This is a genomic window from Lacrimispora sp. (assembly GCF_032078915.1).
Taxonomy (GTDB): Bacteria; Bacillota; Clostridia; order Lachnospirales; family Lachnospiraceae; genus Lacrimispora.
The window spans coordinates 1-57,671 of the sequence record NZ_DAMAUN010000005.1 but is presented as its reverse complement, the minus strand read 5'-3'; the positions used below and the strand labels follow the sequence as shown (position 1 = coordinate 57,671).

At 42.3% G+C, this 57,671-nt stretch carries 41 protein-coding genes and 1 tRNA gene (1 of these 42 running past the window's edge); 27 read left to right on the top strand and 15 right to left on the bottom strand.

What is annotated here, in order from left to right:
* Positions 1-13,185, bottom strand: the 5' portion of a protein-coding gene (locus RT269_RS03490; protein WP_313180597.1) for a doubled motif LPXTG anchor domain-containing protein. It extends 2,145 nt beyond the left edge of the window; 13,185 of the gene's 15,330 nt are visible here — the first part of the coding sequence; its start codon is at positions 13,183-13,185; its stop codon lies beyond the left edge, outside the window.
* Between the two features lie 244 nt (positions 13,186-13,429).
* Between RT269_RS03490 and RT269_RS03485 the strand changes: the two genes are divergently transcribed.
* A complete protein-coding gene (locus RT269_RS03485) occupies positions 13,430-14,011 on the top strand; it encodes a biotin transporter BioY (protein WP_313180596.1) in 582 nt (193 codons plus the stop codon).
* A 173-nt stretch (positions 14,012-14,184) separates the two neighbouring features.
* Positions 14,185-15,027 carry an NAD(+) diphosphatase gene (nudC, locus tag RT269_RS03480; protein ID WP_313180595.1) on the top strand — a complete coding sequence of 281 codons (843 nt, stop codon included), beginning with the start codon at positions 14,185-14,187 and terminating at the stop codon, positions 15,025-15,027.
* Between the two features lie 60 nt (positions 15,028-15,087).
* Here the strand turns inward: nudC and adhE are convergent, their stop codons facing one another.
* Positions 15,088-17,703, bottom strand: a complete 2,616-nt coding sequence (gene adhE / locus RT269_RS03475) for a bifunctional acetaldehyde-CoA/alcohol dehydrogenase (RefSeq protein ID WP_313180652.1) — start codon at positions 17,701-17,703, stop codon at positions 15,088-15,090.
* Positions 17,704-18,336: 633 nt separating this feature from the next.
* Between adhE and coaW the strand changes: the two genes are divergently transcribed.
* Positions 18,337-19,203 carry a type II pantothenate kinase gene (gene coaW, locus RT269_RS03470; RefSeq protein WP_313180594.1) on the top strand — a complete coding sequence of 289 codons (867 nt, stop codon included), beginning with the start codon at positions 18,337-18,339 and terminating at the stop codon, positions 19,201-19,203.
* 72 nt (positions 19,204-19,275) lie between these two features.
* Here coaW and RT269_RS03465 read toward each other — a convergent pair whose 3' ends face one another.
* The 3 genes from RT269_RS03465 to RT269_RS03455 are packed head-to-tail and all read right to left on the bottom strand — an operon-like array spanning position 19,276 to position 21,524.
* Positions 19,276-19,782 carry a DUF4446 family protein gene (locus RT269_RS03465; RefSeq protein WP_313180593.1) on the bottom strand — a complete coding sequence of 169 codons (507 nt, stop codon included), beginning with the start codon at positions 19,780-19,782 and terminating at the stop codon, positions 19,276-19,278.
* Between the two features lie 24 nt (positions 19,783-19,806).
* Complete coding sequence (locus RT269_RS03460; protein WP_313180592.1) at positions 19,807-20,751, bottom strand: ParB/RepB/Spo0J family partition protein; 945 nt, start codon at positions 20,749-20,751, stop codon at positions 19,807-19,809.
* 2 nt (positions 20,752-20,753) lie between these two features.
* A complete protein-coding gene (locus RT269_RS03455) occupies positions 20,754-21,524 on the bottom strand; it encodes a ParA family protein (RefSeq protein ID WP_025230638.1) in 771 nt (256 codons plus the stop codon).
* Positions 21,525-21,916: 392 nt separating this feature from the next.
* On the opposite strand from RT269_RS03455, the gene RT269_RS03450 reads away from it, so the two are divergent.
* On the top strand, positions 21,917-22,864 hold the full coding sequence (locus RT269_RS03450; RefSeq protein ID WP_313180591.1) for an alpha/beta fold hydrolase: 948 nt from the start codon (positions 21,917-21,919) through the stop codon (positions 22,862-22,864).
* Between the two features lie 89 nt (positions 22,865-22,953).
* On the opposite strand, the gene rsmG is transcribed toward RT269_RS03450, so the two are convergent.
* From rsmG to rpmH, 8 genes are all read right to left on the bottom strand, one after another.
* On the bottom strand, positions 22,954-23,685 hold the full coding sequence (rsmG, locus tag RT269_RS03445) for a 16S rRNA (guanine(527)-N(7))-methyltransferase RsmG (RefSeq protein WP_313180590.1): 732 nt from the start codon (positions 23,683-23,685) through the stop codon (positions 22,954-22,956).
* Positions 23,686-23,695: 10 nt separating this feature from the next.
* Positions 23,696-25,597 carry a tRNA uridine-5-carboxymethylaminomethyl(34) synthesis enzyme MnmG gene (gene mnmG, locus RT269_RS03440; protein WP_313180589.1) on the bottom strand — a complete coding sequence of 634 codons (1,902 nt, stop codon included), beginning with the start codon at positions 25,595-25,597 and terminating at the stop codon, positions 23,696-23,698.
* Positions 25,598-25,691: 94 nt separating this feature from the next.
* A complete protein-coding gene (gene mnmE / locus RT269_RS03435; protein ID WP_313180588.1) occupies positions 25,692-27,071 on the bottom strand; it encodes a tRNA uridine-5-carboxymethylaminomethyl(34) synthesis GTPase MnmE in 1,380 nt (459 codons plus the stop codon).
* A gap of 90 nt (positions 27,072-27,161) precedes the next feature.
* Positions 27,162-27,827: an RNA-binding cell elongation regulator Jag/EloR gene (gene jag / locus RT269_RS03430; protein ID WP_313180587.1), complete on the bottom strand. Its 666-nt coding sequence runs from the start codon at positions 27,825-27,827 to the stop codon at positions 27,162-27,164.
* Between the two features lie 11 nt (positions 27,828-27,838).
* Positions 27,839-29,119, bottom strand: a complete 1,281-nt coding sequence (locus RT269_RS03425; RefSeq protein ID WP_313180586.1) for a YidC/Oxa1 family membrane protein insertase — start codon at positions 29,117-29,119, stop codon at positions 27,839-27,841.
* 19 nt (positions 29,120-29,138) lie between these two features.
* Positions 29,139-29,354: a membrane protein insertion efficiency factor YidD gene (gene yidD, locus RT269_RS03420; protein WP_092241520.1), complete on the bottom strand. Its 216-nt coding sequence runs from the start codon at positions 29,352-29,354 to the stop codon at positions 29,139-29,141.
* A gap of 4 nt (positions 29,355-29,358) precedes the next feature.
* The gene (rnpA, locus tag RT269_RS03415; protein WP_100306602.1) at positions 29,359-29,706 is read right to left on the bottom strand and encodes a ribonuclease P protein component; all 348 of its coding nucleotides are present in this window, start codon (positions 29,704-29,706) and stop codon (positions 29,359-29,361) included.
* 120 nt (positions 29,707-29,826) lie between these two features.
* The gene (gene rpmH, locus RT269_RS03410) at positions 29,827-29,961 is read right to left on the bottom strand and encodes a 50S ribosomal protein L34 (RefSeq protein ID WP_013274848.1); all 135 of its coding nucleotides are present in this window, start codon (positions 29,959-29,961) and stop codon (positions 29,827-29,829) included.
* A gap of 357 nt (positions 29,962-30,318) precedes the next feature.
* On the opposite strand from rpmH, the gene RT269_RS03405 reads away from it, so the two are divergent.
* The 6 genes from RT269_RS03405 (at position 30,319) to RT269_RS03380 (ending at position 37,035) form a co-directional block, all read left to right on the top strand.
* Complete coding sequence (locus RT269_RS03405; protein ID WP_313180585.1) at positions 30,319-31,197, top strand: glycoside hydrolase family 43 protein; 879 nt, start codon at positions 30,319-30,321, stop codon at positions 31,195-31,197.
* A gap of 76 nt (positions 31,198-31,273) precedes the next feature.
* The gene (locus RT269_RS03400) at positions 31,274-32,128 is read left to right on the top strand and encodes a helix-turn-helix domain-containing protein (protein ID WP_313180584.1); all 855 of its coding nucleotides are present in this window, start codon (positions 31,274-31,276) and stop codon (positions 32,126-32,128) included.
* Positions 32,129-32,308: 180 nt separating this feature from the next.
* Entirely contained in the window at positions 32,309-33,259 is a 951-nt protein-coding gene (locus RT269_RS03395; RefSeq protein WP_313180651.1) for a carbohydrate ABC transporter permease, read from the top strand.
* A gap of 2 nt (positions 33,260-33,261) precedes the next feature.
* Complete coding sequence (locus RT269_RS03390) at positions 33,262-34,107, top strand: carbohydrate ABC transporter permease (protein ID WP_313180583.1); 846 nt, start codon at positions 33,262-33,264, stop codon at positions 34,105-34,107.
* Positions 34,108-34,145: 38 nt separating this feature from the next.
* Positions 34,146-35,528, top strand: coding sequence for an ABC transporter substrate-binding protein (locus RT269_RS03385; protein ID WP_313180582.1), 1,383 nt, complete (start codon positions 34,146-34,148; stop codon positions 35,526-35,528).
* A 79-nt stretch (positions 35,529-35,607) separates the two neighbouring features.
* Positions 35,608-37,035, top strand: a complete 1,428-nt coding sequence (locus RT269_RS03380) for an MGH1-like glycoside hydrolase domain-containing protein (protein WP_313180581.1) — start codon at positions 35,608-35,610, stop codon at positions 37,033-37,035.
* Positions 37,036-37,103: 68 nt separating this feature from the next.
* On the opposite strand, the gene RT269_RS03375 is transcribed toward RT269_RS03380, so the two are convergent.
* Positions 37,104-37,733, bottom strand: coding sequence for an ECF transporter S component (locus tag RT269_RS03375; protein WP_313180580.1), 630 nt, complete (start codon positions 37,731-37,733; stop codon positions 37,104-37,106).
* Between the two features lie 464 nt (positions 37,734-38,197).
* On the opposite strand from RT269_RS03375, the gene dnaA reads away from it, so the two are divergent.
* From dnaA to RT269_RS03340, 7 genes are all read left to right on the top strand, one after another.
* On the top strand, positions 38,198-39,574 hold the full coding sequence (gene dnaA / locus RT269_RS03370; RefSeq protein ID WP_313180579.1) for a chromosomal replication initiator protein DnaA: 1,377 nt from the start codon (positions 38,198-38,200) through the stop codon (positions 39,572-39,574).
* A 258-nt stretch (positions 39,575-39,832) separates the two neighbouring features.
* Positions 39,833-40,954: a DNA polymerase III subunit beta gene (dnaN, locus tag RT269_RS03365; RefSeq protein ID WP_313180578.1), complete on the top strand. Its 1,122-nt coding sequence runs from the start codon at positions 39,833-39,835 to the stop codon at positions 40,952-40,954.
* A gap of 75 nt (positions 40,955-41,029) precedes the next feature.
* Positions 41,030-41,236: an RNA-binding S4 domain-containing protein gene (locus RT269_RS03360; protein ID WP_313180577.1), complete on the top strand. Its 207-nt coding sequence runs from the start codon at positions 41,030-41,032 to the stop codon at positions 41,234-41,236.
* A gap of 55 nt (positions 41,237-41,291) precedes the next feature.
* Complete coding sequence (gene recF, locus RT269_RS03355) at positions 41,292-42,377, top strand: DNA replication/repair protein RecF (RefSeq protein ID WP_313180576.1); 1,086 nt, start codon at positions 41,292-41,294, stop codon at positions 42,375-42,377.
* 21 nt (positions 42,378-42,398) lie between these two features.
* Positions 42,399-44,312, top strand: a complete 1,914-nt coding sequence (gene gyrB / locus RT269_RS03350; protein WP_313180575.1) for a DNA topoisomerase (ATP-hydrolyzing) subunit B — start codon at positions 42,399-42,401, stop codon at positions 44,310-44,312.
* A 14-nt stretch (positions 44,313-44,326) separates the two neighbouring features.
* Positions 44,327-46,888 (top strand): DNA gyrase subunit A, encoded by a 2,562-nt coding sequence (gyrA, locus tag RT269_RS03345; RefSeq protein ID WP_313180574.1) that lies wholly within the window; start codon positions 44,327-44,329, stop codon positions 46,886-46,888.
* Between the two features lie 188 nt (positions 46,889-47,076).
* On the top strand, positions 47,077-48,393 hold the full coding sequence (locus tag RT269_RS03340) for a hemolysin family protein (RefSeq protein WP_313180573.1): 1,317 nt from the start codon (positions 47,077-47,079) through the stop codon (positions 48,391-48,393).
* A 79-nt stretch (positions 48,394-48,472) separates the two neighbouring features.
* Here RT269_RS03340 and RT269_RS03335 read toward each other — a convergent pair whose 3' ends face one another.
* A complete protein-coding gene (locus RT269_RS03335) occupies positions 48,473-50,392 on the bottom strand; it encodes a BglG family transcription antiterminator (protein ID WP_313180572.1) in 1,920 nt (639 codons plus the stop codon).
* 199 nt (positions 50,393-50,591) lie between these two features.
* Here RT269_RS03335 and RT269_RS03330 point away from each other — a divergent pair, with 199 nt between their 5' ends.
* From RT269_RS03330 to RT269_RS03285, 10 genes are all read left to right on the top strand, one after another.
* The gene (locus RT269_RS03330; RefSeq protein ID WP_313180571.1) at positions 50,592-50,897 is read left to right on the top strand and encodes a PTS sugar transporter subunit IIB; all 306 of its coding nucleotides are present in this window, start codon (positions 50,592-50,594) and stop codon (positions 50,895-50,897) included.
* Between the two features lie 22 nt (positions 50,898-50,919).
* Positions 50,920-52,179: a PTS sugar transporter subunit IIC gene (locus RT269_RS03325; protein ID WP_313180570.1), complete on the top strand. Its 1,260-nt coding sequence runs from the start codon at positions 50,920-50,922 to the stop codon at positions 52,177-52,179.
* 22 nt (positions 52,180-52,201) lie between these two features.
* Positions 52,202-52,543 (top strand): PTS lactose/cellobiose transporter subunit IIA, encoded by a 342-nt coding sequence (locus RT269_RS03320; RefSeq protein WP_313180569.1) that lies wholly within the window; start codon positions 52,202-52,204, stop codon positions 52,541-52,543.
* Positions 52,544-52,575: 32 nt separating this feature from the next.
* A complete protein-coding gene (locus tag RT269_RS03315) occupies positions 52,576-54,012 on the top strand; it encodes a glycoside hydrolase family 1 protein (RefSeq protein WP_313180568.1) in 1,437 nt (478 codons plus the stop codon).
* 13 nt (positions 54,013-54,025) lie between these two features.
* The gene (locus RT269_RS03310) at positions 54,026-54,307 is read left to right on the top strand and encodes an HPr family phosphocarrier protein (protein WP_313180567.1); all 282 of its coding nucleotides are present in this window, start codon (positions 54,026-54,028) and stop codon (positions 54,305-54,307) included.
* 191 nt (positions 54,308-54,498) lie between these two features.
* Positions 54,499-54,930 (top strand): RrF2 family transcriptional regulator, encoded by a 432-nt coding sequence (locus RT269_RS03305; protein WP_313180566.1) that lies wholly within the window; start codon positions 54,499-54,501, stop codon positions 54,928-54,930.
* Positions 54,931-55,111: 181 nt separating this feature from the next.
* Complete coding sequence (locus RT269_RS03300; RefSeq protein WP_331664009.1) at positions 55,112-55,954, top strand: fumarate hydratase; 843 nt, start codon at positions 55,112-55,114, stop codon at positions 55,952-55,954.
* Positions 55,955-55,981: 27 nt separating this feature from the next.
* Positions 55,982-56,533, top strand: coding sequence for a Fe-S-containing hydro-lyase (locus tag RT269_RS03295; protein WP_313180565.1), 552 nt, complete (start codon positions 55,982-55,984; stop codon positions 56,531-56,533).
* Positions 56,534-56,537: 4 nt separating this feature from the next.
* Positions 56,538-57,251: a lysophospholipid acyltransferase family protein gene (locus RT269_RS03290; RefSeq protein WP_313180564.1), complete on the top strand. Its 714-nt coding sequence runs from the start codon at positions 56,538-56,540 to the stop codon at positions 57,249-57,251.
* An 86-nt stretch (positions 57,252-57,337) separates the two neighbouring features.
* A tRNA-Ser gene (locus RT269_RS03285) sits at positions 57,338-57,425 on the top strand.
* The last annotated feature ends 246 nt before the right edge of the window (positions 57,426-57,671 follow it).

Genomic DNA, 57,671 nt, shown 5'->3' with positions numbered 1-57,671 from the left:
AACATAGTTTCCTGCCGGGAGACGTTTTACAGTAACCGTTCCATCGCTTCCGGTAGTAAATGCAGAACCTTCCGCCTGGCTTTCCTTTATTCCGGTATAAGAATTGTTTTCATCCAGAGCCACATACTTTCCGTCTGTGGTCATCAGCACAAACACTGCACCAGACAGTATTTCTTCCGTCATCTGATCCCGTTTTTCAATGGTAAGCTCATGAGGCGTATTGACGATTCCATTGCTTCCTGTCAGGTTCACACCTTCGGCACTTTCAATGGTAAAATCCTTCACCCATCCACTTCCGCTGCTGAATAAATATCCTTCCGGCGCCTTGATCTCCTTTAAGGTGTAGCTGCCGTATGGGATCTGTGTCAGAAGACCTTTCATCGAACCTTCGGTTCCGTCTACCTGGAACCTGATATAGAGCCTTCCGTTCTCGTTTCCTGTTGATACATGGGATACTCCAAGACCGGTCACATGATTCTGGTAAGCGGCAAATGCTCCGTCAACTATTGAGGTTCCGCTTAACTCAAACTGTGCTCCCGTGATGGACTTCCCGGTTTCCCCGTCGGTCTTTTCTAAGTTAAGGGATCCGGTTTTGATCACATTCTTTACAATCAGGTTGATCTGGTTCTGTTCTGAGCTGCTTAACGTTAGCTCGCTTCGTCCTTCCCCATTTAACAGCGAAACGGTTCCATTTACATCAATTCTTACGTAGAATGGTGCTACTGTTTCATAGCCCTCTGCATCAAGCTCCTCTATTTTGTAATCTCCATATGGGAGATTCCAGGTAATGCGTCCGTCTTCATCGGTCTGTTTTACTTCATATCCGCTTTCAGACGGATCATTTAACTTAAATCTGTCTTTGCTAAACGGGTTCCATGAACTGCTTTCATATTTTCCTGGGCCGGTTATGGCGAACTTTATTCCGGCTACCTTGTCGTTGCCTGCATTATCCGCCTTCTTAAGGCTCAAGCTGTATTCGGTTCTGGTATTCTTAATTAGGTTGCCCTCAAGATTGGAAAGCACTGCCTTCTGCCCGTTGGTTTCGATCCGGAATTCGATATCAGCCTGCTTCTTTGTAATATCGTATCCATCCGGCACCCGGATTTCTGACAGGGTGTAGGTTCCGTATGGGATTCCGGTGAGTGTTACTTTACCAGTTACCACTTCAAATTCCACCGCACTGTCTGTTGCCGTTACCTTTGTCACTCCCATGGATTCCGGATCAGCCTTTATTGCCTCTATAAATGCCTTCCAGGCATCCTCTACCGCTGCATCCTTTTTCTCAATTCTAAAGGCTGCTCCTCCAAGCTCTTTTTCCGTCAATCCATCCAGTTTTGTAAATTCCAGACTTCCGGACACATATCCGTTCTTAACCGTTATAACACTTGGTATTGGGTTTTCATCTGTCTTAAATTCCTTGCTGGGAAGCTCCCAGGCCTTCTGTCCCTTTACCTGATAGGAATCCATAGGAACCATATCAGCGGTCTTTGCATTGGCAATTTCATATCCTGCAGTCGCCTGATCCTCTACTACGATATAATTCCGGTAATAGAGAAGCTCACCCGCATTCCAAATTGCCGACCTGCCGTCCAGAGCCGTACTTCCCTGGGCAACCGGATTTCCAAGTGCTTCCGTATTCGTAATTCCGTCTTTCTTAAACGCTGTCATCTCCTCATTCGTATACGGACCATATACGCTGAAATGAGCGCCTTCTACGGGATTTCCTGCTTCATTTGTCTTTTTAATTGTTACATTTCTAAATGGTACAAAACCAATGTCCTTTGTCTTATCATACACATCTCCCGTCGACCATAAGAAAAAGTCTTCCGATGCATAAGAACCCTTTCCACCTTTAAAGTTGCTGTCAAGGCTCTCCTCGTAATTACTTCCTTCCTTTACTAAAGTCTCAGGAAGCCTGGATCTTCCGGCCTCCGGATTTTCCCCGGTGGAAAGCATGGTGGGTTTCGCCAGCTTAAGCACCAGATCTTCATATCCCACGGGCATATCTTTGGTTTTCACAAAAATCTGGTAGTGAGCAGGATCGTCACCCTTAAGCTTTGATACGATTAAAGACTGATTGCTGTACCAGCTGTTTTCCTGATCCTTGGTGAACTCCGATCCCGTGATGCCAAAGGGCTTTGCAGGGGTCAGACCGTCAAACAGGAATCTGGCATCGCTTAATCCTACCGTACCATTATCTTCGTTGTCACCGCTCTTGCCGTACTTAAACAGACTGACCTCAAAATACCTGGATTGAAGCAGCGGAAACAGATCCGTAAGAAGATGATCAAGTTCAATGCTCTCATCCTGGATTCCATTATTGTTATCGTCAATCCATATCCGTCCGGATACCTTTACTTTACCCGGAATCAAAACCACCTGAACCGCATTGCTGGTCTGCGCTTGAATGAACTTGATCTCTGAAGCATCTGCTAAGTTTTGCTTGTAGCTGTAGGAGGTTGCAAAGTCATTGACCGCGTATCCGTAAGCCGCGTCATCCAGCTCCTTTTTTTCCGTATAAGGTACAACCGTTTCATAGGTCACTACCAGATTTTCTCCCGGAGCCAGATAGAATAAAGGATCTGTGATCTTAATGCGGATGGCTGAGGGATCATTGGAGCTTACGTTCCAGAATCCATCACTGTTGTCGCTAAGCATGGAATCCCTTCCTGCTCTTGCCGTAGCCGAATCTTTAAATACCTTATCAGAGTAAGTCACTTCATGGCTAAAGCCTGAAACCTTCCGGTCTGAATCATGATCCATTCTGTTTTCAATGGCAATGGACTGGATTCCCACATACTTCAGCCGGTAGTCACTTTTCCGGTCAAAGCCGCCGGTACTGTAATCCCCCTGCGCCGGAAGAATATCCATGAACTGCAGCTGGGTGATAAAGTTGCTGGCTGAATCATTGTTTACCATGAGCCGGTATAATACGCTGCCGTCAGAATTGGTAAGGTCCGTATCATCCGCACTCTTTCCCACCGTTCCTACCGTTGTACCAGATACGAATCTGGTGTCTAAATTCCCCTTTACCTCCTTATGAAGGACCAGCCCGGTACCGGTGCTCATGGTGTTCTCCGCAGAATCCGAAGCGTAGCCATAGCTGCGGTACTTTTCATCGGGAAGTTTAACATCCTTTGGCAGGTCTGGGCTGGGCCATTTGCTGCCAGAATCCGTTTTGATCATAAAGGATGCACCGGTCTGGTTTAATGAAAACGCAGGCTGCAGAACATCGCTGGTGACATAAAGTTCATTGAGAATGTTCTTTCCGTAATTAATAACGCTGCCCGCAATCTGTGCTTTTACTTCTACCGTAACAGATTCGCCTTTGGCTAAAGCTCCACTGAGCTGGATGAACAAAGTCTCCCGCCCGGTATCATTATCCACCTTTCTGACCGTATCTTCAATGGTAACCCCCTGGGGAGCATCCTTTAAGGTTACAGCCTTTAACAGATGGTTTTCACCGGCTGATTCCCCAGATACAGTAACTCCAAGAGGTACATAATCAATGAGAATGGGCTTTTGCATTGGAACAATATCAGGATCATTGCTTGTGGTATCATTTTTTACATAAAGCGTATAAGTCAGGATATCACTTGGCTGTATTCCTTTAATAGGATCAACACTCTTTTTCACCGAAATAGTCGGCGCCTGGCTCTGAATCACCTGGATATCGCATTCCTTTTCTGCCTGGCTCTTTTCCTGATTCTGGGCCAGGGTTCCGTTGACATCCCATGTTCTAAAGTCCATAGCCACATCGGCCACGTTGCGGATATATTTAATTTCTTTCTTATAGGTTCCGTCGGGCAGCTTTGCATCCTGACGGTTTAACTTTACCGTAACCTCTATGCTTCCAGGTACAAAATCATTTCCAAGGACATAATGGTTATCCGTAGAGCCTTTTAACGTGTCATCCCGGTAGCTGATCTGGAAGGATTTCACCTGTTTACCGCTTACCGGTTTTACCAGTCCGATCTCTCCATCACCGGACACCGCAACGCTCTGTACCTCTCCCACCTGGTTTCCGTTAAAATCATAGAAGGTTACATCAGCCATGATGGTACCTGTTTGTGCGCCCTTGATGCGGTTCTGTTCCGTGGCCTTCCCCGGCTTCACTCCGGTGATCGTATATTTTTCATTGGTATAATCAGCCTCTGGCAGCACTGATTTTCCTGCATCTAACATCTTTAAGCCCGTATCCGTAATTACAAACCGGTCCAAAGGTAAGCTGTTGACCACATGAGGCGTCAGGGTATAAGTCACTGTCTGGCCCTCATTCCACCATAAATCCTTTAATGTGGTTGTGAGAGATGTTTTATCCAGTGTTACTCCTGTCTTCTGTTTTACATTTGTAAACTCACAGGCCTCTGGAATAATACCCTTTGTGATTTCTATTTCTTTCCTGTAAATGGTTCTGGTATCATCCTTATTAATCACATAGCCCAGGCTGTTCTGGGTCACTGCCGTCTCTTCGATGATATAGGTTCCCGGTAGGAGTAAAACCGTAATTCCGTTTTCTCCGTAGGGGACTGAAACCATATCTCCAACCTGTTTTCCTGTTTCCTTTTCCGTTATTTTCATGAATACGGCAACGGAGCCACCAGGATTATCCGATTTATTTACATCGTTCTTAATGAGTCTTAAAGGCAGCGCTTCCTGGTTATGGGCTTTAAAGCCATAGACTCCCGGAGTAACGGTATTGTTTCCTGTCAGAACATAAAGATCAAGACCAGTTTTCGTTTCACCGTTCTTTATTACATCCGCGGTCGTGGGAAGGATGGTTCCCTCAGCCCCCTCAAAGGAAGCCATGCGGAATGTATCCAGGCCATTTTCCTTCTTTGTTACCTCATAAACCCCGTAGGAATCACCTGCCGGCAGATCAAGCCCCCGGAAGGAAAGTTTCCCCTGTGAATCGGTGGTTCCTTCTGTAACATAAGTCCAGGTACCTCCGGCTGATTTTCTGTAAAGTTCAAAGCTGATTCCTGGCTTAAGAGATTCCAAACCTCCGTTTCCGCTGTATTTGGTGATCTCTAAATCAATACCGCCCTGATTCATAACGGTAATCTCTGTTGTTTTACCTGTTTCTACTGCCAGGCCTTCCGCCGGTATGGCCGTTGTGATTGCAATATAGCCTGCAGGAGCATTCACTTCTTTTATATAATAAGTTCCAGGGCTGTATACTTTGGTGGAGAATACAATTTCATATACTCCGCTCTGCCCTATCTCAGCGAAATCTCCCACCGCTTTTGTCAGCTCCGGATCGGAATAAAGCTTAAAGGCTGCTCCCGTTAATTGATTGGACGGATCCATTCCATCTACCTTGGTCAGGCGTATCTTAGCCTTGGCATATTGGTTGTTCACTGTAATGGATACCGGTTTTTGGGAGGTAAAATCAGACACTCCGCCTACCTTGATATAGCCGTCTGCCTGAAGGGTTCCGCTATCTTCCAAGCCTGAGGCTGAAAGCATCCAGTCAGAGTTTTCCTGCTCCTTTAAATAATAGGCGCCGCCCTCCGGATTCTGAGGAAGGAGTACCGTTCCCTTTGCCGTGTAGTAACCATCCTGAGCTGCAAAACTTTGTATCTTTACCTGTACCGGTTTACTGTTTTCATCTAACACCTGTTTATAGGCATTATTGGAATAGGTGTAAATATCAAATACGATTTCAGCCGGGAGCTTACCAGCAAGGTTCTCATCATCTTTGAACCCGTCGCCAAAGAAAAGCTTCTTGGTTACAGTCAGCTCCGCTTTCTTTCTGTTTTCAATGGTCACAGAAACAGTGCCTTCGTATCCGCCTGCCATATCTCCCACCACGGCTGCAATCATCGGCTGAGCGTCAATGGTATAGCCTGCCGGGGCCTTCTGTTCGGTGATCCGGTACCAGCCAGGCTCACAGCCCTTCATGGTATAGAAACCGTCTTTGTTATCAGTCAGAGTCCCCTTAACTGCAAAGCCCTGATCCGGTTTCATATATCCTTCATCCGTTACATTCTGCAGAACTCCTCCGATTAGATCCGTACCGGAACGGAACTTTAGGTATTCCACTTTAAAGGTAGCTCCTGCCATGCCAGAACCACTTGCCTTGGTTTCTGCATCTGTCTTATGAATGACAAGATCAGCCAGACGCGGGTTCTTAACGACTGCGGTTGCCAGCTTTCCTTTCACGCCGTTTCCTACCGGAACCAGGGTTACCTTTTCTCCGTTCGCTTTTGCCTCATATCCCACATTCACTGTCGCTGTTTCAAAATATCCGCTGGTCACAGCTTTTGCCGCTTCGCTTCCTAAGGCTTCCGCCTTTATGGTGTAAACGCCGCTGTCCAGGTCATGAAAGCTGGCAGCATATTTTCCATTCGCCAGTTTTATGGTAGCCGCCTTGATCTCACTGCCGCCCTGCTTTTGAATGGTAAAGATGATCCCGCCAAGATCTATGAAAGGATTTCCTGCCCAGGTGGTCTTTTCAATTACCAGTTCCGGCTTCTCCGGGTTATAAACGTTTACAGTGGAAGGAGTGCTTCCAACTGTAAAGTATCTCCAAAGATCGTTCTCACCGGTATACATGGTAATATAGTTCTTCTGCTGGTCAACGGTCAGGGTTTCCTTTAGCCTATACCGTCCTGCTTTTAAGCCGTTGGGTATCTTTACCTGGCCATTGCTTTCCGTGGTATAAGTTCCGGTCTTTACATAGCTGTAACTGCCGTTTTCCCACAGATACTGCCAGATTTCAAACTGCACGCCGCTTAAAGGAGTTTTTCCAAGATTCAGAACCTCCAGTTCCTCATCGGTTTTACCAAAGGTACCGGTATCCGGTACGTATCCGTATTTTGCAAGAGTTACCGGATATTGATCCAGCACTGTGTTGATCAGACGGTATTCCTCAGATTTTCCCTGCTCCCAGAAATAGTGGGAATCTATGATACCCTTATTTTTTGGGATCGACACTTCCAGGTGGTGAAGGGTCGTATCCATCTGGATCTTGGAAGGCGCATATACCTCTTCCAGTCCAAAGAGAACTTTTACCTCTTCATTCTCAAGTTTAAGGATCCTGTCTATACTGGTTTCATCATATCCCTTGCTTTCAAGCTCAGCCTTAAGTTTCCCCATGCTGATCATCTTGGAAAGGGCATAGCCTGTTTTGTTCTCACTGTCGGATTCCAGACCGGTTTCAACCACTTCTACAGGAAGCAGCTTTTCTTTACTATCCGGATCCAGAAGCCATATCTGGAATTTAGCTCCGCCTAAAAGAGTTGGTTCTGCATTCGGCTTTCCGGCATCCTTTAACCATTTGTTTAATGCGATCTGGAAATAGTATGCATCAAGACCTCCCGGTCCCTCTCCATGCTGATTTTTCACCACAGCGATTTGTTCATTCCGCCCGTTCTCATATAGGTGAAGCATATCATGATATCCTGAATAACCGGAGTCTTTCGGTGCAAATACTGCTACGATCTGCCGTCCCCCTGGCAGCTGGTATCCTGGTGCTGCCTCATCCTCGACTAGCCAGTATACCTTACCGTTTTCCAAAATGGCAGTATCAAATTCTCCATCTGCCCTTGTTCCTGTCTTCGGATTGATCCTGGTGCCGCTCTCATAGCTGTCAACCTTCTCAAACAGGCTTTCATCAGCCAAATCTTCTAAACGGATTCCTGACAGGTCTTTCTCATCCCCCTTCATCTTATAAAGGGTAAATTTAGCTCCGTTGACTTTTTCCGCTGAATGGGAAGTTTCATCAAGTGCCTTTCCATCACAGGTTTTTAAGATATTAAACTGGACCCATGGCTTATAGTTATAAAGCGGATCGGTATTCTGGATTAAAGTGTCCGCTGTTTCTGCAAGATCCTTACCCGTATATTTCACTGCATTGTACGTACCTGCCTCTAACTCTGAAACAGAAAGAGTGTTTGGCGGTTCGCTGTTACCTTCTGCCAAAGGTGTTTTATCCATCATATTCAGATCAAAACCAAAGCCGGTCTCTTCCTTGGTTGGAACCCGGACTTCAACCACATAGTAGGTATCATTCCGGTTAATGTCATAGAAGGTTGCAATTCCGTCATAGGTATTGGTGGTTTCTGTTTTCACGTAGTCTGCTGTGATGCCGTCTGCATTTACTTTATAGAGGGCCAGTTTTACGTTTCCAAGAACATGATCCACCGGATAGAATTGATAATTCCATCCATCTCTCCAATATTTCTGGGTACGGATGGTCAGCTTGGGTTCGTTCTTAATAACAAGCGGACTTCCGTTTATATCCCCATTGACCGTAGTGATGACTTTGCCTTCCATTAAAGTAGTCGTTAAAATTTCATGGGAGGGCAGATATCCGTTCGGCGGTGTTATTTCTGCAATAACATAAGCAATCCTGCTTCCATCGGTGTCGAAGATCTTAAGACTTGTGCTGTCAAAGGTTGCCTGACCGCTCCCGCTGGCAGTTGCCGTCTGAATCGGATCAAGAATGCTATCTTCCCAATTATTTACATCAAATCCTTTCGCTTTGAAAATACCAAACACTGCCTCGTTCACAGTGATATCCCTCAAAGCATCTTTTTTGGTGACCGTTACTTTTCCATGATCCTTATAATTTACTAACGGCTGATTCGGTCCTGCCAGATAAAGATCCAGATTCTTTTCGCTGCTTGCAGATGCTGCTGTTATGGTGACCGGTCCATAATATACATCGGTTCCGGAAATCTCATAACCAGGATCACCTGGATGGGTACCTTGTGCTTTCTCAGCATCAGAAAGCAAATGATAAGGATTGATATTACCGCTTGGAACCACTTCTTTAAAGTAATACGTTCCAGGAGCAAGCTGAGTTGAAACACTGGAATTTAAACTGCCTGCAATTGTAAAGTCACTGCCGTTCTTTACATAGACATCAAATGGTATTACTGCATTTTGATTTTCCGTTCCGTTTGCATCGTATTGCGTCTTCTTGATGGAAACGGATTTATATGGTTTATTTTCAAAGGTCCGGCGAGTCTCCATGTTTCCCTGGGAAAACCAACGTTCCAGATCTGCTTTTAGAACAGGCCCATTAGGAGTTGTGATCTTAATGTCATTCCCTTTTACAAAATTCACAGGAGCCACTGTTTCTTCAATGATATAGTCTGTTCCGGGATCAAGAATAACATATATCCCCTCATTGGATACCGCACCGTTGAAAATCACTGCCTTATCGGCATCTCTCGTAATTTTAAATTGTGCTGTTATCGGATTTTTATTATCTGTGATATCAACCTTATAAAGCCAGTAAGGAATCTTCTGAGGAATGTTATAGGCCTTTACAGTGGTATCACTTTCTCTGGTTACCTTATAAGGGCCGATGAAAACCTGATCCTCTGAAATAACCGTCTTCCCAGAATCCTCTGGTTCCAGCCTTCCGCTGCTGTTAATCTCAGACCAGTAGTATTCCTTTGTTACATCAAGGCCTTTTACCAGAATTTCTCCATTGCCATCTGTTGTATAAACTTTCTGGGGCAATACTTCAGTAAAGTCATTCCCAACTTTATAATAAAGGTTAAACTGGAATCCACTTTTGGAAGCATTCTTATTTAAACGATTGCTGTTAATGGACCAGGCATCCTTTTGAAGTTTTAAGGTACCGCCCTTATTATTTTTCAAATCCTCCTGGGTCATTTTTAAAGCTTCAAGAGTAAAGGTCTTATAAATGTAAGTCTTATTCTCCTTTGTTTCCAGTGAGAAACCGTCTATGCTTCCATTTCCGTCAGAATATCCTTCGGGAACTTCTTCAACGACGCGGTACTCAATTATTTTGCCGCTTCCATCAAAAACCGGAAGAATCGCAGCAAACTGGCTTGCGTTATCAAGAGAGTAGTTTGTTTTGGAGCCAACGCTCACTTTTTCCCATGTTCCTTCCACATTCTTTTCAAACCAGAACTTATCGTTAAAGTCTCCTCTGTAGGAACCGGGTACTTTTATATAATCACCCTTGTCATCCTGCATCCACTTTGTTACATTTACCTTTGCTTCATTTAACGTGTTGACAAGGATGTTATTCCCGGTTTTCACAGGTGATGTCTTACCGGCTTCTACGGTCACTTGATAATCATGATTGTCAAGGATATAACCATTGGCACTTTTTTCTCTCACAATGTAATCGCCAGGCGTAACAGGCTTAAACAACACATATCCCTTGTTATCTGATTCTACGGTTTTAACCTCTGAAAGACTTCCATCTTCATTTTTCTGATAAAGAGTGAATTCTGCTCCATCCAAAGCTGCTAAATCCGTTTCACTAAGATCTGCGCTGGTCCAGGTACGGGCCTTCTTATAAAACTCAATGGCTCCTTTTCCAATGACTTCGTTTACTACCGTGACCTCTGCTTTTTCATCAGCCTTTAAGGTGACTTTAATATCATCTCCACTTACAACGGTATTTGTTCCCACCTTAGCAAAACTGAATTGGGTTCCAACAGGATTTGACTTCTCTTTGATCACATAGGTGCCCGGATCCACCTGGATCTGGATATAGCCATCGTCTCCCGTCGCGTAGAATCCGCTTTCTGTCTCTTCGTTTGAAGGATTGACCGCAATGTTATTATTGTTAATTTTCTGATTATGACTGTCTATAACCGTATAATTGTCATAAGGCGTTTGGCTGTTGTCAGAATCCAGGGAATAGATCTCGAAACCTGCCATCCCGGGATATTCTTTTTCCATGGCCAAGTCATATTTCCGGGTAAAGCCAAGGCCCTCGTCAATTTCCTTCTTTATCTTGATAACTGCAGGCTTATTGACTTCATGGACCGCAACATTCACATCAGAATCTTCTGTCACCATCTGATCAGCTCCCAGCTTTACATATTCCAGATGAGCCTTATTGTTGACGGTAAATACGGACTTGTTCTCTGCGCGTTCATCATTGTATTTCAGCAAAAACGGTTCATAGGGATAACGGGCGGTTACCAGATAGGAGCTGTAGGTAGGTGCCTGATCCGACACATAAATGTGGTCTGCCCGGTTTTGTCCCTGGGTTTTAAATTGATCAATGGTAATCGACCCATCCTCATTGTTAATCACCTGGATATCAGATCCGTCTCCCCATGTGGCTGTTACGGAAACAGGCTTCATGGCCTCAGGCGCATGTTCCGTGAGGATCTTAAGAGAGTCTGTAATCTTATAAGAATCCTCCTTAAAACCGGTACGGCCATAGGTCTGGTATATCGTTCCGCTCGGCTGTCTGGATATTTCGCCTGAGCTTCCATACATGCCTACTTCAATCAGGTAGGTAATGTCCACAAATTCAGGGTTTCCTGCGTTGTCTCTTACCACCGTATAAGCGTTATCCCCAGGGCTTACACTCTTTTTAATATGCCATACATCATCGGACACAAGAGTCATTGTGGTATCCGCCGGCTGCTCCGCACAAGTAATTGTTTCAATATTTCCCGGATAAGTCACATGTTCCTTATCTGTCTTATCCGCTACCTTAACATCAGCATAGAAAGCCACGCTGTCCTGAGGCAGTGTAAATTCCTCGCCAACCGCTCTTTTTCCATTTCCGTCAATATAGGCATTCATGGTTATATTGTCTGATTTGCCTGGACGGATCACATTCTGCTCATCTCCCACGCTGATTTCATAAACTTTTTCCTCACCATCAGAAGATACCAGCTTAACTTTTCCTGGCTGCTCTTCTATGGCAATGCCATCAGGCACCGTAAAGAGGATTTTTGCATTCTCATAGGAATCAAACAAAGAAAGCTTTCCTCCTGCAGCATATTCATACAGAGGTGCTGCCTGCATGGTATAGGTAATGGTATAGGTATATAAAATTCCTGCCTTTATGGAACCGGTCTTGCTTTGTGAAAGATTCACTTCAACCGCTTCCTTCTTATCTGCAGCCTCTGGCCCATAATAAGTCAGAGCCGTTTCATAAGGACTAAGCTTTCCTTCACTGTCCACTTCCGTATTAAGCAGGGTCATTCCATAGCTGTGTACTACCATGCCAAAGGATGGCTGGCTGAGAAATGAGAATAGATTTATCTTCTTTTCCTCTCCATTTAAGGTGGCCATATCTGTTCCCATCAGGGCTGCCCGTTCCTCTTCAGACAGGATCTTCGTATCCCCTGCAGAGACAAGATCAGCATCACCACTGCCGGAATCATCCATGTCTGGTTCAGAAGCTGTTGCCCGTGTATATTCAGTACTGAAAAGCACAGGGACATCATGCCTTGATACTGAGACCCCATTAATACTCAGGCTGCTTACAGAAAGATCTTCCCCAGATCCTTCAGAATCGGAATCTTCCTCCTTGACTGCATTCTCTGGTTTTTCTAGGGCTTCCCTGGAATGCTCTTCCGTCTTAGTCTCTTTCACATCCTCAGACTGGCTTTGTGTTTCTTCCGCCGGCTCCGAAAGATTCTTATCAGTCTCACTGCTTTCCTGAGCCTCGGTTTCCTGGAGCTCTGTTTCCTGGTTCCCGGTTTCTTCCCCATCCGTCTCCTGAGCCTTGGTCTCTTCCTCTGTTACAGCAGTTGTTTCCTTGGTCCCGGTACTCCCGGAACTCCCAGAGCCTCCGGATTGTTTCCCGGTTGAGGATGGTTGTGCGGAAGTTTTTGAACGTTCCCCTATCACTGAAAATTCTTCCAGCCGGGCGTCTGTGATCATTAAATCATCACCAATGATCCGCAGCCTGAATTCACAATCCCGGTCCTTATAACCATTAACACCAATGATCTGAATATTCTTTAAGAATGATTCCTGCTTGATCCGTTCGGATTTATCGGCTTCGAAAAATGGTTCTCCCTCCAGGGTATCGGATACCACCACCAGATACATGGCTTTTCCAGTTTTTTTCTGGAGCACCAGAGTCTTTCCCTCCAGTTCTTCATACAATTTCCCTATGACCAGATCCTTTTGATCCCCCTCAAAAGGGATTAAATCTTCCTTTAATTCCGGTCTTCTGTCAAAATCCTTTTTAAGAACCTTTTCAATGGCTGACTGGGTGACTTGGACGTCAATAATCCTTGCCGCTTCGGACGGAGTTGCTTCCGACGGAGATGCTTTCCCTGCATTGGCTGAAGATTCACTTCTTCGTTCTGTAGTCTCAGAGGCATATGCGGTCGTAACTGTAAGCTGTGATATATTTCCTGAAACAATCGCAGCCGTCAGCAACCAGGCAATTACCCTTTTAAAGCGATGCACTTTCTTCACTGCACCATTCATACTTTAACCTCCTTTTTTATTTCTATCTTCATGTAATAATCTATTAATAAGCCAAAAGCTGTATTTTCTATTTATTCAGTATATAATCCATTGGTTACAGTTTGGTTATATTATCCTGGTTTTCAAAAATAATCTTTGTAACCGCTTTTAATTGTTAACCTATTTAAAATTACTGGTTGACAATTGGTTCAGCATATGTTACCATGCCTATAGAATTTTATACCAGATAAGGGAGCATGATCTTATGAATACAGCAAAATCATTTCAAACAAAAAGTTCATCCGCAAACCGGATAACGACAAAGGAACTGGTCCTGGCCGGTATGTTTGCGGCTGTTCTTGCCGTAATTTCCCAATTATCTATCCCTATGCCAACAGGAGTTCCCATTACCATCCAGATCTTTGGAGTGGCACTTATAGGAACCGTGTTAGGGTGGAGGCTGGGCTTATTAGCAACTCTGATTTACATCCTTTTAGGCGCTGTGGGCCTGCCGGTCTTTTCAAACTTTCGCGGAGGCATCCAATACTTGCTGGGACTTACCGGCGGTTACATATGGGGCTGGCTTATTATGGTGCTCCTCTGCGGCATCAGGCCGAAAACCGGAAGCAAGCTTCTAAACACAATCCTTATATTTCTGCTTCCGATTCTTGGTACTCTTATAGATGAAGCCATCGGAGGCCTTCAATGGGCTGCATTATCCGGAGATATGTCGGTATCAGCCGTATTTTCCTATTCCATAGTTGCATTCATTCCCAAGGACATTGTCCTTACAGTGATTGCCGTTATCACCGGAATTCCTATTCGAAAAGCTGTATCACGGCAATGATAAAGATTCCTGACCGGCCGGCGCCCTTAAAAGCGCCGGCTTTTTAACGTTAACATTTCCTTATGACTTGACAGGAAACATTTTGAAACTTAAAATAGTTACAATGCCCCTACACAAATAATCAGAAAGGAAGTTCAGTTTCCATTTGGCTCACTGAACGGTGTTACTCACAGATGATTCAGGATATTTTCCCCCATGTTTTTCATAACGAATTTCATATAAAAACACCAGGCATAGACAGCTATTTTCTTTATTTCCAGGATGGACGTCTCCTCCTTGATCACAGGAATTCCAAAAGAATCCCTCAGTTTGAAGATTTAAAAAGCCAGGGCAAGGAAGCCATGTCCTGCTCTGACTATCTTTTTTCCATTGACCAGATGGATTTTTTTCTTATAGATGAAACCGCAGTCACCCTGACAGAAACAGATTCTCTTTCCTTTTACGAAACAGGGATCATAAGGGATCTAAAGCCCATGCGGGTGTCCTTTGCAGCTATTTCCGCAGGACAGCTCCACCGTTTTTACGGCTCCAACCGGTTCTGCGGCTGCTGTGGCTCTCCTATGATAAAAAGCAAAAAAGAAAGATCCATGGTCTGTTCCTCCTGCGGCAATACTGTTTACCCAAAGATTGCTCCAGCCGTCATTGTGGCCGTCACTTACAACGGAAAGCTTCTGCTGACAAAGTATGCCGGAAGGGAATATACCCGGTATGCCCTGATCGCAGGTTATACAGAATTCGGAGAAACCCTGGAAGAAACTGTAAACCGGGAAGTGATGGAGGAAGTAGGGCTTCGGGTCAAAAATATCCGCTATTATAAAAACCAGCCATGGGGATTCAGCGATTCCATTTTAGTCGGATACTGGGCTGAGCTGGATGGTTCTCCACAGGTCCGCCTGGATGAAACGGAATTATCCACAGCCGTCTGGATGGCTCCTGAGGATATCCCTGATGATTTCACCAATTTAAGCCTGACCCATGAAATGATCCTTCTCTTCAAAAATGGAAAGGTGTCATAAAATAAAAAAGCAAAAGGCCGCCCCGTGATTCGGGTACGGCCTTTTGCCACCTATTTAAACTTATTTACCATAGTAAGCCTTTAAATACATTTCTTTGATCTCACTCATAAGAGGATATCTTGGGTTTGCACCTGTACACTGGTCATCAAATGCATTTTCAACCATTTCATCCAGAGTTTTCAGGAAGTATTTCTCATCTACTCCATATTCCTTAATGGTTGCCTTGATTCCTATTGCCTTCTTTAATTCTTCAATCTTAGCAATGAACTTCTTAAGCAGATCTGCATCATCCTTACCTTCGATACCACAGAAACGTGCGCACTCTGCATATCTTGCAAGGGTATGAGGATACTCATACTGTGGGAAGGTTCCCATTTTCGTCGGAACTTCTGAAGCATTGAATTCCATAACCAAGGTGATCAGCAAGGCATTTGCTACACCGTGTGGAAGGTGATGATAAGCTCCTAATTTATGAGCCATGGAATGGCATACACCTAAGAATGCGTTATTAAATGCCATACCGGCCATGCAGGAAGCATCTGCCATTTTACATCTGGCCTCTACGTTGGTTCCGTCATTGTATGCGATAGGCAGATAGTTAAATACATTTTTCATTGACTTAAGTGCAAGACCATCGGTATAATCAGAAGCCATTATGGAAGCATAAGCCTCTAATGCATGGGTCATAACATCAATACCGGAAGCACTTGTAAGACCCTTAGGCTGGCTCATCATGTTGTCCGCATCAACGATAGCCATATTCGGCATTAATTCATAGTCTGCAAGCGGATATTTTACCCCTGTTTCCTGATCTGTAATAACCGCGAAAGAGGTTACCTCTGAACCAGTACCGGAAGAAGTTGGGATCGCTACAAAGTAAGCCTTTTCACCCATTTTAGGGAATGTATAGACTCTCTTACGGATATCCATAAAGCGCATGGCCATATCCTGGAAATCCACCTCAGGATGCTCATACATTACCCACATGATCTTGGCTGCGTCCATGGCTGAACCGCCACCTAATGCGATAATGGTATCCGGCTGGAATGCTTTCATAGCCGCTGCTCCTGCCTGGGCATTTGCAAGGGTCGGATCTGGCTGGACATCAGAGAATACGGTATAAACAATGCCCATTTCATCTAATTTATCTGTAATCGGTTTGGTATAACCGTTCATGTAAAGGAAGGAGTCTGTTACTATGAATGCTCTCTTTTTGTTATAAACATCCTTTAATTCGCTAAGAGCGACAGGCATACAACCTTTTTTAAAGTAAACCTTTTCCGGATTTCTGAACCACAGCATGTTCTCTCTCCTCTCAGCAACGGTCTTAATATTCAGCAAATGCTTTACCCCAACGTTTTCAGAAACAGAGTTTCCGCCCCAGGAACCACAGCCCAGAGTCAGGGATGGCTGAAGCTTGAAGTTGTAAATATCACCGATACCACCGTGAGAAGATGGGGTATTTACCAGGATACGGCAGGTCTTCATAGCCGCTGCATGTTTTTCCATTTTCTCTTTTTCATTTACATTTATATAGAGAGAAGAGGTATGTCCGTAACCGCCGTCAGCTACCAGCTGTTCTGCCTTCTCAATCGCTTCATCAAAGGTCTTAGCCTTATACATAGCCAGAACCGGTGACAGCTTCTCATGTGCAAATTCTTCTTCAATATTAACGCTCTCAACTTCACCGATTAAGATCTTTGCGGATTCAGGAACTTCCACGCCTGCAAGCTTTGCAATGGTGTGGGCTTTCTGGCCTACGATCTTGGCATTTAATGCTCCGTTGATAATAATGGTCTTACGAACCTTGTTCAGTTCATCTTCCTTCAGGAAATAACATCCTCTTGCTGCAAACTCTTTCTTAACCGCATCATAGACAGGTTCAAGTACCGTTACAGACTGCTCGGAAGCACAGATCATACCATTATCAAAGGTCTTGGAATGAATGATGGAGCTGACTGCCATCTTAATATCCGCGGTATCATCAATGATCACAGGGGTATTGCCTGCGCCAACGCCAAGAGCTGGTTTTCCCGAAGAATATGCAGCCTTCACCATTCCAGGGCCGCCGGTTGCCAGAATGATATCTGCGCTTCTCATAACCTCATTGGTCAGTTCCAGAGAAGGAACGTCGATCCATCCGATGATCCCTTCCGGTGCGCCGGCTTTAACAGCGGCATCAAGAACCACCTTTGCAGCCGCAATGGTAGAATTCTTTGCACGGGGATGAGGGGAAATCATGATAGCATTTCTGGTCTTTAAGCTGATCAGTGTCTTAAAGATCGCAGTTGAAGTTGGGTTTGTGGTAGGGATAACTGCCGCAATCAGACCAATCGGCTCTGCTATTTTTTTAATGCCATATGCCTTATCTTCTTCGATCACACCGCAGGTCTTGGTGTCCTTATATGTGTTATAAATATATTCTGCAGCATAGTTGTTCTTAATGACCTTATCTTCCACAACACCCATGCCGGTTTCTTCTACAGCCATTTTTGCCAGAGGAATTCTTAACTTATTGGCAGCACTTGCTGCTTCATAAAAGATCTTATCCACCTGTTCCTGGGTGAAGGAAGCAAATACTCTCTGAGCCTCTCTCATGGCTTCCATCTTTGCAATCAAGGCATCTACACTATCAATGATATCAGGAATTCTTACCTGTTCTTCTTTCTTTGCCATCATGATTTTCCTCCAATTTTTAAATAGGTTAAATAGTTATATAGATATTTTTATATCGATAATTTTTTAACGATCTATCGTAATTTCATTATATGTCATTGTTATTTTTTTGTCAATGTTATATTTTACAAAAAAATACAATGTTCAAGTTATTTTTTATTCAAATCTTATATTTTGACTTTAACATGATAGCTCTTCTGAGGACTCTGCTCTTTTTCTTATAAAACATTCCATCGGAAGCAAAGTACATTCCTGATAATCAGATGGACGGCTTAAAAACAGTCCTTATTTCTTCACTTCCGCTTCAAGTTCAGATAATTTATATTATAAAAACAAAAAAGTTTTTACAATCGGATGGACGGCAGTAAAACACTGCCTTTTATCTGAAATCTGAAAAGCTATTTCTCATAAGTTATATTCTAAGCATCTGTTTCCTGGTTTATTCTAAGAAAAAAGAATGAAATACGGACTTTGGACGGATTTAAAAACTTGGCAATGCGCATCATGTATGATATAGTAAGCCTTGAACCGCATGGTTATCTGCGGGGGAATATAATTATGTTACCTTAAATATAACTTTTTTAAAGGTACGATTATATTTTTTATATATAAGAATAAGAGGATTTAAAAATTATGAAAATTACAATTGGAATTGATCTTGGAGGAAGTACCACTAAAATTGTAGGATTTCAAGATAATAAATTAAAAATTCCTACTTTTGTTAAAGCTGATAACCCAATTGCATCTCTGTTTGGAGCTCTTGGAAAATTCATCTATGAAAACAACATCCAGTTGAATGAAATTGAAAAGATTATGATCACAGGGGTTGGCAGCGCATACGTTGACCAGCCTTTATATGGAATTCCTACTTATAAGGTAGACGAGTTTACCTGCAACGGTCTGGGAGGACAATACTTTACCGGGCTTAACGACTTAATCGTCGTGAGCATGGGAACCGGAACCTCTCTTGTCCAGGTAAATGGAGATAAAATTGCCCATACCGGAGGAATCGGAATTGGAGGCGGAACCATCCTCGGCCTTTCAACCCTCCTATTAAAAACCCAGGATATCACCCAGATCATGGAGCTTGCGAGCAGGGGAAATATAAGCAACATTGACTTACAGATACAGGATATCTCAAAAAAGCCCCTTCCAGGCCTTCCACTTTCAGCCACAGCCTCTAACTTCGGCAAGGTACGCAGCCTTGTGTCCGATGAGGATATCGCTGCAGGGATCATTAATATGGTACTTCAGGTGATTGGGAAATCTGCTATTTTATCTTCCTTAAACAGCAATATCAACAATTTTGTTATGACAGGGAATCTTGCAAAATTCCCTCAGTGCAAAGGCATCTTTCAATCTCTTGAGACGATGTTCCATGTCCATTTCATCATACCGGACCATGCAGAATACGGTACTGCCATCGGAGCTGCCCTTACAGAGGAACGCCATATGGAAATGAGGCAGATTTTATATCCTTCCGAAAACATGCCTTTGTAGAATTATTGTAAACCAAATATCTATTTTTTCATTATAAAAAACCAGGTACAGCATTTGCCGTACCTGGTTTTTTTATGAATGATATCCCAATGCCTGCTCCAAAGCATCCTTTTCCTCGCTTCCAAGCAAAACATCTGTTTCTCCTCTTTCCACTTCCTTGATGTAAACATAGCACCCTTCCCGGCTATGAACGGAATTCAAAACAAAACCGGAATTAGTATAATCGAGGATTGCCATTGCAAAACTTAAATTTCCGCCCATCCCTTTAAATGCATTATATTTTACAAGTCCGAATTTCTGGAGAGCACTTCTGTAATTCTTATTGGTATTCCGAAGAGAGTCCTTATTTGCGCGGTCTTCTGCTTTTAATTCCGCAATATCTTCCATCTGCTCCATAATTATCTCTTCCAGGGTTTCCGCATCCTTCCCCCTCATAAAATAGTCGTATCTGCGATACAGCTTTCTCATCTGAACCAGACATATGATTACAACGATCAGTAATATCACGGTAATTACAGCTAATCCAATGATTAAAAAAGCAGGGTCAACCGGCAACTGATTCAATATACTGTTGTCCATTCTTTCGTCCTCGCTTCCATGATGTTATCTTATGGATTCTATCAACTCTACTATTCTTTCCAATTCTGCCTCAGAATAGTACTCTATTTCCACTCTTCCTTTATTACTATCTTTCCGGTTGATGCTTACCTTGGTTCCCATAGCAGTTTTCATTCGGTCTTCCAGTTCTCTGAAAATCAGGAAAATGCTCTCATCCTCTTCCTTTTTTTCTTTTGGTTCCTTTTTCTTTGATAGGGATTTAACAAGTTTTTCCACCTCACGGACACTGAGATTTTCAGCAACGATCCTTCCTGCAATCTGAAATTGCAATTCCGGATCATCAACAGACAGAAGCGCCCTGGCATGTCCTCCTGTGATCTGGTTTTGAATAAGCATATCCTGGACTCTTTTCTCCAGCTTTAATAAACGCATGCTGTTGGTTATTGTTACCCTGTTTTTGGCCACCCGCGCTGCGATCTCTTCCTGCTTTAACCCAAATTCCTGCATTAGCTTTTGATATGCCTTAGCTTCTTCAATGGGATTTAAATCTTCTCTCTGAACATTTTCAATCAACGCAATTTCCATTGATTGCTGTTTCGTATATTCCCGGATCACCACAGGTACTTCTTTCAAACCCGCCAGTTTTGCCGCTCTCCATCTGCGTTCACCGGCGATGATTTCATAGAAATCCCCTTTTTTCTGTACTAAAAGCGGCTGTAAAACACCATATTCTTTCATGGATTCCGCCAATTCCATAAGGGATTCCTCCCGAAAATCCATTCTAGGCTGATTGTGGTTTGGTTCAATGGAGGATAATTTGAGGAACATCTCTTTTCCGGCTTCCGATTCCTCTTCCTTTTTATCTGCTTTTGCGTTTGTCTGCTCCGGTTTTGGATGGTTCTTCTTTTCCTGTTCCTCTGCCGCAGATTCCATTACTTCATCTCCGAAAATTGCTCCAAGGCCTTTTCCTAAACCCGTTCTCTTTGCCATAGTTATATCTCTTCTCCTCTGCTTATTACTTCTGCCGCCAGCAACCGGTAGCTCTCCGCTCCCGCTGATCTGGAATCATATAAATTAATCGGCATTCCATGGCTGGGAGCCTCTGCCAGTCTGACATTTCTGGGTATAATGGTTTTATAGATATTCTGGTTTAAATTATTTTTAACGCTCTCAACAACTTCCAGAGATAGATTTGTCCTGGCATCATACATGGTAAAAACCACACCTTCCATCTCAAGAGCAGGATTTAGTTTCTTTTTTACCAGATTTACCGTTTTCAGTACCTGGCTCAAGCCCTCCAATGCGTAATATTCACATTGAATTGGCACTAATACGGTGTTTGCAGCTGTTAAGGCATTAATTGTCAATAGATTCAATGACGGAGGACAATCTATGATAATAAAATCATAGTGATTCTTGATTTTTTCAAGATATGTTTTGAGGAGTGTTTCCTTGTTTTCAATTTCCAATAATTCGATCTCCGCTCCTGCTAAATCCACATTAGAAGGAAGCAAATCCAGGTTTTCCTGAACATTGGTGATCAAACATTCTTCAATTTCACACTCTCCTACCAGCAGATCGTATACCGTCCGCTCTATGGAACTTTTTTCGATTCCCAGTCCGCTGGTCTCGTTTCCCTGTGGATCAAAATCCACAGCCAATACCCGCTGTCTTGATTCCGCCAGACAAGCAGATAAATTGATCGCGGTAGTCGTTTTACCAACTCCGCCCTTCTGGTTTGCTATCGCAATGATTCTTCCCATTTTTAATTTTGCCTCCTAATGAACCGATCGGATATGCTTGCTTATCCAGTTAACACCCGATAAAGCAGGGTGCAATGTACCCGGTAAAGCGGGGCACGCTATTCATAAATGAAAGGTTGAAAGATGTTTTTTTCAACCTTTTCCTGTTACAACATTCGGAAATTACAGTTCAATGTAGAGTATAGCATATTTTATTTTTTTTTCCTATGGTTTCCTGTAAAAAAAATCTATAATTTATAAAAAATGTTTCACGTGAAACATTTTACCAGAATTACTGCTCACATTTGTTAGGTTTTTCCAAGTTTTAAGAATAAATTAATATGTTAGACGTTGTAAGTCCATATTGATTATATTATAATAAGAAAAGATCAACCTATTTCAGGAGGTAAAGTATGAAAACAAAGAACAAATTATTGACCCTGCTTATTTTATCAGCCAGTACAGCTGTCACCACTGCTGTCATTAATAAATGTATTAAATATTCCGCCACCTCCAAAAACATATTATCTGATTCAAAATCCCTTTGCTATAAATGGCGCTTTGGTAACATTCACTATACAAAAACAGGAACAGGAAAGCCGCTCTTACTCATTCATGATTTAACGGCTTGTTCCAGCGGATACGAATGGAATCAGATGGTAAATCATTTAAAAGAAGAGTATACCGTATATACGTTAGACCTTCTGGGATGCGGACGCTCTGAAAAACCGGATCTGACTTATACCAATTATCTTTATGTTCAGTTGATCTCTGACTTTATCAAATCAGAAATTGGACATCGTACCAATGTCATAGCATCCGGCTCCTCTTCGCCACTTGCTGTTATGGCCTGTAATCAGTCACCGGAATTATTTAATCAGATCATGCTGATTAATCCTGATTCCTTACTGACATGCAGCCAGATTCCAAACAAGCATGGAAGAGTATATAAATTTATTTTGGACTTGCCTATATTAGGGACACTGCTCTATCACATTGCTACCAGTAGACAGGCAATTATGGAGGAATTTTCCAATAATTACTGCAATCCTTATTCCGTTAATACCTCATTGGTTGATGCTTATTATGAATCAGCTCATCTGGGCGATTCTCCCAAATCCTTATATGCCAGTGTAAGATGTAATTATACCAAGTGCAACATTGTTAATGCCTTAAAGAAAATCAATCATAGCATCTATATCATAGGGGGATGTGAAATGGAAAATATTAACGAAATGATTCGGGAATACCAGATATATAATCCGGCCATTGAAAGTTCACTGGTTAGTAACTCCAAATACCTTCCTCAATTAGAAAATCCTTCTGAACTGTATCGCGCCATTCAAATGTTCTTTGTTTAATTATTAGAATAAAAAAATAATGTTTCACGTGAAACATCCACTGCATCAATGCAGAATTAATAACTCATGGATGTTTCACGTGAAACATTTTATTTTAACGGTTCCTTTGAGGGAAAACCCGCTTTTCTTGGATACTTCTTAGAGGTGCTATTATTCTTGGCTATCTTAACCAGGGATCGTTCTACATCTGTACCTGGCAATAAAAAGGTCTTTACTTCTTTTACACTTCCGCCTAATAAAAATATTGCATGCTTTGCCGCTCCCAGCTCTTCCTCAATCTTTCCGGACTTATATGGAATAAAATAACCTCCAACCTTTGCAAAAGGCATACAGTATTCAGATAATGTGCTAAGATTAGCAACTGCTCTGGAAACACAAAGATCATACTGCTCCCGATGAAGAGGATCTCTTCCCAGGTCTTCCGCTCTCCCGTGGATCGCTTCTATTTTTTCAAGTCCCAAACGGCTGATCACTTCATTTAAAAAATTTATCCTTTTATTCAAGGAATCCATTAATGTTATCCTTAATTCAGGAAATACGATCTTTAAAGGTATTCCAGGAAATCCCGCTCCAGTTCCCACATCAATGATCCTATAATCCTTTGTTCCTATCTCCTCGACTGCTTTTATCAGGGATAAACTATCTACAAAATGCTTTGTGATCACTTCATCCATTTCTGTAATTGCAGTTAAATTCATGAATTTATTCCATTCTATTAATAATTGAAAATAATCATAAAACTGATTTATTTGATTTTCTTTTAATTCAATAGATAATAAATTCAATTCTTTCCGGAGACTCTCTTCAAATGCTCCTGTCATATAAAATTCCTCACTCTTTCTTTTCCAGGCTCTTCTGATAACGAAGCTGTTCCAGAAAAACAAGCAAAACAGATATATCTGCCGGTGACACACCGGATATTCTGGATGCCTGTCCAATGGACATTGGCTTATATAGATTCAGTTTCTGGATGGCCTCTCTGCGAAGCCCCTTAACCGTAGAATAATCAAATTCCACATCCAGCTTTTTATTCTCCAGCTTCTTATACTGAATTACCTGCTGTCTCTGTCTGCGGATATATCCATCGTATTTAATATTAATATTGACCTGTTCAATCACATCTTCTGAGAGAGCGGCCCTGTTCTTATCTATTTTAGTTAACATAACATAATCAAGTTCAGGCCTTCTCACCAGCTCAGCCAGGGTTGTGCCGGTTTTTAAAGGAGTACTTCCGTTTTCTTCCAGGAATTCCTGCACTTCTTTGGATGCACCTATATTAGTGGTCTCCAAACGCTTGATTTCTTCCTCAATCATCCGTTCCTTTAAAAGCAGCTTTTCATACTGCTCATCGTTTATTAACCCAATGTCATGACCGATTCCCATTAAACGGATATCCGCATTGTCCTGACGCAGCAACAGCCTGTATTCCGCCCTTGACGTCATCATGCGGTACGGCTCATGATTTTCTTTTGTAACAAGATCGTCGATCAGAACGCCGATATAAGCCTGGGAACGATCCAACACGATCTGCTCTCTCCCCAGTATTTTCATGGCTGCATTTACACCTGCCATAAAACCCTGGACTGCCGCTTCCTCATACCCGGAGCTTCCGTTAAACTGTCCGCCGCAATACAATCCGTTGATTGGCAGAGTTTCCAAGGTTGATTTAAGCTGTATGGAATTGATGCAGTCATATTCAATGGCATAGGCATTTCTGACGATTTTCACCTTCTCTAACCCAGGAACTGTCCGGTACATGGCATACTGAACATCCTCAGGCAGAGAACTTGACATGCCCCCTAAGTACATTTCATTGGTATAAAGGCCCTCCGGCTCTACAAAGACCTGATGGCGGTCTTTATCCGGGAATTTTACTACCTTGTCCTCAATGGATGGGCAGTATCTTGGCCCAGTGCCTTCGATGGCTCCTGAATATAAGGGGGAACGGTCTAAATTTTCCCGAATGATCTCATGGGTCTTTTCATTGGTGTAAGTGAGCCAACAGGATATCTGTTCCTTTTGTAACGTTTCCCTATCCGTAGAAAAGGAAAAGGGCACCACCTTCTCATCTCCCAGCTGCTCTTCCATCCTGGAAAAATCAATGCTTTTCTTATCCACTCTGGCAGGAGTACCCGTCTTAAAACGCAGAATTTCGATTCCATGCTCCTTTAGGGACTCCGTCAGATGATTGGCTGCCTTAAGGCCGTTAGGGCCTGTATACTCGCTTACATCGCCATAGATACACCTTGCTTTCAAATAGGTCCCCGTAGCCAGTATGGCCGCCTTACAGCGGTATACTGCCCCGGAAAAGGTCTTGACACCCGTGAGGGTTCCATCCTCTACGATTATATCAGAAACCTCCGCCTGCCTTATAGTCAAATGATCCGTACATTCCAGGGTCATTCTCATGGATCTGGAATACTCCTGTTTGTCTGCCTGAGCCCTTAAGGAATGAACTGCCGGTCCCTTTGACTGATTTAGCATTTTGGATTGTATAAACGTTTTATCAATATTTTTACCCATTTCACCGCCTAAAGCATCAAGCTCCCTTACCAGATGACCTTTGGAGCTTCCGCCGATATTAGGATTACAGGGCATCAGCGCAATGCTGTCCACGCTGACTGTAAACATAATTGTCTCAAGGCCCAGCCTTGCACTGGCAAGGGCCGCCTCACAGCCGGCATGGCCTGCGCCGACTATGACGACATCATAAGACTCTTCTAAATGCTGCATTTTATTCTCCTTTCGTATCTATTACCACACCTTCTGTATTTCATAGAATACCTGCAGGGTCCTCTAACATAAAAGACATTCCCTGCATATTTTTTTACTTGCCCATACAGAACTTACGGAATATCTCTTGAACCAGATCATCCCCCACCGACTCTCCCAGGATGGTTCCCAACTGTTCATAAGCATCCATTAAATCAATGGAATAAAAATCCTCCGGCATTTCCTCTTCCACGCTCCGCTCCACCATAGATAGACTCTTAAGCGCCTCCAAAAGGGCATTCTTATGCCTTACATTCGTAATATAAACCTGATCATTAAAATCGATCTCACCCTGATAGAACATTGCCTTTATCTCATCTTCCAGATTCCCGATCCCCAGACGTTCCTTTGCGGAAATGGGAATCACCCGATGTCCGGTTCTCTTTTTAAGCATGTCCTCCGTAACAACAGGAATGAGATCCGTCTTATTTAAAAGGACTACTGCTTTCCGGTCTTCTATGAACTCTAAAATCTCCTCATCGTTTTCATCAAGAGGACAGGACCCATCCACCACATAGATGATCAGATCTGCTTCCTGGGCCGCACTTCTTGCCTTCTCAACACCAATTTTTTCAACCACATCCTCCGTATTCCGGATTCCTGCCGTATCAATGATATTAAGGCTTAAGTCCTCCAGCCTGATCTGCTCCTTTAAGGTATCTCTGGTAGTTCCTGCAATATCCGTGACAATTGCCCGTTCTTCTCCCACCAAAACATTTAAAAGAGAGGATTTGCCTGCATTGGGCTTTCCTAAGATAACAGTCTCAATGCCTTCTGACAGAACCCTTCCATTATCGGCGGACTTAATAAGAAGATTCAGTTCCTCTTTTAATGGCCTAATTGCCTGCAAAAGACGTTCCTGGTACCCATCCAGAGAAATGTGCTCCGGATCATCAAGGGCTGATTCAATAAAAGCGATATGATAAATAATTTTATCCCTCATATCCTTTATTTTATTAGAAACAGCTCCCTCTAACTGGCTGACAGAAGACTTTAAAGCGTAATTATTTTTCGCATTGATCACATCAATCACAGCCTCTGCCTGGGATAAATCCACTCTGCCATTTAAAAATGCCCTCTTGGTAAATTCCCCCGGCTCCGCAGGTATGGCGCCGTACTTTAACACGGTTTCTAAAATCCTCTTCGTTACAAGAACTCCTCCATGGCAGTCTATCTCAACCGTATCCTCTGCCGTAAAGCTTCTTGGCCCCCTCATAATCAGAACCAGAACTTCATCGATAACCTCATCCCCATCAAAAATATAACCGTAATGAATGGTATGTGACGGCTCCTCTGAAAGCTTTTTCCCGTTCTTTCCTTTTCCTTTAAAAATCCTATCTATAATCTGAAATGACTCTTCGCCGCTGATCCTGATAATCCCGATACCGGAACTGGACATTGCTGTGGCGATAGCCGCTATTGTATTCATTTTCATATTCAATCACCTAAATAACTTCCAGTTTAAGAAAAGGGGTGAGGGTGCCTTCCGACAGCCCCAACCCCTCATAGTTATTTGTCTATTTATCTATCTCTCTTTATCCTGATACCGTTCTTTTTTGGAATAATCCTTCTTTAAGGAAATAACAACATGTCTGAATGGATCCTCTCCCTCACTTCTTGTAACAACAAACTTGTCATTTTGAAGTGCGGAATGGATAATCCTTCTTTCATAAGGATTCATGGGTTCTAAAGAAACCGAATGTCTTGTCCGCTTCACTTTGTAAGCGATATTTTTCGCAAGAGTTTCCAAAGTTTCTTTTCTCCGCTCCCTGTAATTTTCCGTATCAAGTTTTACCCTGATGTAATCTTCGTTTTCCTTATTAATAACAAGGCTGACCAGATATTGCAGGGAATCCAGGGTCTGTCCTCTTTTGCCTATTAAAATTCCCATGTCATCTCCAGACATGTTGATGGAAAGTTCTTTTTCCTTTTCAAGATAAGAAGCTTCCATATGGACACCTAAATTCATAGCGCCGAACATATCGGAAAGAAAGGCCATAGCCTTATCTTCCATGGTTTCTTTCTTTTTCGCACGGATGACAGCCGGCTTTGAACCGATAATTCCCAGAATACCATTACTGCCCTTATCAACAATCTCGTACTCCAGCTTATCACTGGTTGTTCCTAATTCGATTAATGCCTTTGTAATCGCTTCATCAACGGTTTTTGCTGAAACTGTAATCATATCCATAGGTCACCCTCCTATTTATTGTGCTTTTCGTTGTACTTCTCGACCATCCTCGCCTTTGATGCAATGCTGCCCGGATTTGAAGCTCCGCTGTTATAATAATCGCTGGACGCCTTAACCTGCTCCCTTGTCTTCTCAGCCTTAGCATTACTCTCAGCTTCCACTTTATCATTGGAAGCCTGGAGATTTTTTAAATTGGCGGTAGCATTCTGGGCAACGTGCTGAGGAGGAAGCCCCTTCTTTGCACGCTTTTTATTCGCCTTCTCAACATTCCTCTTGATCATCTCATCCATATCAATTGAGTTTAAGTGGCGGTTTACCGCAACCTGCTGGATGATCTGGAACACACTGGAGGCAATCCAGTAAATACCAATACCGGATGCAAAGGTGAAGCAGAAAAACACAGACATAAGCGGCATGACCGTATTCATGCTCTTCATGGACTGAGCCATAGCATTGCCCTCATCATTTCCATTTTGAGGCTGGTTTACTGTCATCAGCTTGGCGCTGAACCACTGGCTGAGTCCGGCCAAAATAGGAATGAGAATAGCAAGGCTGAAATGGAAGCCTCCTCCTGGCGGAAACAATACGCTGGATGGCGTAGATGACAGATTGATTCCCAGGAAGGAATTCATATGGGAAATCTGGGCTGCATTGGCAGCAATGGTATCCTTAATGGTAGGAAATAATTCCTGTAAAGAATTCCACTGGCTTGGATTTAACTGATATAAGAAATCCACCATCCCATTGCTGGATGAAAGGCTTCCGATTCTTGATACATTGACTTTATTGTCTGTGGCAAACTGTGTCAGCATCCCTACATGATCCACCCCTAGGGAATTTACAGCAGTCACTACATTTTCAAATACCGTTTTAACGCTTTGTACATAGGCAGGAATATGATAAATAACCTGATACAGGGCGAAAAGAATGGGCATCTGGATGACAAGCTGCACACAGCCGCCTGTCATGGAAGTTCCATATTTTTCATAAACCGCCTGAACTTCCACGTTCTGCCTTCTCATGGATTCCTGGTCGGTTTTCCCTTTATATTTTGCCTGAATTGCCGAAATTTCCGGCTGCATAACGCTCATTAGTTTTGAAGATTTCTGCTGCTTTAAGGTCAGCGGAAACATAAGAAGTTTTGTTACTAGAGTAAATAAAATAATACACAAACCAATATTCTGGATCCCAAACGTACTGGTCAGCTTAAACAGCCAATCCATGATAATACCCAGAACGGTCGCAAACGGCCCCAAGATGCCTCCTACCTTAGTCAATACTAAGAATTCCAATGAACTACCTCCTCATCTGTTACGGAACTGGATCATAACCGCCTTTTGCAAATGGATTACACCGAAGTATCCTCTTGCAAGCCAAAAATGTACCTTTTAACACACCATACTTTGTAAGTGCCTCAATGGCGTATTGAGAACACGTAGGCGTGTAAATGCAGTGAGTTCTTATTTTCAGAGGAGAAAGAAACTTCTGGTACCCTCTGATCAACAAAATCATGATTTTCTTAATCATAAGATCACTTCGATTCTTTTTTTAAAATGTTATGAAGTCCGCACAAGTGCAGATATGCACTTTCGATTGTTTTGTAATTTTCTTCCTTTGCCGCTGATCTTACAACGACTACGATGTCTAATCCTGCCTCTACCATTTCCTCATGAAGCCTGAAACTCTCTCTGATTAATCTGGTTATGCGATGCCTTACAACACTGTTTCCTACCTTCCTGCTGACGGATATGCCGATTCTGGTCTCAGGCCTGTCCGTTTTTCTTACATACATTACAAGAAGTCTGTTGGCAAGGGATCTTCCGGTTTGATAAACTTCTTGAAAATCCCGGCTTTTCTTAATTGAATTAAAATGTTTCATGAAACTTTTTCCTATCTCCTGTCCACGCTTTTGGGACAAAAAGGTATACCTGAAAGGTATTTTCCGGTTTCCCGGGAATTTGAGAAAAGAAAAGGCCACAATTACTTGCGGCCTGGTCCATTAAGCTGATAATTTTGCTCTTCCTTTTGCTCTTCTGGCAGCTAAAACTTTTCTTCCGCCTGGAGTGCTCATTCTGGCTCTGAAACCATGAACTTTGGATCTCTGTCTCTTCTTTGGCTGAAACGTCATCTTCATAATCTACGGACACCTCCTCTTGTTACAATAGTTTATCATAGGCAATATGATGAAACATATTGAGACTATCTTAATTAAACATCGTTTCAATTATATAGAACAAAAGATGGTTAGTCAAGGGAAAAATGTATTTTTTCTTTTAAAACCGACACTGCTCCGGCGTTTTTTTGCGACATTCCAGATGCCGGATCTTATGCATATCAGACACGCCTGCCCATATACCGGGAAAATCCGATAATGTCCGATTTCAATCTACTAATCAATCCATTTATACAGTATAATAAAACTGGAATATATTTCTATCTGATAAATGGATAGATATGGATGAAGATGCGCTTTAGAAAGGATGGTTAGCCAATGAATCTTGAAAAAATTAATATCAGGGACCCCTTTATACTGGTGGATGAAGGGAAATATTACATGTATGGGACAAGGGCTTTAACATGCTGGACATCTGCCACAGGATTTGACTGTTACATCAGCGAAGACTTGGAAAACTGGAATGGCCCTTACGAAGTATTCCATAAGCCGGAAGACTTTTGGGCCGATTTAAATTGCTGGGCTCCTGAGGTCCATAAATATAATGGTTCCTATTATATGTTCGCAACCTTTAAAGACAGTCAATCCCATGGAGGAACTGCAATTTTGAAAGCAGATCATCCCTTAGGACCATTTATTCCACACAGTGAAAAACAGATCACACCAAAAGACTGGGAATGCATTGACGGAACGTTCTATGTAAACCTGGAAGGAAAACCCTTTATGGTTTTCGTCCATGAATGGGTCCAGATTTCGGATGGTTCCATCTGTGCCGTAGAACTGAGCCAGGATCTAAAGAAGGCGGTATCCGAACCCATATTGCTTTTTCACGCCTCTGAAGCAAAGGGCTGGGTGTATCCCGTAGAAAATAAAAAAAGACCGGGTATAAATTATGTAACGGATGGCCCGTTCCTCTACCGGACCAAAAGCGGCCGATTAATACTTCTCTGGTCCAGCTTTGGAAAGGAAGGATATACGGAGGCCCTCGCTTATTCCGACAATGGTGATATTACAGGAAAATGGACTCAGGATGACAGACTCCTGTTTGAAAAGGACGGAGGTCACGGAATGATATTTAAGAACTTATCCAATGAACTTTATCTTACCCTGCATACCCCAAATGAACATTTAAAAGAGCATCCTGTTTTTTACAAACTGGAAGAAACATGCGACACCCTTTGGGTCAGAGAAACGTAATACTCTTCGACATACCTTTACGTCCTAAAAAGCGGAACTAGCTTTGTCTATAAACCATGGGCAGAAAAGAGGAACTATGAAAGAAGTTATTTTTGCGGGAAAATGTAATGGCATCGGCATCAGCCACGTATCCAGGGACTGCGACCTGGCTGAAACCATTGGCTTTTATAAAAATGAATATCAAATTTATTATATCCTGGATGGAGAGCGCTTTTTCTATACAAACAATAAAGGCTACAAGATGTCAAAAGGCACCTTGTCTTTTATTGATAAAAAAAGAATTCCTTTTACCAATGTGATCGGCGGAAAATACCACGAGCGGGTATTAATAGAAATTGAAGAAACATGGTTGATTTCTGCAGGAAACACCATGGAATTAGACTTAAGGGGATTTTTCTGCGATTTTCACGGCGTTATCCAAATGAATTCCAGACAACAGGAGTTGATCGAAAAAAAGCTCCGTAAAATGGAAGATGTTTTGAAGGCAGAGAAACCTTATGCTTCAGCGGAAGTGAAAGAACTGCTTTTTTCCATCATCATAATGATTTTAAACGGGGCAGGTACCAGGCAGGATGAATATCATACTCTGGGCGGCAAAATGATGCGGTATGTAAAGGTAAAGGAAATTATGTATTATATCATGGAGCATTATTCTGAGATCTATGGTCTGGAAGATCTGGCGGGCATATTTTATCTTGATAAAAGCTATTTAAGCCGTATTTTTAAAGAGGTCACTAATTTTACTGTAAATGAATTTATCAACCTTCAGAAAATCGACCATGCCAGAAACTTAATCCTAGACGATTCCCTGTCTATTGAGGATATTTCTAAAAAATTAGGCTATGAAAGACTTTCTTACTTTGATCGCGTTTTCAAAAAATACGTAGGAATGTCCCCCCTTCAATACAGAAAATCCAGGAAAACCACATAAGTCCAGTCAATTTAGTGAAAATAAGGAGGATTTTTTGATGTATTGGCGTTTTGCCCTATAGATATTGAGATTTCTCTTTAAAAATAATAAAATATATACATACAATACTAATTAAACATTTAATTATTGTATAATTTAAACATCTTTTCATAAAAAAGGAGGTTAGATGGATTGAAAAAGATGAAAAAAATCTGGCAGGACAATTTTATTCCTTATATGTTCCTGCTTCCCTGGCTCATAGGTATTCTGGGATTGACCGTTTATCCTATGTTCATGTCGCTCCGTATGAGTTTTACGGATTACGATTTCACAAAGCCTGATTCGGCCCAGTGGATCGGTTTCGGCAATTACATAAGAATGTTTGGTTCATTATTCGGCATCACTGATTTCACGGCGGGTTCAGGCAAAATTATGAGGGTCGACCCATACTATTTAAAATCATTATCCGTAACATTTACCTATGTATTCACATCGGTTCCCTTAAAGCTGATTTTCGCTTTGCTGGTAGCTGTACTGATGAATCAGAAACTGCGTTTCGTATCTTTTTACCGTGCCATATATTACATTCCCACCCTGTTAGGCGGTTCAGTGGCCATCGCTGTTTTGTGGAGAAAGCTTTTTGAAAAGGAAGGTTTGATAAACGGAATCCTCTCATCCATTGGATTTACGAATCTGCCAGGATGGATCACCAATCCCAATTATGCCCTGGGAACTCTGGTCCTGCTTACAGTATGGCAGTTCGGCTCATCCATGATCATCTTCCTGGCTGGTTTAAAACAGATTCCCATGGACTACTATGAAGCAGCCAGCGTAGATGGTGCCAGCAAAGTACAGCAGTTTTTTTCAATAACGATCCCCTCCCTTACACCGGTCATACTATTTAATCTGGTCATGCAGATGATTTCGGCATTCCAGACATTTACTCAGGCATACATCATCGGAGGCGGCAAAGGAGGCGTTTTAAACTCGACGCTTTTTTATACCCTTCATTTATATCTGCAAGGATGGACTTACCATGAAATGGGTTATGCCTGTGCAATGGCGTGGGTACTTCTGATTATTATCGGTTCATTTACGGCAGTCATCTTTGGGTCGTCAAAACTTTGGGTCTCCTACGGAAACGGGGAATAATTATGAAAGCAAAAAAACAATTACATATCATACTGACACATATTTTTATCATAACACTGGGAATCACCATGCTTTATCCGGTTATCTGGATGGTCGTCAGTTCTTTTAAGCCCAACAATATGATATTCAGCGACACGGGGCTGATTCCCAAAGCAATTACCACTGATAATTATATCAGCGGCTGGAAAGGCTATGCCGGTGTTTCTTTTGGTAAATTTTTTCTAAACTCCATGCTTTTGTGCATAACAGCAGTGGCCGCAAACTTATTTTCATGCACGATGGCAGCTTATGCTTTCGGAAGGCTTAAATTTTTCGGGAAAAACTTCTGGTTCGGTATCATGATGATAACCCTTATGCTCCCGGCACATGTTACATTGGTGCCCCGCTATATCCTTTTTAACACCTTTGGCTGGGTCGGAACTTACCTGCCGCTCCTAATTCCCAAATTTTTAGCGACCGACGCATTTTTTGTATTTCTGCTGGTTCAGTTTATAAGGGGACTGCCAAAAGATCTGGATGAAGCCGCCATCATCGACGGCTGCGGAAAGGTGGGAATTTTTTTCAGGATCGTTATCCCTCTTGCAGGACCGGCAATGGTTACTACCGCACTCTTTACTTTCCTCTGGACATGGGACGACTTTTTCAATCACCTTCTTTACCTTACATCTCCGGGAAGCTACACAGTATCCCGTGCCTTAAGAACCTTTGTAGGCGATGCGGGAGCCGTATCAAACTGGGGCGGTGCACTGGCCATGTCCACTCTGGCCATGCTGCCAAGCTTTATTTTATTCTTTTCCCTTCAAAAATATTTTGTTCAGGGCATCGCTACATCCGGAATTAAGGGTTGATGCCCGATAAAATCAAGTAACATGAAAAGGAGAATCCTATGAAAAAATCGATTCAACTGCTGTTAGCCGCCTGCACAGTCCTTTCCTTATGGGGATGCAGTTCCAAGGCCGTTCAGCAAACAACAGAAGCTGCGACCACTGCAGCATCCACTACTGCGGCCACAGAATCACAAAAATCAGAAAGCGAACCGGCAGATACAAAAGGCCTTCCACCATATACCGGTGGAGCGGCTGAACTGCGCTTTAGCTGGTGGGGTAATGATGAACGGGCTTCCATCACCAATCAGGTGATAGACCGCTTCATGGCCGCCTATCCCGATATCAAAGTTACAGGTGAACCTAACGGCGGTACAGCCGATCACTTCCAGATCATTGATACCCAGCTTCAGGGTAATAATGCTCCTGACCTGATCCAATTCGGAGGCAATTATCCGGATTACATACAGTATCTTACACCTCTTAATGACTTTCTCGGGAAACAGCTTTTGATCAATACTGCCGAGCAGTTTGACCAGGTAGCCCTTAATGCCGGTACCCAGGATGGAAATCTTTATGCTGTCAGCCTTGGAACCAACACGCTTGTTCTCGCCTATAACAAAACATTGCTCGAATCCGTTGGCGCTTCTGTCCCCGATTACAATTTAACCTGGGATGAACTGATTGCCTACGGAAAGGAACTAAAATCCAAGCTTCCGGATAGTGTGTTCCCCTTTGTTGATAACAGTACCAATCAAGCCAACTATTTTAGCTACTATTGCCAGCAGGAAGGAACTCCATTATGGACCTCTGACCAGGGCGGCAAAAGCTATATGACATTGGAAACTTCTAAAAAGTGGATTCAGCTATGGGCTGATTTACGGGCAGAGGGCCTGATACCTGACGCCGATACAACCGCAACCTATGCAGAAACAGGCGCTGACAGTTCTGCCCTTGTAGCAGGAAAAGCTGCGATCGGAATGATATGGAGCAATCAGGTGGCCGGCTATCAGGCGGCAATGACTGACCAGCTGGGAGCGACCACACTTCCGGCAGGCGGCGAAAAGGCATACGCGATCCAAATGAGCCAGTATCTTGGAGTCAACAAGAACAGCCCGAATCCGGAAGCAGCGGCCCTTTTTATTAATTACTTTGTGTCAAGCCCCGAAGCCGGTGAGATTCTTGGCACCAACCGGGGGATTCCCAGCTCTCCTGTTGTGCGTGAAGCAATCTCCGAAAAGTCCACACCAGTTGACGCAGCTGTCTATGCAATTTATGATGCAATCAGCGACCGTTCCATTCCCCAGGGTCCCAATCTTCCAAATGATCAGGAATTCATAAATGAATTACATCTTATTGGACAGAACGTTGCCTATGGCAGTACAACCGTAGACCAGGGTGCTGCAGATCTTTTTGATCTAATACAAAGGCTTATCATAAAATAATAAAACTTAATCAACAGGAGAAACCGCTTGGCTTCTCCTGTTTCAATAACATCTCGCACCTGACCTTTGGAGGCAAAATGTGAATATACAAACAAGTGTATCATTTCAGACTTCTTATGAACTTTTGCAAAAGCTCATGGATTCAGCCGAAAGAAAAACAATGAATAATTTAAAGCACTTCGATTCCAGGCTTGTACTGATCGAAGGCGGAGGCTACGAAAAAATATGGCTGGAAACTCAGCCCATGGGCGGAGAAATGTACGCAAAAAGAAATATGGAAGCCGGACTGAATAACCATCTTTTGTTCATGGAAAATCAACGGGAGGATGGCCGATTACCTGGAAGCATTGCTTTTATTGATGGAAAAATCACCCCCCAGTTCAATAAATTTCAGGGATTCTGCTTTCCCTCTTCTGCTCTTAACATGTATTATTTAATAGGAAAAGACCCTGAATATTTAAATCTTCTTTATACCACTTTAGAAAAATTCGACACATATTTATGGAATGTAAGGGATTCTGATGGGGATGGCTGTCTGGAAAGCTGGTGCAAATACGATACCGGAGAAGATCATGCCCTCCGGTACGGAGATGCACCGGATTCCTGGAGTAAAGAAATTCCCCCAAAAAACTGCCAGATCGTTCCCATGGCCTCCATGGATATTATGAGCTTTTCTTATTCCTCAAGGGAAATTTTATCAAAAATTTGCAGAATACTGGGAAATGAAAATAAAGCTGAATTCTGGTTAAAAAAAGCATTATCCGTTCAGAAAAAAATAGAAAATTATCTGTGGGATGAAGCAAAAGGTGCCTGCTTTGACCGTGACCGGCATCACAATGTTATGAATATTATGACCCATAACAATTTAAGAGCCATGCACTGGAACAGCCTGACCCAGCACATGGCCGACCATTTTATTACACGGCATCTGCTGAATCCGGAAGAATTCTGGACTTACATGCCACTTCCATCCATTGCGGTGAATGATCCTCTATTTCGTAATATTCCCACCAATGACTGGAGCGGCCAATCGGAAGCGCTCACATTTCAGCGTGCGATCCGTGCTCTTGAGAATTATGGCTATGATCATCTGATCCCATATCTGGGAGAAAAGCTGTTTGGCGCAATTGGAGAAACATGCATTTTTGTACAGCAATATGATCCTTTCACCGGGAAACCATCCTTAGAAGGAATACAGGATTCCTATGGTCCTGCCATGCTTTCCGTCATGGAGTATGCAGCACGAATGTACGGGATTCATATGGAACACCATAAGATTTACTGGGGAACTACTGGCGGACATGAAAGTCTCTATGAACAGGTATGGGGAAATCATGTATTTAAAATTAAAAATACAGGTACCCGGTCAGAAGCCTTTGTTGACGGAAAACAAGTTTTTGAAGCCGGAAAAGACTTAAAGATCATAACAGATATAAAGGGGAATATATTGGATCTAAGACGATTCAATGCACATGCAGATATCAGACAAATAAAAACGTTTCTATAAATCACGGCATAATAGTAAAAGCCATTGCTCCTCAAATACATGGAGCAATGGCTTAGTTTTATCAGTGATTATCCTTTCATGGCCTTAAATAACGCCTGAGTGACCGCCACAGTAAGTATTCCTGCCACAATCGCCTCCGGAATTCCGTTGATGCATATAATTCCGATAATTACGGAATAAATTCCTTCCGTCAGTCCCTTTGCCGCCTGTCCATATTCTTTTCCGAAAAATAAGTAAATCAGATTCATTACCAATAAAGTATTGGTTAATGATCCTGCCACTCCTGCGGCCGCCAAAGCAATGGTCCTCTTTGTGCTTTTATCGCCCAAAGCTTTTAATACAGCCCGGTACACATAATAGGCTGCGATTCCCACTAGAATCCTGGGAACCATACAAATGATCAGGCTTCCTATATTCCCGCCGTACTCTCCTACTTTAATAAAAGGAGAAAATACAAAGGAAGTGGGATTGGGCATGTAGGTATTTTTCCACAGACTAGTCAGTCCGAATACCATTCCCAAACATCCGCCATATTTTGGTCCAAGAATAATGGCTCCAATTATGACCGGAACATGAATGATGGTAGCGTTCATAAATCCCAGTGGAATGTACCCAAAGGGCGTAAACGCCATGATGACGATAATGGCAACAAATACGGCTGCCAGTACCAGGCTACGGGTTCTGTTCTCAATATTCATTTTTTTACCTCCTGTGCTACTGTTCTTTTATAAAGATACAATGCATCTGGTTACATGTGCATTATATTATAGAAAGCTTTTATCCGTCAATCCGCGTCAGTAAATTTTCGCCCATTTTGTTAATTTACATAAACTTATCAACATTATGGGGATAACTTGTGGAAAACTCTATGGATATTATCTTGATAATTGTTGTTTTATTCACAGGCCTGTCCTTTCAGCCCATATAAATTCCACGCTCCCGGGATGTGAATAACAGAACTTACCAAATATGCCTTTTTTGTGGACAACTCTCTCTCTGGATGATTATCAACATATCATTCACATGCAATACACATCCTCTGCACACACTTATCCACAATTTTTTTCTATTATCATTGAAAATTATTTCAAAATAGTATAGAATGAACTGTAGATTGGGTAAATGCGCATATTTGCATTTTTATAAATGTAGGAGACATACAATGTTAGAAAAGTTAAAGGAAAAATGGGATGATATCTTATTTAATTTAAAAGAAGAGCACGAAATTACGGACGTGTCTTTTAAAACTTGGCTTCTTCCGCTAAAAGTTTATTCTGTAAACGGCGAAAAAGTCATTGTCACGGTACCGGATGTGGAATTCTTGGGATACATCCGCAAAAAATACGGGTTTCTTCTAAAGATCACCATAGAAGAAGTGACTGGATTTGAGTGCAGCGTTGATTTTGTTGTTGAAAATCAACTTCCAAAAGAGGCCACGACGGCCCCTGCGGGCAACACTCTTATTACCAATACCATAAATCCGGTCAGCCAGTCTGCCATCATAACCGCAAATTTAAATCCGAAATACACCTTCGATACCTTTGTGGTAGGTGCCAACAATAACCTGGCTCATGCCGCCTCTTTGGCTGTTGCAGAATCTCCAGGTGAAATTTATAACCCTCTGTTCATATACGGAGGCGTGGGTCTTGGAAAGACTCACTTAATGCATTCCATCGGCCATTTTATCTTAAAGAATAATCAGGCTGCAAAGGTTCTCTACGTGACCAGTGAGAAATTCACCAATGAGCTGATCGATGCGATCCGTAATAAAAACAACTTCTCTCCTACTGAATTCCGTGAGAAATACAGAAACAATGACGTTCTGCTGATCGATGATATCCAGTTTATCATTGGTAAGGAAAGTACCCAGGAGGAATTCTTCCATACCTTCAACGCCTTATACGAGGCAAAAAAGCAGATTATCATTTCCTCTGATAAACCGCCTAAGGAAATCGAAACCTTGGAGGAACGGCTCCGTTCCCGGTTTGAATGGGGCTTAACCGTGGACATACAGTCCCCTGATTATGAGACCAGGATGGCCATCCTCAGGAAAAAGGAAGAAATGGAAGGCTATAACATTGACAATGAAGTCATTAAATACATAGCAACCAACATCAAATCCAACATCCGGGAACTGGAAGGCGCCCTGACAAAAATCGTAGCTCTCTCCCGCCTTGATAATAAGGAGATCACCGTAGAACTGGCGGAAGAAGCATTAAAGGACATTATCTCCCCCAACGACAAGCGTGAAGTCACGCCGGAACTTGTCATACAGGTGGTTGCAGATCATTACGGCATTACTCCTCTTGATATCTCTTCCCAGAAAAGGAACAAGGAAATCGTTTATCCACGTCAGATTGTTATGTACCTCTGCCGCGACATGGTTGGAACCCCCTTGCAGATGATTGGAAAATACCTGGGAGGAAGGGACCATACCACCATCATCCATGGGATAGAAAAGATTACCGCAGAGATGAACAAAAACGATACTTTAAATAACACCATTGAAATTCTTAAAAAGAAGATTAGTCCACAATAAGGTGTGTATTAGATGTTAATTCCCTGTGGACAATTAAGAGCCTTAAATCGTTTCTCATCTGCTTGTGGATAACCTTGAAGTTTTCCTTCGATTTTGTGGACGTTATTCACACTGTTATGAACATGGAAACATCAACCTTTATATAGGTTATCAAGGCTTATACACAAACCCACAGCCCCTACTACTAATACGACGGAATTTAACTATATCATCCATCTATTTATTGCAATTTCTAGAGCAAAGGAGTTATCAACAATTATGAAACTGACATTTAAACAGGATGCGATCCTAAACGGCATTAATATTGTACTGAAAGCAGTTCCCAGTAAAACAACCATGTCCATCCTGGAATGCATCTTCATCGATGCCAGCGGATCAGAAATCAAACTGACCGCCAATGATATGGAACTGGGAATAGAAACAAAGGTAGAAGGAACCATCCTGGAAAGAGGAAAAATCGCCCTTGAAGCAAAGCTGCTTTCAGAGATCGTAAGAAAGCTCTCTTCTGCAGGAGATTCCCTTGTTACCATTGAAAGCGATGAAAAGCTTACCACCACTATTTCCTGTGAAAACTCCGTATTCCATATCCAGGGACGGGATGGGGAGGAATTTGCTTATCTTCCGTATATTGAACGGGATCATTATATCTGTCTTTCCCAGTTCTCATTAAAGGAAGTGATCCGCCAGACTATTTTCTCCATTGCCCCCAATGACAGCAATAAAATGATGACCGGAGAGCTTTTCCAGGTATCAGGAAACCAGTTAAAGGTGGTTTCTCTGGATGGTCACAGGATTTCTATCCGAAATATTGAATTAAAAGATACTTATCATGATATAAAAGTCATTGTTCCTGGCAAGACTTTAAATGAAGTCAGCAAAATCCTTGGCGGAGACAATGAAAAGGAAGTGCTTATATTCTTCAGCACCAACCACATTTTATTCGAATTTGACGATACCATCGTTGTATCCCGTTTAATTGAAGGAGAATATTTCCGGATTGATCAGATGCTATCCAGCGATTATGAGACAAAGACCGCAGTGAATAAAAGAGAGCTTTTGGACTGTCTTGACCGGGCAACCATCCTGGTAAGGGAAAATGATAAAAAGCCCCTGATCATGAATATTGAAGATCAGGAAATGGAGCTTAAGATGAATTCCAGCTTTGGTTCAATGAATGCCCAGGTTCCGATTCATAAAACAGGTAGTGACATCATGATCGGCTTTAATCCAAAGTTCCTGATCGATGCCTTAAGAATTATTGATGACGAAGAAGTAACCATTTACATGCTGAATCCCAAATCCCCCTGCTTTATCCGGGATGAAGAGGGCAAATATATTTACCTGATCCTTCCTGTCAACTTTAATGCGGCAGCTGTTTAAACTGTCCGTATATGATAAAGGAAAGATAGGAGCAGCCATTTATGCCCAATAAGCATGGGCAATAGAGAGGATACTATGGAGACAATCAAGTTAAGGGATGAATACATCAAGCTGGGACAGGCCTTAAAGGCGGCCGGTATGGTTGGATCAGGGGTTGACGCCAAATTTGTCATTGAGGATGGCCTTGTACAGGTCAACGGCCAGCCTGAATACCAGAGAGGAAAGAAATTAAGAGCCGGAGACGTAGTTACTTTTGATGGCAATACCATTAAAATAGAGTAATGCCCATACCTTTATGTCCAAAAGGAATGGACAATAGGAGGAAATAACACCATCCATGATCATTGAATCGATAGAGCTTAAGAATTACCGCAACTATGATGAATTACATATGGATTTCAGTCATGGAACCAATATACTCTATGGGGACAATGCCCAGGGGAAAACAAATGTCTTAGAAGCAATCTATGTCTGTGCTACGACAAAATCCCACAGAGGGAGCAAGGATAAGGAAATCATACAATTTGACCGGGATGAGTCGCATATCAAGCTAAACATCAGAAAGAAAGATATTCCATACCGGATTGACATGCATTTGAAGAAGAATAAAGCCAAAGGCGTGGCAGTAAATGGCGTTCCCATAAGGAAGGCCAGTGAGTTGTTTGGAATCGTCAACGTTGTATTTTTTTCTCCAGAGGACTTAAATCTCATAAAAAACGGGCCTGCTGAAAGGCGCAGGTTCGTTGATTTAGAATTATGTCAACTAAATAAGCTTTACGTCCATTCCCTTGTGCAGTATAACCGGATTGTGACGCAGCGCAATAAACTGTTGAAAGATATGGCTTTCCGGCCTGATTACGAAGAAACCCTTGACATATGGGATATGCAGCTGGTCCAATATGGGAGGGAAATGATTAGTTACCGGAAAGAATTTATAGAACAGCTGGATGGAATCATAGGACCCATCCACGGGAATCTTTCCGGGGAAAAGGAAACTCTGCGCATCCTTTATGAACCAAATGTAGAGGCGGAGGCGTTTGAAGATGTCATAAGGCGAAGCAGGCAGCAGGATATCAAGCAGAAAACGACGCTTACCGGTCCCCACCGGGATGATTTAAGTTTCATCATCAACGGAATCGACATTCGCCGGTTTGGTTCCCAGGGGCAGCAGAGGACAGCGGCTTTGTCCTTAAAGCTTGCAGAAATAGAACTGGTAGAAAAAACAGTATATGATTATCCCATCCTTTTGCTGGATGACGTATTATCAGAGCTGGACAGCAGCAGACAAAATCAATTACTTGCAGGAATCAATCATATACAGACCGTGATCACCTGTACGGGGCTGGAAGAATTTGTAAGAAATCGGTTTCCCGTAGATAAGATATTCAGGGTGGTAAGCGGTACCGTAGGCAGTGAAAATTAATTCAGGAGGAAGCGTGCAAATATGAGTCAAGAATATGGTGCAGATCAAATCCAGATATTAGAGGGTCTTGAAGCAGTAAGAAAAAGACCTGGTATGTATATCGGCAGTACATCCACAAGGGGACTTCATCATCTGGTTTACGAGATCGTGGACAATGCGGTGGATGAGGCTCTGGCAGGATATTGCGACAGCATAGAGGTGTTTGTCCATTCTGACAATTCCGTTACAGTCGTGGATGACGGACGAGGGATCCCCGTAGGTATCCAGAAAAAGGCCGGGATTCCGGCGGTAGAGGTGGCCTTTACCATCCTCCATGCCGGCGGCAAATTCGGCGGCGGAGGATACAAAGTTTCCGGCGGCCTTCACGGCGTAGGCGCTTCTGTAGTAAATGCTCTTTCCCAGTGGCTTGAGGTGGAAATCCGCCAGGAAGGAAAGATCTATAAACAGCGTTATGAAAAGGGAAAGACCATGTATCCATTAAAGGTCATAGGAGATTGCGGCCCGGATGAGCATGGAACAAAGGTTACCTTCCTTCCAGATAAAGATATTTTTGAAGAAACGATCTTTGATTATGATACTTTAAAGATCCGTCTCCGTGAAACCGCATTTTTAACCAAAAATTTAAAGATTATCCTGAAAGATGAGAGAGAGGATAAACATGAGCACGTGTTCCATTATGAAGGGGGCATCAAGGAGTTTATCACTTATTTAAACAAGGGAAAAACCCCTCTCTATGATCAGGTGTTTTATTGTGAAGGAACAAAGGATGGTGTCTATGTTGAGGTCGCCATGCAGCACAATGATTCCTATACAGAGAATATTTACAGTTTTGTCAATAACATCAATACTCCAGAGGGAGGAACCCATCTGGCAGGCTTTAAGAGTGCCCTGACAACCACCTTAAATGATTATGCCAGAAAGAATAAGCTGTTAAAGGAAAATGAAACCAACTTATCCGGTGAGGATATCAGAGAAGGTCTGACAGCTATTATAAGCGTTAAGATCGAAGAGCCTCAGTTTGAGGGCCAGACGAAGCAGAAATTAGGAAACAGTGAGGCAAGGGGAGCGGTGGATAACCTCTTAAGAGAACAGTTCACCTATTATTTAGAGCAGAATCCAAGTCTTTCAAAAACCATCTGTGATAAATCCATCCTGGCCCAGCGGGCAAGAGCCGCAGCCAGAAAGGCCAGGGATTTGACCAGGAGAAAGACCGCCCTTGAGGGGATGGCCCTTCCTGGTAAGCTTGCGGACTGTTCCGATAAAAATCCGGAAAACTGCGAGATCTACATCGTCGAGGGAGACAGTGCCGGTGGCTCTGCAAAGACGGCCCGTTCCAGAAACACTCAGGCCATCCTTCCCCTGCGAGGAAAAATCCTTAATGTGGAAAAGGCAAGGCTTGACAGGATTTATGCCAATGCGGAAATAAGGGCCATGATTACGGCCTTTGGATCAGGAATCCATGAGGACTTTGACTTAAGCAAATTAAGGTATCATAAAATTATCATCATGACCGATGCCGACGTGGATGGTGCCCATATCAGCACCTTGCTGCTCACCTTTTTATACCGCTTCATGCCGGAGCTTATCCGGGAGGGCTATGTATATCTGGCACAGCCTCCTTTATACAAGGTGGAAAAAAATAAAAAGGTATGGTATGCCTACAGCGATGAAGAGCTTAATTCCATCCTGAAAGAAATCGGCCGTGACAATAACAATAAGATCCAGCGTTATAAAGGTCTTGGAGAGATGGACGCAGAACAGCTTTGGGAAACCACCATGGACCCGGAACGAAGAGTCCTTCTGCGTGTCATCATGAATGAGGACACCACATCCGAAATGGATTTAACCTTTACAACCTTAATGGGCGATCAGGTAGAGCCAAGACGTGAATTTATCGAAGCCAACGCCAAATATGTACAGAATCTTGATGTTTAATTGGAGGAAATAAAATGGAACCAAATATCTTTGATAAAGTTCATGATGTGGACCTAAAAAAGACCATGGAAAAATCGTATATCGATTATGCCATGAGCGTCATTGTTTCCAGAGCCCTGCCTGATGTAAGAGACGGTTTAAAACCTGTTCAGCGTAGAGTTTTGTATTCCATGATCGAGCTCAACAACGGTCCGGATAAACCACACCGTAAATGTGCCCGTATCGTCGGTGATACCATGGGTAAATACCATCCTCATGGCGACAGCTCCATTTACGGAGCGCTGGTGAATCTGGCACAGGAGTGGTCTACCAGATATCCGTTGGTGGATGGTCATGGAAACTTCGGTTCCGTGGATGGAGACGGCGCGGCTGCCATGCGATATACGGAAGCCCGCTTAAGTAAGATTTCCATGGAGATGCTTGCGGATATCAACAAGGATACCGTTGATTACAGCCCCAACTTTGACGAGACAGAGAGGGAACCGGATGTCCTTCCGGCCCGTTATCCCAATCTTCTGGTAAATGGTACCTCAGGCATTGCCGTTGGTATGGCTACCAACATCCCACCTCACAACTTAAGAGAGGTCATAAATGCGGTCGTTCATATTATTGATAACCAGGTGGAAGAAAACAGAGAAACCACCATGGAAGAAATCCTGGAAATCATCAAAGGACCTGACTTCCCAACCGGAGCAACCATCCTCGGAAAACGGGGAATTGAAGAAGCATACCGCACAGGTAGAGGAAAAATCCGTGTCAGGGCTGTCAGCGATATTGAGTCTATGGCAAACGGGAAAAGCCGGATTATTGTAACCGAGCTTCCATACATGGTCAATAAAGCCCGCCTTATTGAAAAAATTGCAGAGCTTGTGAAGGACAAAAAGATAGACGGCATTACCGACTTACGGGATGAGTCCGACCGTTCCGGTATGAGGATCTGTGTTGAGCTCCGCCGTGATGCCAATGCCAATGTCATACTTAATCAGCTGATCAAGCATACCCAGCTTCAGGATACCTTTGGCGTGATCATGATTGCACTTGTGAAAAACAGTTCCGGTGTTTTGGAACCAAAAGTGTTAAACATTCTTCAGATGTTAAATTATTATCTGGACCATCAGAAGGAAGTAGTTACCAGAAGAATCCGTTACGATTTAAATAAAGCAGAAGAAAGAGCCCACATTTTGCAAGGCTTGCTCATTGCCCTGGATAATATTGATGAAGTCATCAGGATCATCCGCGGTTCGGCAAATGTCCAGGCAGCCAAGGCAGAACTTATGAGCCGTTTCGGCTTAAGCGATGTCCAGTCTCAGGCAATTGTGGATATGCGTTTGAGAGCTCTTACCGGTCTGGAAAGAGAAAAGCTTGAGAACGAATTCAGGGAGCTGGAAGCCAGGATAGCAGAATTAAAAGCCATCCTTGCTGATGAGAAAAAGCTTTTAGCAGTGATCAAGGAGGAAATATCCATCATTTCTGCAAAGTACGGAGATGACAGAAGAACCTCCATCGGCTTTGATGAATACGATATGTCCATGGAAGACTTGATTCCCGATGAAAGCACCATCGTCGCCATGACGAAACTGGGATACATTAAGAGGATGTCGATTGACAACTTCAAGAACCAGAACCGGGGCGACAGGGGAATCAAGGGAATGCAGACCATCGACCAGGATTACATCGAGGACCTGATGATGACAACAACCCATCATTATCTGATGTTCTTTACCAATACAGGCCGTGTTTACCGGTTAAAAACCTATATGATTCCGGAAGGAAGCAGAACCTCCAGAGGAACCGCAATTGTAAACCTTCTGCAGATGCTTCCAGGTGAGAGTATTACAGCTATCATTCCTATGAAGGAATACGACGATGATAAGTTCCTATTCATGGCAACCAAAAACGGAATGGTAAAGAAAACACCGATGATGGAATATGCAAATGTCCGTAAGAACGGTCTTCAGGCCATTGTCCTTCGGGAAAATGATGAATTGATTGAAGTTAAGGCAACCGACGATACAAAGGATATTTTCCTGGTAACGAAAAAGGGCCAGTGCATCCGGTTCCATGAAAAGGATGTCCGTATCACAGGCCGTGTATCCATGGGTGTTATCGGTATGAAGCTTAATGATGATGATAAGGTCGTTGGCATGCAGAAAGAGTCCCAGGGACCGAAGCTTTTGATTGTTTCTGCTAACGGTATGGGCAAGCGTACTCCTATTGAAGAATTTACTCCTCAAAGAAGAGGCGGAAAGGGTGTTCTTTGTTATAAAATCACAGAGAAGACCGGAGATATCGTAGGAGCCAAGCTGGTTGAGGATGATCATGACCTCCTTCTGATCACAACGGAAGGCATCGTGATCCGCATTTCTGTCAATGATATCTCTGTGATAGGCAGAAATACGTCCGGAGTGAAGTTAATGAACATTGACCAGGAGTCTGATATCAAAGTTGCCAGCATTGCCAAGGTACGGGATGACGGAAGCAAGTCCGACGGAGAAGGCCTGGAAGAATTGGATCTCCAGGATGAAGAAATATTGGAGGTAATCACCGAAACGGATGAGGCTCCTGAAGAGGAATAAAATTTTAACACGAATGATATTGTAATATTTAATTTTTTATATTATAATGTTTACTATCAATAATTCAGTAAAGGACTTTGAATGCAGAAAAAATAATTTTACTGCATCCAAAGTCTTTTCCTTATTGAAATTTAGCAGGAAAACCCTGCATGGACAAAATATGTCCTAAAAAAAGGAGGAATACCAGCTTGGACAGTGACCCAGGCGCGGCGCAGATAGCCGCACAGATATTATTATTAATTGCTTTGACCTTAATGAATGCATTCTTCGCGGGAGCGGAAATGGCTGTTGTATCAGTCAACAAAAACAGGATCCGGATGCTGGCTGACAGCGGAAATAAGAAGGCGGCTCTGATTCAGAAGCTTTCCGAGGATTCAACCGGTTTTCTTTCAACCATCCAGGTAGCCATAACCTTTGCCGGTTTCTTTTCCAGTGCATCGGCTGCGACAGGAATATCACAGATCCTTGGTGATAAGATGCTGGCTTTGGGAATCCCCTACAGCCGTAGTATTGCCATGGTGACAGTAACCATTATCCTGTCTTATTTTAACCTGGTATTTGGAGAATTGGTGCCTAAACGGATTGCATTGCAAAAAGCGGAATGGTTCAGCTTATTCGCAGTACGTCCTATTTACGGTGTATCAAAAGTCATGGCCCCATTCATTAAGCTTCTTTCTGTGTCAACCAATGGAATATTAAAGCTTCTTGGCATGAAGACGGACAATTTGGAGGAAGAAATTTCTGAGGAAGAAATTCGTTCTATGCTCCAGCTGGGTCGGGAAAGCGGAGTGTTCAATAAAATCGAAGAGGATATGATTACTTCTATTTTTCTCTTTGATGATAAAAGAGCCAGAGAAATCATGACTCCCAGACAGGATATGGTGGCAGTGGATATCAAGAATCCCATGGAACTGGTCCTTAATGAGATACTGGACAGCAGACATTCCAGAATTCCGGTCTATGAAGAAGAAATTGATAATATTATCGGTATTTTATCCATGAAGGATTTTATCATTAATATGAATAAGTATGATCAGGCGGGTATTGATATCCGAACCGTCATGCAGAAGCCTTTTTTTATACCGGAAAATAAAAAGACAGATGATTTATTTCTGGAAATGAAAAAAAGTAAAACCAAAATGGCCATCCTGGTGGATGAGTACGGAGGAGTTTCCGGTCTTATTACCATGGAGGATTTGATAGAAGAAATTGTAGGAGATATCCCGGATGAATATGATGATTGGGAGCCGGAGCTGATTGAAATGGAACCGCATGTTTATAAAGCGGTGGGAAGCATATCCCTGTATGATTTGGATGGGGTGCTTCATGAAGAAATAGAAAGTTCCTGTGATACATTGTCAGGATATCTGATAGAAATACTTGGTTATATTCCCAAGAAATCTCAGCTTCCATTGGAATTGGAGGATGAAAAGAATTATTATTCCATTTTAGAAATGGATGATAAAGTAATAAAAAGTGTAATTGTCCGGATAAAGGAAACATAATTTTAGATAATCCATAAAAAAGTTGTCCAGCTTAAGAAGCCTGGGCAACTTTTTTTATGAGCTTTTATGAAATTCTGTACTAGAAAGTTACTTCCAGGTTATCAGTCAGCATTTGAATGAAGGTTTCATGGTCTTTGACCTGAATCAGTTTTTTAATAAACTCCCTGTCTGTGAGCATCATGGTGAGAGGCTCAAAGATTTCATTAAAAATGTAGCGGTCATTCTTGTTAAAGCACATCATGATAATTAAGTAAACGGGTTTTCCATTCCATGAGACTGGAGAGTCTGAAATCAATATATTCAGCCCTGTCTTTTCTGCATGCATTTTCATTGCATGGGGAATTGCAAAATCATGAAAAGCAGTGGAAGAAAGTTTTTCACGCATATAGATATCTTCCCGGAAGGTCTCGTTTACATAACCTAGCCGATGCATTTTACCGGCCAGATATTCGATTGCATCCCCCTCTGTTTTTAAGTCATTTCTTCTTTCAAAGAATTCAGGGATAATTAACAGCTCCAGATAATTTTTAAAGGTTGCTTTCCTTTTATTGATTCTTACGGATGTAATTTTATTTCTGATCACAGAAATATCCTTATCCGTGAAAAACATTCCGATATGAACGATATCCACCCCATAAAAGCCATGAAGAGGTACCGTAGGCATAATAAAGTCGCATTTAGGAACCTGTTCTAAAGCCGAATCATCCGTTATGATGTTGGTTATCAGCATTTCACAGGAAAAGTGCTGATTGATGGTATCTGTCAGACGTATATTTAAATCATAATAGTTAGGGCAGTATAAGATAGCAGTTACTTTTTTATTAAGACTCTTTTGTGCTTCCAGGGTACTCCCCAGGTGAAAAGTGATATAGGCTATTTCATCATCATTTATGATGATCCCCGTACGGTCTTTGATGATTCCGGATAAGTATACGGATACATCATAAATTAAAGGACAGGAAGTTTTGATTTCTTCCGTTAAAGGATTTTTTGAAAACTGCTGGTTCTTTGATCTTTGAAGTAAGTTTCTAATATGAATGGCAAATCGAATCAGAAATTCAGGTTCCGATAAATCAATATAGTAATAAGCATTCACTGACTGGATCATCTCTTCCACCAGGTCAAAGCATTCCTTGCCGATAAAGTCCTCCAGATTTGCAGTGGTTATGCTTTTATAATCAATGGTGGTGGCTCTGGAAATCAGCAGCAGGGCAAGCTCATAAATTTCCGCCTCACTATATGTGATATGAAAATGATTTTCCAATTCTTTCGTGACCTGGCTTGCCAGTTCATATTCATGATGCCTGATCTGAGCCAGTTCCTGAACATCCTGAGTATTGATGTTGTGATTTTTGATTCTGTCAATGGCTATGGTAATGTGCAGTACAATATTGATCAGAGAATAGTCGTTAACAAAATATTGGTATTTATCAAAAATATTCAGCAATGTATTTTTTATATATTCAATTTCAATATCAGGAAAAACATGCTGAATTGTTTTTAAGCTTACAAAGTTAATGTTGGACTCATCGTATAAAATAGAACTGAGCAAACGGCGTTTGTTCTTCTCCAGTCCTTCAATGGACAAGTTGTCCTTTTGATTCAAAAGCTTTAAATCAAACTGGTTCAGCTTCTTTTTTACAGCTCCCAGTTCATTTTTTAAAGTGGAGTAGCTGATGTATATGGTATCACACAAGTCGTATGCGTCAATGCCGGCTTCCTGTTTGATCAAAAGGTTGATAATATAAACCATTCTTTCCTGGGAAGACTGGGGGATGTGAGTGCCGGAGTCATTTAATATTTTTCTTCCGGCCTCTGCTTTTATCGTATACCCCTTCCTGGAAGAGAGGATGGTCTGAGGATGGTTGTCATTGATCTCTGAAATATAATTTTTTATACTTCGCTCCGATACCCCCATTTCAGCAGCTAAAGCAGAAGCAGTCATTTCGTTTGTGTGCATCAGCATAATACGAATCAATTTTAATAGTTTTGGCCCCATAGTAAAATCCTCCTTCTGTCTATTATAAGAGTCTGGAAAGGATTTTTCCACCAAAGTTTTGCACGCTCCATGTGCAAATGTCTGGTGGAATTATAAGTGGAAAAAAGTCATAATGAATACATCAAATACATTGTGAAAGCAAAATGATGTTTTCATGATCTCATAAATCTTATTATACAGATAAAGGAGGATTTTATTTATGTTAAATGTTTTACTGGTTTGCGGATCTGGTGCAAGCTCCGGCTTTATGGCAGCTAATATAAGAAAGGCAGCGGCTGCCAAAAAAATGGAGATAAATATTAAGGCCAGAGGAGAAAGTGAAATCGAAAACTATATTGATGAAATTGATGCCCTTATGGTAGGACCTCATCTGGCTTATATTATGGATGAAATTGAAGAATACACAGGTGGAAAGTCTGTTAAGGTCATCTTAATGAAGCCGGAGTACTATTCCACATTAAATGGTGACATGGCTTTGGAGCATTTGCTGAGTGAAATGGGCTGAGTGAATAAGGAGGAGGAGAAAGATGAAACAGTTAATTCATTGGTTAGAGCATAGTTTCGCACCAAAGATGAACAAAATTAATAACAATGTATGGGTTACCACTTTAAAAGATTCTATTATGCAGGTGCTTCCATTTATTTTGTTAGGATCAATATTCTGCTTTTTAACAGTCCCTGGAGAAGTTTTTGGCTGGGACTGGTGGCCAAATTTCTGGACACCGTTTGGCTGGACTATGGGGTTGCTATCATTATTTGTGGCATTTTTAATACCATTTAACTTAATGGAAAAAAAGCGTCTGCGCAGGCAGAGAATAATTGCAGCGCTTTCCGGTGTAGTAGCATTTTTAATTATTATTTCTCCTCAGGTGATAAGGGATGGCCAAGCTGGGTTTCAGCATGCATCTTTAGGAGCCGGAGGTATGTTTGTAGCGATTACAGCAGGTGCTTTTACAGGTTTTATTATGGGGATCTTCGGAAAGTTTTCATTTTTTAAAGAGGATTCCGTGATACCTGATTTTGTAAGGGCCTGGTTTGATTTAATGTTACCGGCTGGCATCATCGTTTGTTCTCTTTGGATTTTGGTGGATTTGCTTGGGATTGATCTTTATAATATTTTACTGTCATTATTTATGCCAATCTCCAATGTTATGCAGACTCCCTGGGGATTTGTACTTTCTCTTTCCCTTGTTTGTTTTTTATATTCCCTGGGAATTTCAAGCTGGGTTCTTACACCCGTTTACAAGCCGGCGATGCTCATGGCTATTACTGCCAATGTTACCATGGCAGCGGCCGGAACGGCTACTCATGAGACATTGAACCTGGTCACTGATCCAACGGTATACTCTGCTTATTTATGGATCGGCGGAATCGGATGCACATTGCCGTTAGTTATTATGCTCATATTTGCAAAGAGCAATAAATTGAGAGCATTGGGACGTGCCTGTTTCGTACCTGCAATTTTTAATATTAACGAGCCGGTCGTATTCGGATGCATTGCATGGAATCCAATTATGATGATTCCCATGTGGCTGATGGGAATCGTACTTCCTACGGTAGTATGGATTTTTACAAAGGTAATTCCATTTGCACCGATTCCTACCAGGGTGTTTGATATGTGGTATTGTCCATTTCCTATTTCCACATGGCTGACAACAGGAAGTATCAAAGGCATTATTTTAATGGCTGCCTGTGCATTGATCTCAACTGTAATATGGTATCCTTTTTTCCGTATCTATGACAGTCAGGAGACAGAAGCAGAGAAAAAAGCAGAGGAAAAGAAATAAGGAATAAGAAGGGTGATAAAACATGGATGAAAAAACACTAGAATCTGCAATGAGCATTATTATGAATGCGGGAGATGCACGTTTACTGTGCAAAGAAGCATTAACAGCCATTGCCGATCAGGATTTTATTATAGCCAATGAAAAAATGAAGGATGCGCAGAAAAAGATTACTGAGGCACACCGGATCCAGACAGATGCCATTCAGGGAGAAACAAGAGGAGAAAAAACTGAGTATTCATTGATTTTCGCCCATGCACAGGATACGTTAATGACCATATACAGTGAAATCAATATTGCTAAGCAAATGATCAAAGTATTTGAAAGTTGGGAAAAGCGTTTGAAACGCTTGGAACTTCAGGAATAGATTCATAAGATCGGGAAGGAAGGGAGAACATCATGAAGAGAGTACCAAAAGGTTTCCCATCAAATTTTATGTGGGGAGGTGCTGTAGCGGCAAATCAGCTGGAGGGTGCTTATGACCTGGATGGCAAAGGCCTATGCCTGGCAGATATTAACGAGTTTCAAAAAGATCTTCCCATTGAAAAGCGTTCCAATGGGGAAATAACCAGATCGTATATAGAGGAAGCCTTACAAAGCAATGATAAAAATTTTCCCAAAAGGAGAGGCATTGATTTTTACCATACCTATCCTGAGGATTTAAAAATGCTGTCTGATCTGGGATTTAAAACTTTCAGAACTTCCATAAACTGGGCCAGAATCTATCCAAACGGAGATGATAGCCAGCCAAATGAGAAGGGGCTTGAATTTTATGATAAATTATTTGATGAGATCATTAAAAACGGTATGGAGCCAATGATCACCATTTCTCATTATGAGATGCCTCTTCACTTAACCACTGCATATAAAGGCTGGTATTCCAGAGAGACCATTGATTTTTTCGTTAAGTATTGCAAAACAGTATTCGACCGGTATGCAGGTAAGGTGAAGTACTGGATTATTGTCAATCAAATTAATTTGATCGGTCATGAGTCCTTTAATCACCTTGGAATCCCGGAAGACACGGTTGATGATCTCCGTTCTGCAAAATATCAGGCAGTCCACCATGAGATGGTGGCATGTGCCAGGGCCACAAAATATGCGCATGATAAACATCCTGAAATGCAGATCGGCATGATGCTGTGTGGCGGGCCGGAGTATGCTGCCACATGCAAGTCCGAGGATGTGTTAGCCACATTGAAACATAATCAAATGGAGTATTTTTTTGCCGATGTATTGCTTCGGGGATATTATCCCGGCTATGCCTACCGTTTCTTCGAGGATTGGAATATTAAGCTTACATTTGAAGACAGTGATGAAGAGGATTTAAAAAATACGGCTGACTTTTTCTCATTTTCATATTATTATACTCAGATATGTTCAAAGGAGAGTTATGAGAAGGGAAATGAGGCATACAGGAATAAGCAGCTGCCGGCAAACCCGTGGGGATGGACCATCGATCCCATTGGGCTCAGGATCTTATTAAATGAATTTTATGACAGATATCAAAAGCCTATTTATATAACTGAAAATGGAGTAGGTTACTACGATGAAGTAGAAAATGGAGAAATTCATGATTCTTACAGAGTGGACTATCTCCGGGCCCATATTGAACAGATGAAGGAAGCCATTCGCGACGGGGTAGACCTAAGAGGCTATTATGCATGGGGCCCGATCGATATTATTTCCTGCTCTTCCTGCGAAATGAGCAAACGTTATGGTTTTATTTATGTAGATTATGACGATTATGGAAATGGAACAGGAAAAAGAATCAAAAAGGACAGTTATGCATGGATGAAAAAAGTGATTGCATCGGGCGGTGAGGATCTGGCTTAACAGGAGGTGCTTTGTGAAGCAGTTTGAATTTATAGTTCAGGATGCTATGGGGATACATGCCAGGCCGGCAGCAGATATGGCTGCAGCAGCCAGGAAGTTTACTTCTCTTATTTTATTAAAAAAAGAAGAGATGGAAGCTGACCTAAAAAATCCTCTTGCAATTATGAGATTAGCAGTCAAACAGGAAGAACGGGTAACAATAACAGCCACTGGTAATGATGAAAACCAGGCGATCGAGCAGTTGAAAGATCTGATGGTAAACATTGGATTATCCAAAAACCGTTTAATTCCATGAAGGTAAGGAAGTACGCTTGACAATGATCCTTCAAATTGATAAAATATAAACTGAAACTATATCAATTACAGATCAAGGAAGTTCGATTCGCCAAGTGGTACGTCGGACGGCTGATTTTCTAAGCATCATCGGCACTATGTTTGACTGTTTGATTTTGCTGGAAAATTATATCTATGAAATAGGGGATTCATATGACAAGTGAGTTTGCAGTAGCGGTTCATGGAGTAGTTTATTTAAACCAGAGGAAGGTCACCATTTCCAGTGAGGAACTGGCTTCCAATGTATGCACCAATCCTGCCCGGGTAAGAAAGGTGATGGCAAAATTAAAAAAAGCCGGAATAATCACAACGAAGGAAGGGCTGGAGGGCGGCTATCATTTTGGCAAAGATTCCTCAGAAGTAAATTTAAGAAGCATTTGTGATGCTTTGGATGTTACCTTTGTATCTTCTTCCTGGAAATCTGGAAATGTAGATACCCCCTGTATGATTGCTTCCGGAATGTCAGGAGTCATGGATGAAATTTATGGGGATTTAAATGAGCTTTGCAGAAGACGAATGGAAGAGATCACGATAAAAGATATTCAGGAAAAACTAATCAGGAATCGTTTTGATTCTAAAGCATGATTTTCTTTATGAAGGAAATCAGCTGTTGGCTGAACCTTTCAGTGAATGAGACTTCTATTAAATAAGGCAGGGAATGATAATTAAAGCATCCCCTGCCTTATTTTGTGTTTGAACTTGATTTCACAATAAGAATCATTTATGATGAAATAAAACAAAGGTGCCTGCAAATCTGGAGGAATGTATGATCAGAACGGTTAAAATTGAAGAAATAACGAAGAACGTAAAAGAAATGTGCATTGAAGCCAACCATGTGCTGTCAAGTGATATGGAGAGGGTATTTCTTAAGGCGGTGGATGAAGAAACTTCACCCCTTGGCAGACAGGTGCTCGGCCAGCTGAAGGAAAACTTAAAAATAGCGGGAGAAGATATGATCCCCATTTGCCAGGATACTGGGATGGCAGTGATATTTGTAAAGATAGGGCAGGACGTTCATATAGAAGGCGGAAACCTTACCGATGCAATCAATCAGGGAGTTAGAGAAGGGTATGTAGAAGGGTATTTAAGAAAGTCTGTCGTGGAGCCGGTGGAGCGGGTAAACACAAAAGATAATACCCCTGCAGTCATCCATTATGAAGTTGTGAGCGGAGATCAGATAGATATTACAGTTGCTCCCAAAGGGTTTGGAAGTGAAAACATGAGCCGCATATTCATGTTAAAGCCCGCGGATGGATTGGAAGGGATCAAGGATTCCATATTAACTGCCGTTAAGGAAGCCGGACCAAATGCATGTCCTCCCATGGTGGTTGGAGTAGGGATCGGCGGAACGTTTGAAAAATGTGCCCAGTTAGCCAAGCAGGCATTGACCAGGGATATTGAGAAACGATCCTCTATTCCCTATGTAAAAGACTTAGAAGCAGAGATGCTTGAGAAAATCAACAAGCTTGGAATCGGGCCCGGAGGTCTGGGAGGAAGGATCACCGCCTTGGCCGTAAATATTGAAACCTATCCGACTCACATAGCCGGACTGCCTGTGGCAGTTAATATCTGTTGCCATGTAAACCGGCATGCACACAGGGTCATATAATGATTGGAGCAAAGAATGGAGGAAACCATGGATCATCACATAAAGGTACCGATCAGCGGGGAAGATGCAAAGAGCTTAAAAGCAGGGGATTATGTTTATCTGACTGGGACCATTTATACTGCCCGGGACGCCGCTCATAAAAGAATGAAAGAAGCTTTGGACCAAAAGGGAAGTCTTCCCTTTGATATAGAAGGAAACATGATCTATTATATGGGACCATCTCCAGCCAGGGAAGGACGCCCCATCGGTTCCGCCGGACCGACCACAGCCAGCCGCATGGATAAGTACACTCCCCTTCTTCTGGATATGGGAATGGGGGGAATGATAGGAAAAGGGAAAAGAAGCAAAGAAGTCATAGAGGCCATTGTAAGAAACGAGTCCGTTTATTTTGCGGCGGTGGGAGGGGCCGGAGCTCTTCTTTCTAAATGCATCCTATCCTCAGAAGTAATTGCATATGAAGATTTAGGAACAGAGGCCATAAGGCGTCTGGAAATCAAAGACTTTCCAGTGGTAGTTGTCATAGACAGCAAAGGAAACAATTTATATGAAACAGCCATAGAAAGATACAGGGAGGATTAAAAATATGAATCGTATCTTTTATATGGTAGTAAGAAATCTTTTTCGTGTTCCCGTATGGTTTTACCGTATATGGAGGATGGGCCTTCCTAAAGATACTCACACCGATGAGCAGTGCTATGATTATCTCCGTCATGTAGTGAAAACGGTAAATAAAACAGGGCGCATTAAGGTAGAGGTTCAGGGAGTTGAGAATCTGCCCGCTGAAAATGGTTTTATCCTGTTTCCCAACCATCAGGGATTATTTGATGTACTGGCTCTTATGGAAGCTTGTCCCAAATCTTTTAGTATAGTTGTAAAGAAAGAAGCCGCCAGACTTATTTTAGTAAAGCAGGTAATCAAGGCATTAGATGGCTTTTCCATAGATCGCCAGGACATCAGGGCTTCTATGGAAATCATAACTAAGATGGCGGAAAAGGTAAAAATGGGAAAGAACTTTGTAATCTTCCCAGAGGGAACCCGTAGCCGTGAAGGAAATAAGCTGCTGGCATTTAAGGGAGGAACCTTTAAAAGTGCCGTAAATGCCAAATGTCCCATTGTGCCGGTTGCACTGATTGATTGTTTTAAACCCTTTGATGAGAACTCTTCCAGAAAACAAACCGTGCAGGTTTGCTTCTTAAAACCGCTTTATTCGGAGGATTATCAGAAGATGAAAACCATCCAGATAGCGGAAATGGTACATGACAAAATACAGGAAGAAATAAATCAAAAAATAGGTTGACAAGTCGAATTATATCTTGTATAATTGTCAATGCGTCTGGAAAAGTTTTTACTTGACAGACCAATCATAAGGAAATTATGAACTACGGAGAAATACTCAAGAGGCCGAAGAGGCGCCCCTGCTAAGGGTGTAGGTCGGGCAACCGGCGCGAGGGTTCAAATCCCTCTTTCTCCGCTCATTTCCAAGTGATTATTTTTTACTTTTAGGCAGTGGAAAAAGTAGTTGACATAGAAATAAAGATGTGTTACTATATACCAGCTGTCGAAAAGCAGTGAAAAAATAAAATAAAAAAAGTGTTGACAGAACAGAAGCACTGTGATATGATAAATGAGTTGCTGTTAAGAAAGAAGACAACACGAAGCACCTTGAAAACAGAAGATTGAACAGTATGTAAAACCCTGAAAATTCTAAAAAATAAGT

Bases quoted from the DNA above. Each gene is read 5' to 3' on its own strand.
- coaW (WP_313180594.1), top strand. From the start codon at position 18,337: ATGAAAATTACAATTGGAATTGATCTTGGAGGAAGTACCACTAAAATT.
- recF (WP_313180576.1), top strand. From the start codon at position 41,292: ATGATCATTGAATCGATAGAGCTTAAGAATTACCGCAACTATGATGAA.
- RT269_RS03375 (WP_313180580.1), bottom strand. From the start codon at position 37,733: ATGAATATTGAGAACAGAACCCGTAGCCTGGTACTGGCAGCCGTATTT.
- RT269_RS03385 (WP_313180582.1), top strand. From the start codon at position 34,146: ATGAAAAAATCGATTCAACTGCTGTTAGCCGCCTGCACAGTCCTTTCC.
- jag (WP_313180587.1), bottom strand. From the start codon at position 27,827: ATGGATATGATTACAGTTTCAGCAAAAACCGTTGATGAAGCGATTACA.
- adhE (WP_313180652.1), bottom strand. From the start codon at position 17,703: ATGGCAAAGAAAGAAGAACAGGTAAGAATTCCTGATATCATTGATAGT.
- RT269_RS03320 (WP_313180569.1), top strand. From the start codon at position 52,202: ATGGATGAAAAAACACTAGAATCTGCAATGAGCATTATTATGAATGCG.
- RT269_RS03325 (WP_313180570.1), top strand. From the start codon at position 50,920: ATGAAACAGTTAATTCATTGGTTAGAGCATAGTTTCGCACCAAAGATG.
- dnaN (WP_313180578.1), top strand. From the start codon at position 39,833: ATGAAACTGACATTTAAACAGGATGCGATCCTAAACGGCATTAATATT.
- RT269_RS03485 (WP_313180596.1), top strand. From the start codon at position 13,430: ATGAATACAGCAAAATCATTTCAAACAAAAAGTTCATCCGCAAACCGG.
- rnpA (WP_100306602.1), bottom strand. From the start codon at position 29,706: ATGAAACATTTTAATTCAATTAAGAAAAGCCGGGATTTTCAAGAAGTT.
- RT269_RS03405 (WP_313180585.1), top strand. From the start codon at position 30,319: ATGAATCTTGAAAAAATTAATATCAGGGACCCCTTTATACTGGTGGAT.
- RT269_RS03390 (WP_313180583.1), top strand. From the start codon at position 33,262: ATGAAAGCAAAAAAACAATTACATATCATACTGACACATATTTTTATC.
- RT269_RS03400 (WP_313180584.1), top strand. From the start codon at position 31,274: ATGAAAGAAGTTATTTTTGCGGGAAAATGTAATGGCATCGGCATCAGC.
- RT269_RS03360 (WP_313180577.1), top strand. From the start codon at position 41,030: ATGGAGACAATCAAGTTAAGGGATGAATACATCAAGCTGGGACAGGCC.
- RT269_RS03305 (WP_313180566.1), top strand. From the start codon at position 54,499: ATGACAAGTGAGTTTGCAGTAGCGGTTCATGGAGTAGTTTATTTAAAC.
- RT269_RS03335 (WP_313180572.1), bottom strand. From the start codon at position 50,392: ATGGGGCCAAAACTATTAAAATTGATTCGTATTATGCTGATGCACACA.
- dnaA (WP_313180579.1), top strand. From the start codon at position 38,198: ATGTTAGAAAAGTTAAAGGAAAAATGGGATGATATCTTATTTAATTTA.
- gyrB (WP_313180575.1), top strand. From the start codon at position 42,399: ATGAGTCAAGAATATGGTGCAGATCAAATCCAGATATTAGAGGGTCTT.
- RT269_RS03455 (WP_025230638.1), bottom strand. From the start codon at position 21,524: ATGGGAAGAATCATTGCGATAGCAAACCAGAAGGGCGGAGTTGGTAAA.
- RT269_RS03295 (WP_313180565.1), top strand. From the start codon at position 55,982: ATGGATCATCACATAAAGGTACCGATCAGCGGGGAAGATGCAAAGAGC.
- RT269_RS03300 (WP_331664009.1), top strand. From the start codon at position 55,112: ATGATCAGAACGGTTAAAATTGAAGAAATAACGAAGAACGTAAAAGAA.
- mnmE (WP_313180588.1), bottom strand. From the start codon at position 27,071: ATGAAAATGAATACAATAGCGGCTATCGCCACAGCAATGTCCAGTTCC.
- RT269_RS03315 (WP_313180568.1), top strand. From the start codon at position 52,576: ATGAAGAGAGTACCAAAAGGTTTCCCATCAAATTTTATGTGGGGAGGT.
- yidD (WP_092241520.1), bottom strand. From the start codon at position 29,354: ATGATTAAGAAAATCATGATTTTGTTGATCAGAGGGTACCAGAAGTTT.
- gyrA (WP_313180574.1), top strand. From the start codon at position 44,327: ATGGAACCAAATATCTTTGATAAAGTTCATGATGTGGACCTAAAAAAG.
- rpmH (WP_013274848.1), bottom strand. From the start codon at position 29,961: ATGAAGATGACGTTTCAGCCAAAGAAGAGACAGAGATCCAAAGTTCAT.
- nudC (WP_313180595.1), top strand. From the start codon at position 14,185: ATGATTCAGGATATTTTCCCCCATGTTTTTCATAACGAATTTCATATA.
- mnmG (WP_313180589.1), bottom strand. From the start codon at position 25,597: ATGCAGCATTTAGAAGAGTCTTATGATGTCGTCATAGTCGGCGCAGGC.
- RT269_RS03330 (WP_313180571.1), top strand. From the start codon at position 50,592: ATGTTAAATGTTTTACTGGTTTGCGGATCTGGTGCAAGCTCCGGCTTT.
- RT269_RS03395 (WP_313180651.1), top strand. From the start codon at position 32,309: ATGAAAAAAATCTGGCAGGACAATTTTATTCCTTATATGTTCCTGCTT.
- RT269_RS03460 (WP_313180592.1), bottom strand. From the start codon at position 20,751: ATGGCAAAGAGAACGGGTTTAGGAAAAGGCCTTGGAGCAATTTTCGGA.
- rsmG (WP_313180590.1), bottom strand. From the start codon at position 23,685: ATGACAGGAGCATTTGAAGAGAGTCTCCGGAAAGAATTGAATTTATTA.
- RT269_RS03465 (WP_313180593.1), bottom strand. From the start codon at position 19,782: ATGGACAACAGTATATTGAATCAGTTGCCGGTTGACCCTGCTTTTTTA.
- RT269_RS03450 (WP_313180591.1), top strand. From the start codon at position 21,917: ATGAAAACAAAGAACAAATTATTGACCCTGCTTATTTTATCAGCCAGT.
- RT269_RS03290 (WP_313180564.1), top strand. From the start codon at position 56,538: ATGAATCGTATCTTTTATATGGTAGTAAGAAATCTTTTTCGTGTTCCC.